41 protein-coding genes, 4 tRNA genes, 1 pseudogene and 1 riboswitch are annotated in these 47,814 nt (G+C 51.6%); of the genes and pseudogenes, 25 read left to right on the forward strand and 21 right to left on the reverse strand.

What is annotated here, in order from left to right; all coding sequences use genetic code 11:
- Position 1 precedes the first annotated feature (1 nt).
- From KQI10_RS09625 to KQI10_RS09640, 4 genes are all read left to right on the forward strand, one after another.
- Positions 2-78 (forward strand) — tRNA-Asp (locus KQI10_RS09625).
- A gap of 38 nt (positions 79-116) precedes the next feature.
- Positions 117-192, forward strand: a tRNA-Phe gene (locus tag KQI10_RS09630).
- Between the two features lie 8 nt (positions 193-200).
- A tRNA-Gly gene (locus KQI10_RS09635) sits at positions 201-276 on the forward strand.
- A gap of 9 nt (positions 277-285) precedes the next feature.
- Positions 286-360: transfer RNA gene (locus tag KQI10_RS09640), tRNA-Cys, on the forward strand.
- Positions 361-523: 163 nt separating this feature from the next.
- Here the strand turns inward: KQI10_RS09640 and KQI10_RS09645 are convergent.
- Positions 524-1,297, reverse strand: coding sequence for a glycoside hydrolase family 16 protein (locus tag KQI10_RS09645; RefSeq protein WP_216567212.1), 774 nt, complete (start codon positions 1,295-1,297; stop codon positions 524-526).
- 156 nt (positions 1,298-1,453) lie between these two features.
- Between KQI10_RS09645 and KQI10_RS09650 the strand changes: the two genes are divergently transcribed.
- The 15 genes from KQI10_RS09650 to KQI10_RS09720 all read left to right on the forward strand — a co-directional run bounded on the left by KQI10_RS09650 (position 1,454) and on the right by KQI10_RS09720 (position 24,084).
- On the forward strand, positions 1,454-2,407 hold the full coding sequence (locus KQI10_RS09650; protein ID WP_371818399.1) for an ABC transporter permease: 954 nt from the start codon (positions 1,454-1,456) through the stop codon (positions 2,405-2,407).
- A 12-nt stretch (positions 2,408-2,419) separates the two neighbouring features.
- Entirely contained in the window at positions 2,420-3,298 is an 879-nt protein-coding gene (locus KQI10_RS09655; protein ID WP_216567213.1) for a carbohydrate ABC transporter permease, read from the forward strand.
- Positions 3,299-3,345: 47 nt separating this feature from the next.
- Positions 3,346-5,004, forward strand: a complete 1,659-nt coding sequence (locus KQI10_RS09660) for an extracellular solute-binding protein (protein WP_216567214.1) — start codon at positions 3,346-3,348, stop codon at positions 5,002-5,004.
- Between the two features lie 152 nt (positions 5,005-5,156).
- Positions 5,157-6,863: a sensor histidine kinase gene (locus KQI10_RS09665; RefSeq protein ID WP_216567215.1), complete on the forward strand. Its 1,707-nt coding sequence runs from the start codon at positions 5,157-5,159 to the stop codon at positions 6,861-6,863.
- 1 nt (position 6,864) lies between these two features.
- Positions 6,865-8,376 carry a response regulator gene (locus KQI10_RS09670; protein ID WP_216567216.1) on the forward strand — a complete coding sequence of 504 codons (1,512 nt, stop codon included), beginning with the start codon at positions 6,865-6,867 and terminating at the stop codon, positions 8,374-8,376.
- A gap of 19 nt (positions 8,377-8,395) precedes the next feature.
- On the forward strand, positions 8,396-11,053 hold the full coding sequence (locus KQI10_RS09675) for a GH36-type glycosyl hydrolase domain-containing protein (protein ID WP_216567217.1): 2,658 nt from the start codon (positions 8,396-8,398) through the stop codon (positions 11,051-11,053).
- Between the two features lie 152 nt (positions 11,054-11,205).
- Positions 11,206-13,953: a hypothetical protein gene (locus tag KQI10_RS09680; protein WP_216567218.1), complete on the forward strand. Its 2,748-nt coding sequence runs from the start codon at positions 11,206-11,208 to the stop codon at positions 13,951-13,953.
- 877 nt (positions 13,954-14,830) lie between these two features.
- Positions 14,831-16,618 carry a threonine--tRNA ligase gene (thrS, locus tag KQI10_RS09685; protein ID WP_216567219.1) on the forward strand — a complete coding sequence of 596 codons (1,788 nt, stop codon included), beginning with the start codon at positions 14,831-14,833 and terminating at the stop codon, positions 16,616-16,618.
- Positions 16,619-16,786: 168 nt separating this feature from the next.
- Entirely contained in the window at positions 16,787-18,145 is a 1,359-nt protein-coding gene (locus KQI10_RS09690) for an MATE family efflux transporter (RefSeq protein ID WP_216567220.1), read from the forward strand.
- Positions 18,146-18,226: 81 nt separating this feature from the next.
- A riboswitch (cobalamin riboswitch) is annotated at positions 18,227-18,414 on the forward strand.
- Between the two features lie 152 nt (positions 18,415-18,566).
- A complete protein-coding gene (locus KQI10_RS09695; protein ID WP_216567221.1) occupies positions 18,567-20,279 on the forward strand; it encodes an ABC transporter substrate-binding protein in 1,713 nt (570 codons plus the stop codon).
- 72 nt (positions 20,280-20,351) lie between these two features.
- Positions 20,352-21,329, forward strand: a complete 978-nt coding sequence (locus tag KQI10_RS09700; protein ID WP_216567222.1) for an ABC transporter permease — start codon at positions 20,352-20,354, stop codon at positions 21,327-21,329.
- Between the two features lie 8 nt (positions 21,330-21,337).
- Positions 21,338-22,144 carry an ABC transporter permease gene (locus KQI10_RS09705; RefSeq protein ID WP_216567223.1) on the forward strand — a complete coding sequence of 269 codons (807 nt, stop codon included), beginning with the start codon at positions 21,338-21,340 and terminating at the stop codon, positions 22,142-22,144.
- Positions 22,145-22,149: 5 nt separating this feature from the next.
- Positions 22,150-23,103, forward strand: coding sequence for an ABC transporter ATP-binding protein (locus KQI10_RS09710; RefSeq protein WP_216567224.1), 954 nt, complete (start codon positions 22,150-22,152; stop codon positions 23,101-23,103).
- Entirely contained in the window at positions 23,066-23,743 is a 678-nt protein-coding gene (locus KQI10_RS09715; RefSeq protein WP_216567225.1) for an ABC transporter ATP-binding protein, read from the forward strand. The genes KQI10_RS09710 and KQI10_RS09715 overlap by 38 nt, the downstream gene beginning before the upstream one ends.
- 2 nt (positions 23,744-23,745) lie before the next feature.
- Positions 23,746-24,084 (forward strand): CGGC domain-containing protein, encoded by a 339-nt coding sequence (locus tag KQI10_RS09720; protein ID WP_216567226.1) that lies wholly within the window; start codon positions 23,746-23,748, stop codon positions 24,082-24,084.
- Positions 24,085-24,129: 45 nt separating this feature from the next.
- Here KQI10_RS09720 and KQI10_RS09725 read toward each other — a convergent pair whose 3' ends face one another.
- Genes KQI10_RS09725 through hprK form a run of 3 tightly spaced genes read right to left on the reverse strand, consistent with a single transcriptional unit; the run spans position 24,130 to position 26,776 of the window.
- On the reverse strand, positions 24,130-24,864 hold the full coding sequence (locus KQI10_RS09725; RefSeq protein ID WP_216567227.1) for a Type 1 glutamine amidotransferase-like domain-containing protein: 735 nt from the start codon (positions 24,862-24,864) through the stop codon (positions 24,130-24,132).
- Positions 24,861-25,838, reverse strand: a complete 978-nt coding sequence (locus tag KQI10_RS09730) for an RluA family pseudouridine synthase (RefSeq protein WP_216567228.1) — start codon at positions 25,836-25,838, stop codon at positions 24,861-24,863. The genes KQI10_RS09725 and KQI10_RS09730 overlap by 4 nt, the downstream gene beginning before the upstream one ends.
- Entirely contained in the window at positions 25,835-26,776 is a 942-nt protein-coding gene (hprK, locus tag KQI10_RS09735; protein ID WP_371818400.1) for an HPr(Ser) kinase/phosphatase, read from the reverse strand. Before hprK ends, KQI10_RS09730 begins: the two co-directional genes overlap by 4 nt.
- A gap of 199 nt (positions 26,777-26,975) precedes the next feature.
- On the opposite strand from hprK, the gene rpmB reads away from it, so the two are divergent.
- On the forward strand, positions 26,976-27,164 hold the full coding sequence (gene rpmB, locus KQI10_RS09740) for a 50S ribosomal protein L28 (RefSeq protein ID WP_021888798.1): 189 nt from the start codon (positions 26,976-26,978) through the stop codon (positions 27,162-27,164).
- Between the two features lie 114 nt (positions 27,165-27,278).
- Here the strand turns inward: rpmB and KQI10_RS09745 are convergent, their stop codons facing one another.
- The 3 genes from KQI10_RS09745 to KQI10_RS09755 form a co-directional block, all read right to left on the reverse strand.
- Positions 27,279-28,115 (reverse strand): hypothetical protein, encoded by an 837-nt coding sequence (locus tag KQI10_RS09745; protein WP_216567230.1) that lies wholly within the window; start codon positions 28,113-28,115, stop codon positions 27,279-27,281.
- Positions 28,116-28,229: 114 nt separating this feature from the next.
- Positions 28,230-29,306: an acyltransferase gene (locus KQI10_RS09750; protein ID WP_216567231.1), complete on the reverse strand. Its 1,077-nt coding sequence runs from the start codon at positions 29,304-29,306 to the stop codon at positions 28,230-28,232.
- Positions 29,307-29,315: 9 nt separating this feature from the next.
- Positions 29,316-30,335 (reverse strand): aldose epimerase family protein, encoded by a 1,020-nt coding sequence (locus KQI10_RS09755; protein ID WP_216567232.1) that lies wholly within the window; start codon positions 30,333-30,335, stop codon positions 29,316-29,318.
- 285 nt (positions 30,336-30,620) lie between these two features.
- Here KQI10_RS09755 and nrdD point away from each other — a divergent pair, with 285 nt between their 5' ends.
- Both nrdD and KQI10_RS11875 read left to right on the forward strand, forming a co-directional pair.
- Positions 30,621-32,843 carry an anaerobic ribonucleoside-triphosphate reductase gene (gene nrdD / locus KQI10_RS09760; RefSeq protein WP_216567233.1) on the forward strand — a complete coding sequence of 741 codons (2,223 nt, stop codon included), beginning with the start codon at positions 30,621-30,623 and terminating at the stop codon, positions 32,841-32,843.
- A gap of 98 nt (positions 32,844-32,941) precedes the next feature.
- A pseudogene (locus tag KQI10_RS11875) lies at positions 32,942-33,118 on the forward strand (hypothetical protein); the annotation flags it as partial.
- Between the two features lie 404 nt (positions 33,119-33,522).
- On the opposite strand, the gene KQI10_RS09770 reads toward KQI10_RS11875, so the two are convergent.
- The 7 genes from KQI10_RS09770 to KQI10_RS09800 all read right to left on the reverse strand — a co-directional run bounded on the left by KQI10_RS09770 (position 33,523) and on the right by KQI10_RS09800 (position 40,282).
- Positions 33,523-34,734: a site-specific integrase gene (locus tag KQI10_RS09770; RefSeq protein ID WP_002576360.1), complete on the reverse strand. Its 1,212-nt coding sequence runs from the start codon at positions 34,732-34,734 to the stop codon at positions 33,523-33,525.
- 147 nt (positions 34,735-34,881) lie between these two features.
- Entirely contained in the window at positions 34,882-36,090 is a 1,209-nt protein-coding gene (locus KQI10_RS09775; protein WP_216567235.1) for a site-specific integrase, read from the reverse strand.
- A 71-nt stretch (positions 36,091-36,161) separates the two neighbouring features.
- Complete coding sequence (locus tag KQI10_RS09780; RefSeq protein WP_002576363.1) at positions 36,162-36,392, reverse strand: hypothetical protein; 231 nt, start codon at positions 36,390-36,392, stop codon at positions 36,162-36,164.
- Positions 36,385-36,807, reverse strand: a complete 423-nt coding sequence (locus KQI10_RS09785; RefSeq protein ID WP_002576364.1) for a type II toxin-antitoxin system PemK/MazF family toxin — start codon at positions 36,805-36,807, stop codon at positions 36,385-36,387. Before KQI10_RS09785 ends, KQI10_RS09780 begins: the two co-directional genes overlap by 8 nt.
- A gap of 561 nt (positions 36,808-37,368) precedes the next feature.
- A complete protein-coding gene (locus KQI10_RS09790) occupies positions 37,369-37,878 on the reverse strand; it encodes a hypothetical protein (protein ID WP_005929767.1) in 510 nt (169 codons plus the stop codon).
- A complete protein-coding gene (locus KQI10_RS09795; protein WP_005929771.1) occupies positions 37,868-38,971 on the reverse strand; it encodes a hypothetical protein in 1,104 nt (367 codons plus the stop codon). Before KQI10_RS09795 ends, KQI10_RS09790 begins: the two co-directional genes overlap by 11 nt.
- 159 nt (positions 38,972-39,130) lie before the next feature.
- Entirely contained in the window at positions 39,131-40,282 is a 1,152-nt protein-coding gene (locus KQI10_RS09800) for an ATP/GTP-binding protein (protein ID WP_008396556.1), read from the reverse strand.
- Positions 40,283-40,421: 139 nt separating this feature from the next.
- On the opposite strand from KQI10_RS09800, the gene KQI10_RS11980 reads away from it, so the two are divergent.
- Positions 40,422-40,898 carry an ATP-binding protein gene (locus tag KQI10_RS11980; RefSeq protein WP_195638850.1) on the forward strand — a complete coding sequence of 159 codons (477 nt, stop codon included), beginning with the start codon at positions 40,422-40,424 and terminating at the stop codon, positions 40,896-40,898.
- On the opposite strand, the gene KQI10_RS09810 is transcribed toward KQI10_RS11980, so the two are convergent.
- The 4 genes from KQI10_RS09810 to KQI10_RS09825 all read right to left on the reverse strand — a co-directional run bounded on the left by KQI10_RS09810 (position 40,876) and on the right by KQI10_RS09825 (position 43,945).
- A complete protein-coding gene (locus tag KQI10_RS09810) occupies positions 40,876-41,166 on the reverse strand; it encodes a helix-turn-helix domain-containing protein (RefSeq protein WP_002576367.1) in 291 nt (96 codons plus the stop codon). The genes KQI10_RS11980 and KQI10_RS09810 overlap by 23 nt on opposite strands.
- 473 nt (positions 41,167-41,639) lie before the next feature.
- The gene (locus tag KQI10_RS09815; protein WP_195638851.1) at positions 41,640-42,371 is read right to left on the reverse strand and encodes an ImmA/IrrE family metallo-endopeptidase; all 732 of its coding nucleotides are present in this window, start codon (positions 42,369-42,371) and stop codon (positions 41,640-41,642) included.
- On the reverse strand, positions 42,368-42,628 hold the full coding sequence (locus KQI10_RS09820) for a hypothetical protein (protein WP_013274265.1): 261 nt from the start codon (positions 42,626-42,628) through the stop codon (positions 42,368-42,370). Before KQI10_RS09820 ends, KQI10_RS09815 begins: the two co-directional genes overlap by 4 nt.
- 81 nt (positions 42,629-42,709) lie before the next feature.
- On the reverse strand, positions 42,710-43,945 hold the full coding sequence (locus KQI10_RS09825; protein ID WP_147601755.1) for a DNA polymerase IV: 1,236 nt from the start codon (positions 43,943-43,945) through the stop codon (positions 42,710-42,712).
- A 201-nt stretch (positions 43,946-44,146) separates the two neighbouring features.
- Here KQI10_RS09825 and KQI10_RS09830 point away from each other — a divergent pair, with 201 nt between their 5' ends.
- Both KQI10_RS09830 and KQI10_RS09835 read left to right on the forward strand, forming a co-directional pair.
- Positions 44,147-44,563 (forward strand): helix-turn-helix domain-containing protein, encoded by a 417-nt coding sequence (locus tag KQI10_RS09830; RefSeq protein WP_002576372.1) that lies wholly within the window; start codon positions 44,147-44,149, stop codon positions 44,561-44,563.
- Between the two features lie 45 nt (positions 44,564-44,608).
- On the forward strand, positions 44,609-45,121 hold the full coding sequence (locus KQI10_RS09835) for an ImmA/IrrE family metallo-endopeptidase (RefSeq protein ID WP_330612939.1): 513 nt from the start codon (positions 44,609-44,611) through the stop codon (positions 45,119-45,121).
- Positions 45,122-45,191: 70 nt separating this feature from the next.
- Here KQI10_RS09835 and KQI10_RS09840 read toward each other — a convergent pair whose 3' ends face one another.
- From KQI10_RS09840 to tet(40), 3 genes are all read right to left on the reverse strand, one after another.
- Positions 45,192-45,605, reverse strand: a complete 414-nt coding sequence (locus tag KQI10_RS09840) for a hypothetical protein (protein WP_195638853.1) — start codon at positions 45,603-45,605, stop codon at positions 45,192-45,194.
- Complete coding sequence (locus KQI10_RS09845) at positions 45,574-46,002, reverse strand: MmcQ/YjbR family DNA-binding protein (RefSeq protein ID WP_195638854.1); 429 nt, start codon at positions 46,000-46,002, stop codon at positions 45,574-45,576. Before KQI10_RS09845 ends, KQI10_RS09840 begins: the two co-directional genes overlap by 32 nt.
- Before the next feature lie 395 nt (positions 46,003-46,397).
- Positions 46,398-47,618, reverse strand: coding sequence for a tetracycline efflux MFS transporter Tet(40) (gene tet(40) / locus KQI10_RS09850; RefSeq protein ID WP_195638855.1), 1,221 nt, complete (start codon positions 47,616-47,618; stop codon positions 46,398-46,400).
- Positions 47,619-47,814 lie beyond the last annotated feature (196 nt).

Genomic DNA, 47,814 nt, shown 5'->3' on the forward strand with positions numbered 1-47,814 from the left:
TGGCCCGGTGGTGCAGTCGGTTAGCACGCCAGCCTGTCACGCTGGAGGTCGACGGTTCGAGTCCGTTCCGGGTCGCCATTTTTTCCTTTTCGCATCTGCGCAAATTTGCGCAAGACGCCTCTGTAGCTCAGTAGGTAGAGCAGCGGACTGAAAATCCGCGTGTCGTTGGTTCGATTCCGACCGGAGGCACCATTTTAGATGCGGGTGTAGCTCATCCGGTAGAGCGCCACCTTGCCAAGGTGGAGGTAGCGAGTTCGAGCCTCGTCACCCGCTCCAATTTCAAATGGTACCGTGGCCAAGTGGTAAGGCAAAGGTCTGCAAAACCTTCATTCCCCAGTTCAAATCTGGGCGGTACCTCCAAGTGTCCTGTACGATTCCTATTTCGTACAGGACTTTTTCTTTTCGTTTTTGCGTGAAATACGGGTTAAGCCCACAAAAATTGGGACTCTATGTCAATAGTTGGGGTAGAGAAAAAAGGCTTAAAAATTACCGGAGGGGATCAAAAATCCTCTCCGGTTTTTGTTCACTGATAGACCCGAATATAGTCTATTTCAAAGATGGCGGGAAATTGCGGGGTTATATTCTGCGCCGACTCCAGATCGAAAGACCCACCAATGGCGAGATTTACCAGAAGGTAAAATGGCTGGTCAAATGGGGCCGGGTATTTTATCCTCTGGTCTATTGAGTCCCATTGGTTTACTTTGGCGTAAGGGACGCCATCTATCAGCCAGGAAATGGAATCTGGTTCCCAGATCAGCTCGTAGATATGAAATTGATCGATCCCTTGCCCGTCCGGTAACTGAGCCTGGTTTTCTGTGTGGGTGTTCTGCGGACAGACACCTCCAAAGTGGATCGTGCCGAAAACGCTTTGGGACAGCCGCCCTTTTGCTTCATAGATATCGATCTCTCCGGAGGCTGCCCAGGGGCCGTAGACGCTATCCTCCGGCAGCATCCAGACTGCCGGCCAAAGCCCGTTTCCAACAGAACATCTGGCACGGAATACGACCCTCCCGTACTGAAAGGAAAATTTCCCATGAGTATCGATTCGGGCTGAGGTATATGGACAGCGAATCCCAAACTGCTCGGGTGCATCTTCCTGGCGGGCGATGATTTTTAAGGTGCCGTCGCTGACCTCCAGATTGTGCGGCGTGTAGTATTGCTGCTCTCTGTTTCCCCAGCCTGGCACAACAGGCTGCCCATCCGAAGATAACTGCCAGTTACCTACCCGTCGATTCCAATTATGTTCATTCAGCGAACATCCGGGAAAGGTTTCTTCCCAAATGAGTGTTTCGTACATATGCCGCAGACCTCCTGATATTGCATGTGGCATTAGTGTAAATAATACAAAGGATAATGTCAACCAAATCCAAAATATTGGGATATAATCCAAAATTGATGCGTTGTTTCTGACTGGCAGCTCTGCTATCATGTAGACAGAAGGAGGGGGAGCAACGTGAATCAGCAAAAAGCAGAGAAGAAAATGTCAAACTCCAGTCGATTCCAGCGAGGGATAAAAGATCTCTGGAAACAGCGGGAACTGCAGGCGATGGTATGGCCCGGATTGATTTGGATGGCAGTTTTCAGCTATGTTCCGTTGGTGTTCCTGTATATTGCTTTTACGGACTACCGTATCAGCACACCGCTGTTTGAGAACAATTTCGTCGGACTGAAGCACTTTGCGGCGTTTTTATCGGATGACCGCTTTTGGCGCAGTGTGTACAACACGCTGGGAATGAGCGCGTTACGGATCACGCTGGGATTTTGTATTCCGATTTTCTTTGCGCTTATGCTCAATGAGATCAAGAATGCCAAGTTTAAGAGATTGGTTCAGACGCTGTCTTATATGCCGCATTTCATCTCCTGGGCAATTTTCGGCGGTATCCTGCTTACCTGGCTGTCCCAGTCCGGAATTATCAATCAGCTTATGATGACTTTGGGCCTGCAGGACAAACCGATCCTGTATAACGGCGACCCAAAGAAGTTCTGGTGGATCGCGTTCCTCTCCGATACATTGAAAGAAATGGGATGGAGCGCCATTATTTATCTGGCTGCGATCTCGGGTATTGACCCGGGGCTGTACGAAGCGGCTGAATTGGACGGGGCCGGGCGCTGGAGCAAGATGTGGAATATCACCATTCAGTGTATCCGTCCGACCATTGCGCTGCTGTTCATTCTTGCCGTAAGCGGTTGCCTGACCAGCAATTTTGACCAGATCTTCTTCCTGAGCAATTCTGCCAACATGGCACGCAGCGAGACCATCGATCTGTATATTTACAATATGGGCATTGTGTCCGGTCGGTTCTCTTTTTCGACGGCCGTGCTGTTCTTCCGCAGTATCATTGCCTATGGCCTTCTCCGTCTGTGCAATTTCACCTCCGTGAAATTGACAGGAGAGAGTATCATTTAGGAGGGACAAAAAATGCGCAAGAAACTGCATTCTGTTACGGCCTTCGACGTTGTCCTGGCGATTTTCATGGCGCTTATTTGCTTTGCCTGTGTGTATCCAATGTGGTATATTCTGGCGAATTCACTGGCAGCGCCGGAAATTGCGAACCGGGGGCCGGTTGCGTGGTGGCCAAAGGCTTTGAGCCTGGATGCCTATAAGGTTGTCTTTCAGAATGAATACATCCTCAGCGGCTTCAAAATCGCAATCCTTCGTACTGTTGTTGCCACATTTACGCACGTCTTTTTCACATCCATGGTCGCCTACGGCATGTCCCGGAAGGACCTGATCGGGAAAAAGCTCTACATGAAGATCGCAATGATCACCATGTTTTTTAACGGCGGGCTGATCCCCAACTTTATTCTGATGATCAAGCTCAAGCTGTACAACACATTCTGGGTGTATATCCTCCCCGGAATGTTTACCTTCTACAACATGGTCATTTTCATGAGCTTCCTCCGCTCTATTCCGGAATCGCTGATGGAGAGTGCCCGGTTGGATGGCGCATCGGAATTCACGGTTTATTGGAAAATTGTCATGCCAAATGCCAAGCCGGTCATTGCAACGATTGGACTGTTTACGGCGGTCTACCACTGGAACGATTATTACCAGGGCGTTGTTTATATTCGGGATAAGACGTTGGAACCGTTGCAGACGATCCTCTACAAGCTTTTGGCGGAAACCAGTATGACGGCGCAGCAGCAGCAGGCAATGCTTGCGCTGGGCGGGACAACGACATCGGCTACCGTAAAGTACGCCGCAATGTTCGTGGGAGCATTGCCGATCCTGTGCCTGTACCCGTTTATCCAGAAGTACCTGGTAAAAGGCGTTATGCTTGGCGCAATCAAAGGGTAACCAAAGCGGCTGGAGCTGCTTAAAATATGAAACAAGGAGTGCGAACAATGAAAAAACTAGTCAGTGTCCTATTGGCGGCAATTATGATCTTCTCACTTGCTGCCTGCGCAAAGGGAGGCGGAACGGAAACCACATCCGCAGCGCCTGCTCAGACAGAGGCCGCAAAGACCGAGAATACGGAAGCGGCAGAAACAACAGTCAGCGCAGATGCCCCCGCTTGGGAAAAGGATACCAGTCCCATCGATATGGAGTGGTTTGTAGGCGCGTCCTGGTATGGCTATACCTGGGGCGACAGCCTGTCCACCAAGCATATCACGGAGAAAACGGGCGTGAACATCAATATTGTTACGCCTACCGGAGATGTGTCTGAGGAGCTGAACCTGATGATGATCAGCGGAACGCTGCCGGATCTGATCTCTCTGGGTTCCTGGGAAACCTGCTACAATACGCTCTATGAGCAGGGTTACACTTACGCGCTGAATGAATTGGCTGACCAGTACGATCCTTACTTCTGGAAGGTTGTGGATGGCAGCGTCGTCGCATGGCATACCAAGTCCGATGGCAACCTCTACTGTGTTCCCAATGATGCCTACGGTGCCGAACAGATGGCCGAAACCGGCATGACGGCAGCCGTTCAGACATTCCTGGTGCGCAAAGACCTGTATGAAGATATGGGCAGCCCGGATATGTCCACGCCGGAGGGCTTCCTGAATACGCTTCGGACGTTGAAGAATGAGTACGCAACCTATAAGGGTGTGGATATTACCCCCTTCTATGCACAGGGCGGCAGCGGCTACGGTCTGACCAGCTACTTGCAGAACTTCCTGGCTGTTCCCTATGAGGAAGACGGCAAGATCTATGACCGGATCTCTAACCCGGACTATATCGAGTGGCTGAAAACCTTCCGGCAGGCTTATCAGGAAGGCCTGATCGGGATTGATTACCTGGTTGACTCTGACGATCAGGTTACGGAAAAGAGCAACAACGGTGCTTACTTCTGCATGCTACGTGAGTGGAGCGGAATGCAGGAAGCAAATGCGATCCTGGCCTCCAGCGAAAATCCGGACAGCTACTATATTGCAATCGATGGCCCCGCAAATTCTAACGGCGATGCTCCTCTGATTTTCCCGGGCTCTCTGGATGGCTGGATGAGCACCTTCATCAGCAAGGACTGCAAGGACCCCGCCAGAGCAATCGCTTTCCTGACCTATATGCTCAGTGAGGAGGGTCAGAAGGATATTTTCCTGGGCGTTGAGGGTGAAACCTACGAAGTTGTAGACGGCAAGCCCCAGCTGACGGATGAAATGATCGAGCTGATGAACAGTGACCCCAATACCTTTGCTACGCAGTATGGCCTGGTAGATACCTACTGGATGCTCCGCAATAGCGTCATTGTGGACCAGTGGCGTCCGGCAAGTCCCTACTATATCACGGCAATGAGCGATTGGGCAGACAAGAACGCATTTGTGAACGGCGGTATTTATAACAATCTGGAGCCGACTGGTGACAGCGACGAGGCCATTGCGGCGACCAGAATCAATCAGCGCTGGCAGGAGGTAGTTCCTGAACTGATCACGGCTGCAAGTGACGAGGAGTTTGACAAGATTCTGTCTGACTTCCTGGCAGCACGGGACAGCTATGGCTACGAAAAGGTTGTCAGCTATGAGCAGAACCTGCTGGATGCGCGGAAGGCGCTCTTTCAGTAAGTAGAATTTTGGGCGGTGGGCACTTGCCCACCGCCTTTCCCTTGTCGAAACAAGTGTCAACATGCTATAATGATTTACGCAGGAGGTGTTGTACCGTGCCCAAAAAGAGTATGCTTCCAGGGAAAACCAGATTGGCAGCGAAAATCATTAAAATGTTGTCGCTTATATGGATCATTCCATGCGTAATCATTGCCGCACTGTGGATCAAGGGTAGGATCGAGTATGTCTATGACAGCTTTGAAAAGGATTCTGCCGCAGCGCTCCAGAATTTGCGCATAGAGACAGCGTCCAATGCGGCCAGAATTGATACCAGCGCGTCTTCAGCGCTCAGCCAGAGGGAATTCATTCGCTTTTGTACGTCCGATATGGATGCGGATGGTTTGCAGCTGGTAAAGTTTTCTCAAAACGAACTCAAGACGATCCGGAGCATTTTTCAGAGCAATGACATCATTGAAGAGGCAAGTTTTTTCTTTGATAATCCGCAGATTCACGAAATCTGGCCGACAATTTATAGACTGGACAGGCTGAAAAATACGCCTTTTGAGGAGATCATCCCCTCCGGACAAAGTGCCGTATACGCTGTAGAGGATGGAGAGGTATACGGGTGCTATCGTATTTACCTGGACATTACCCCTGTGGGGTTGCTGCGGCTTCGCTTGAATTCAGACAAATTCTTTTCAGGCTTCTCGAACGCAAATGCTGCATCCTGTTTGCTTGCGGCGAATGGAGAGCTGTTTTCAAATGAAGAGAATCTGTTTTCAGCGGAAGAGTTGCAGGCGGTGCTGACGGATTCGCCGGATATGCCCTCCAGATCAACCTATCAGGCCGTATTGGAAAAGGACGGAAGAAGCTACCTGGTACGATACAGCTGGTTGGAACTGCTGAACGCGTGGGCAGTTGTTTATGAGGATCAGGCGGATTTGCTGCAGCCCGTATATCAGATGGGGGCAAGCGTGCTGGCGGTTATGCTGCTGGGAATGTGCGTGATTTGGGTCCTGGTTCAATACGTCTGCCAGTCGATGCTGAAACGGCTTGCGCTATTGGAGAAGAAAATGCTGGCGGTGCAGTCCGGCAATTTGGATATTCGGATTCCCGAAAGAGAAAACGGCGGGGATGAACTGGATACGCTCAGCAAAAGCTTTAACGGTATGCTGGACCGAATGCAGCAGCTGGTGGATGAGAATATTCAGCGCGGACTCGCGGTAAAGCAGGCGGAGTTGGACGCATTGCAGAGCCAGATCAACAGCCATTTCCTATATAACGCACTGGAGAGCATCCGTATGCTGTCAGAAGTACATGGGGATACGGAGGTTGCGGAAACCGTTTTTTCTCTGGGGAGCCTGATGCGGTATCATATGAAGTGGAAAACAAAAACCGTCACGCTTTCCGAAGAGCTGGACTGTATTGATCGCTACATCTTCTTCATGTCCGCGTCAAATGGCACAGAAATCCGCCTGGAATCTACGCTTCCGCGGGAAGTTTTGTATACAGAAATTCCCAAACTGAGTATCCAGCCACTGGTGGAAAATGCAATCGTTCATGGAATGCCGGCGGACAGCAGGCGTATCGTCATCACATTGAAATGCCGCCAGGAGGATGGCCTACTGATTTTGTCCGTTACGGACAACGGTATCGGAATTGCCCCGGAGCGGCTTCATGAGATTCAGTGTGCTCTGAATGGAAGCGGGACTGGGAATATCCGCTCCGGAAAGAACGGCATTGGGGTTGTGAATGTGCATCAGCGAATCCAGCTGATGTACGGCGAAGCCTGTGGGCTGCGGTTTATCAGCTGTGAAGGCCTGGGAACGAGCGTCGAAGTTCGGATACCGGCACGGCAGGATGCTCTGGGAGGATGGTAGCATGAAAATTTTGCTTGCGGATGATACAGAGCTGATTCGGGAAGGACTGAAGAGTATGCTGCTTCAGCTGCCGAATCCGGCAATATGCCCGGAGATCCGAACGGCATGCAACGGTGCGGAGGCGCTGAGTCTTATGCGGGAGCATCCTGTGGACCTTCTGATCACGGATATCCGGATGCCTGATGTGGATGGAATCGAATTGATGAGGCAATGCCGGTCGCAGTGGGCCAATATATCCATTGTCGTAATCTCTGGATATGACGACTTCAAGTATGCCCAGCAGGCGATAGAATACGGCGCAAGCGCCTACCTTTTGAAGCCGGTGGATAAGCAGGAGCTGTACCGGGTTGTGGAGAAGGCCTGGCAGTCTGCCAACGCAAGGCGGGCGACCATTGTGAATACCTCGTACTCTCTGTTTGTGAATTACTTGCGGGGAGAATCGTCAAACGCGGGTATATTGGAGCAGATGAAGCGAACGTATCCGTTTTTGTCCGGGACATGTGCGCTGATGTTGATTGGTTTCCCGGGGACCGGGTATATTGGGGAAGAGCAAAACAGGAATGCGGCGCTTCTGTGCAATAGGTTGGGAAGACCGTTCCTTTGTATGGAGGATAGGTCAGAAATAATCGTTTTGGCACCGTATCCTGTGGATATTCGGAAGTATTATCCGTATTTGGAGCAGGATTTTCATGGAATATGTATTGCGTATACTACGGTGGGCAGAGAAGCGGATGCGTTCAAAACGGCGTATCAGCAGGTGCGGAATATCTATGTTCACAGGCTGCTTTACCCCGGGAAGAGCGTACTCTGCCAGGAAGATATTGCGGGAATGCGAACCGATTTTACGGTTCCGCACCGGAAGATCGAACAGATGACGGAGCTGACGGGAACAGCGGCGGACGAGGCGCTGACAAAGCGGCTGTCGGAGCTGTTTGACCGTCAGAAGCTGGTACAATACAGTATTGGCTATACGCTTGCACTCTGCGACACCGTCTATAGGGCAATGCGCCAGACGGCGCTCTCCATTCCGGGCGGCGAAGCAGTGGAATTGGAACGGGTAAAGTCACCGCTTACATTCGCAACCATGCGGGAATATCTCGTAAATGTAAATGAGCGTTTATTGTCCCTGAATCAATTGGCACACACCTATATGCAGAGCCGAAATGATACATATGTCATGGAGCTGGCAATTCAATATATCCGGAGAAACTATCCGAAGCCGATTACATTGGCAATGGTTTCCAATGAGGTTTCCCTGAATTATGCGTATTTCTCTACCATGTTCAGCAAATACACAGGAAAAACGTTCTCTGAGTATTTGCGGGATACGCGGATGGAGAAGGCCAAAGAGCTGCTTCGTCAACCGGACATTTCCATTGCCGAGGTGGCCGCACAGGTTGGATATGAAAACTATAAGAGCTTTTATCGGGCGTTCAAGGACGCGGTAGGTACAACACCTGTGGAATACCAGCAAAAGAAATACAGGATCCACAGAGAAGATGAAAAACAGTAGCCAGTAAGGGGTGTATGGAATGGAAAGCAGATTTCTGGACGATATGGGGTCCTTTCGGATAGAGCATGGGGAGAAAAACAGACTGAATTATTTCCCCCTTGCCGCAGAAAACGGCGTTATGGCAAGCATAACGCCGGAATTAAAGGGTGACTTGAAGCGGGACCAAAACAGTTTTGTGCTTCCGCCGGCCAGTGAAGAGGATCTGCGTTCCGGCATGGCGGGGAGAAATTTTTGGTGCAGATTTGAAAACGGCGAATTGTGGTCGGCAGCAGGAATGAGCGCCGCGCAGATTGCGGAGGAATTTACGCCCGCGGAAGAGAAGTGCATAGTGGAAGCGGGGTTGCTGTGGCATAGGACTGTGCGGGAAAACCGGACGCGTCAATTGCGGGCAGCTGTGACCAGCTGGGTCCCCAGCGCAAACGGAACGGTGGAGATCATGCAGGTAATATTGGAGAATTGCGGCGAAGAAACCCTCCGCCTGACACCGACAGCCGCAATCCCACTCTATGGGCGCAGTGCGGATAATCTGAGGGATCACCGCCATGTGACCTCTCTGCTGAATCGAGCGGAAAGCCGGAAGGAAGGCGTAATCCTCACACCGACCTATTCCTTCGATGAGCGTGGGCACACACCCAATCAGCGAAGCTATTTTGTATTTGGCATAACGGAAGACGGGAAATCTGCGGAAGCGGTCTGTGCGGACCTGGATCGTTACACAGGCGAAGGAAGCCTGATTATGCCGGAGTGGGTTGCCAAAGAGCTGCCTGGTGATTCCCTTGGTGGTGAAACGGCAGGAAAAGAAACAATTGGTGCGCTGCGTTTCCCGGAGACGGAGTTACGCCCGGGAGAAAAGCGGGAATACGATATTCTTGTGGGTACAGCGGAAGATAAGGCAGCTGCGGAGCAAATTGCCGCCGTCTGGCTTTCCCCGTACAGAATCCGGATTTCCCTGGAAGAGACAAAGCTCTGGTGGGATCAGGTGAATCCAATCCGCACCCATACGGGTGATTCAGACTTTGACAATGTTCTGCGCTGGATCGGAATTCAGCCGACGCTGCGTAGAATTTATGGCTGCTCATTCCTGCCGCATCACGATTACGGAAAGGGCGGACGAGGCTGGCGTGACTTGTGGCAGGATTCTCTGGGACTGCTTTTGAGCGAGCCTGAGACAGTGGCGGATGACCTGGTCGCCTATTTTGGCGGAGTCCGTTTGGACGGGACGAATGCCACCATCATTGGAAATCGTCCGGGAGAATTCAAGGCGGATCGCAATGGAATTCAGCGAGTCTGGATGGATCACGGTTACTGGCCGGTACTGACTATCTGGCAATACATCCAACAAACAGGCGATATTGAGATCCTTCTGAGAGTGGCACCTTTTTTTCAGGATGGTCTCGGAATGCGGGGGACCCAGAGAGATGCCATCCAGGCAAAAAGAAGCTGCACAGGAACTGTTGCAGAGCATATGCTGTTGGAACAGCTGACCGCATTCTGCGAAGCGGGAGAACATGGTCTGCTTCGGCTTCGGGATGCGGATTGGAACGACGCTTTGGATATGGCACCTCAACGCGGGGAGAGCGGTGCGTTTACATCCGCTTATGCCGGAAGTATGGAGCTGTTGGCGAAAATGCTGGAAACTTTACGGCAGACCGGAAAATGCAGCAGTATTGACCTGCCAAAGCGTTTTGAAATCCTGCTGGGGGAAGAGGACAATTGGGCTTCCATCGCATCGCGCAGGGAGAAGCTGAATCGGTTCTGCGCGCAGTGTATCCAAATTCCTGATGATGACCGGATTCAGATCCCGTTGGACAAAATTGTACGGCATTTGGACTTGTGTGCGGACACGCTGAAAGCAATCATACGGGAAAAGGCATGGATTCAGACGGAGCAGGACGGATGGTTCAACAGCTACTATGATAATTACGGTACTCCACTGGAATGCGGGACGCCGGGGCAAGAACGTATGATGCTGACGGGACAGGTATTTGCGATCCTGGGCGGAGTAGCAGCGAAATCTGAGATCCCTCAAATCTATCATGCGGCCAGGCGGCTGCTGTATGCGCGGCAGGCAGGCGGATTCAGACTGAATACGCGGCTAAATCCAGAAGATTTCCAAATTGGCAGAATGCTGGCCTTTGCCTACGGGCACAAGGAAAACGGCGCGGTGTTCAGCCATATGAGTGTCATGTTTGCATATGCGCTGTACAGCCGGGGGTATGCCAGAGAGGGCTTTTCGGCCATAGAGCCAATTTGGAGACTTGTGCTGGATTCTAAAAAGAGCAGAATCTATCCGGGGATCCCGGAATACTTTGCCCCGGATGGCCGGGGTATGTACCCGTATCTGACGGGTTCCGCAGCCTGGATGATGCTGTGCGTGGTGCAGGAAATGTTTGGCGTCCGCGGGGAAAATGGAGCGCTGTGTCTGCGGCCTCAGCTGCTGCCGGAACAGTTTGACGTGCGGAATCGAACCAGCATTATTTTGAAGTTTGGCGGAAAGGCATTCAAGATTGTATACACATTGTTGGAACGCCTGGAGCCTTCCGAATATACAATTGTGAAGGCAGAGCTGGACAATATGCCAATAGCGGATGGACGTATCCTGCCTTCTGAAATGGGAGCATTGGACAAAGAGAAAATACATATTGTGGAAGCTTGGCTCGGGAGAAAAGTACAATGATCGATATCATAAAAGACTATGACAGTCAACCGGCATTTGCCGATTTTTTACCAGGAATTGCGGGGGAGAATGGTATCCCCGCATGGTGCTTTTTCGTAAATCGGGGGCAAGGCGTTGCGAGTTTTGGCACGCAGGATAAGGATCACCCGATCATGGAATTTCGGCCGGCGCACACAGCGTGGCAGGATGTCCAGACGAAGGGCTTCCGTACTTTCTTGAAGTACCATGGGCATGTGTCGGAGTTGTTTGTGAATGCACGGGACAAACAGATGCTGCTTGGGGCAAACAGCTTGACGCTTCAGTGCCGGGAAACGGATGCCCCGGTTCGTGCCCAGGTCCAGTATTTTATTTTACCGAATGCGTGCGTTGGAGCGCTGGCAAGGACGCTGACAATTGAAAATACTGGCAACGGCGTATTGGACTTGGAGGTACTGGATGGACTTCCGGCAATTGTTCCCCATGGGATCGGAGACTGGCATTTGAAATGCATGATCCAGACCGCAAGGGCCTGGATGGAAACGGTAGGCGGCGAAACAGGCGTCCCCCGATACAGGGTACGGGCAAGCCTGGAGGATAGTGCCCGAGTCGAGCCGATCACCGGTTTTGCGTTTGGATTTTCTTGTGTGGAGGAAGGAAAACGACTGCCTGTCCTGTGGGACCCGGAAGCCGTTTTTGGACAGGATACTTCCTTTGTCCATCCGCATGGATTTGCGCGGATGGATTTGCCGGAGTTGATTTCGGCACACCAGCGCTGCCAGAATCTGTTCCCGTGTTTCTTTTCAGGTGCGCGGCTCCGACTGAATCCGGGAGAGAAGAAAACGGTTTATACACTGCTGGGGCACGGAAAAACCGGCAGCGGCTGCGGGAAACTGCTGGAAGAGGCGGTATCGCCCGAATGGTTTGCAAGAAAGCTTGAGGAAGCGGAAACAATGGTGGATACACTGTGTGCGCCAATTGCATGCGACACGGCAGATCCCCGATTTGATGAGTACTGTAAGAGGACGTATTTGGATAATTTCCTGCGCGGCGGCAAGCCGGTACGCTTGGCTGGACATACCTTTCACCTGTACAGCCGTAAGCATGGGGATCTGGAACGGGACTACAATTACTTCTCCCTGACACAGGAGCCGCTCTCCCAGGGAAACGGGAATTTCCGGGACGTGTGGCAAAACAGACGATGTGATGTATCGTTTACGCCTTTCGTAGGCGGAAAAAATGTTGCCGACTTCTATTCCCTGATCCAGCCGGACGGATATAACCCCCTGGTCATCAAACCGGATCTGGTACAGAGCGCCAGTGGAGAGACAATGACACCGGGGCAGTATGTGCTGCGCTATGGGAGACAGGAGGGAATGGCCCGCATAGCGCAAGGAACGGTAAAAGCAGATGCGGACTTCGGAGAGGGATATTGGACAGACCATTGGAGCTATGGCCTGGATCTGATTGAAGATTTCCTGCGTATCTGGCCGGAACGGGAGCAGGAACTGATGCAAATGGAACTGCCCTGGTACCGGGCGCAGGCGCAAATACTGCCCAGAGAAAAACGCTATAGTGTGTCGGGTGGAGAACTGCGGCAGTATCACTTTTTGGAAGAGAGACCGGGAGAAAAATGGTGCAGGGATGGGTACGGGAATCTGGTAAAGGCTACTTTGCTGGAAAAGCTGGTCTGTATGTGCGCAATGAAATTTGCGGCGTTGGATGCCTGGGGCTGCGGCATTGAAATGGAAGGCGGAAGACCTGGCTGGTATGACGCGCTGAACGGATTGCCCGCACTGTTTGGTTCCAGTGTTACGGATGCCATGGAGCTGCTGCGGCATTTGCGGTTTCTGAAAGCTTCTCTTCGGCGCTATGGAGGAAAGGTTTCTTTGCCGGAACCCCATTACATGTTACTGATGCGCCTAAAGCAGAGCGTCGAGGATATTCCGGAGTATACGGGAAATACGGTGCTGGTTGATTTTTGGAACAGCAGCAAATCCGCGCTGGAGCACTGCCGGGAAGAAGTCTATACGCAGGGAGCATGGGACTATGCAGATTGCCAAGCGGAACAGCTGGCTGAAATGCTGGACGCATGGGCAAATTTCCTTGGTCAACGGCTTGCTCTGTGCCGCGGAGAAAACGGGTTGATGCCGACCTATTGCCGATACCGTGTGAAAATGGAGCAAGGAACGCCTTCGTTTGAAAAGTGTGATATGCCGCTGTTCCTGGAATCCAGTGTGCGGGATATGCGCCTATGTGAAAGCAAGCAAAAACGCAAAGAACTGTTTGAGGCAGTACACCGGAGCGAACTGTTTGACGGCAAGATTGGGATGTACCGCGTCAATCAGGCACTGGATATATCCGAGCTGGAGCTGGGGCGTGCGGCTGCGTTTACACCGGGATGGCTGGAAAATGGTTCCATCTGGCTGCACATGGAATATAAATATCTATTGGAATTGCTGCGCGGCGGATTGTATGAACAGTTTTCGGAAACAATGCGGCAGGCTGCGATTCCGTTCTTAGATCCGGCTGTTTACGGAAGAAGTACATTGGAAAACAGCTCCTTCCTGGTGAGCAGTATGAACCCAGAGAAGGCGCTTCACGGACGTGGATATGTGGCGCGGCTAAGCGGTTCTACGGCGGAATTTATGAGCATATGGCAAATCATGATGTTCGGCCGAAAACCGTTCCTGCGTACAGAAAGCGGCGTGCAAATAAATCTGCAGCCTTGCATTCCGGCGTATCTGATAGATGAAGAGCGCACAATCCGGGCGGCATTCATGGAAAACAGCACCGTGATCTACCACTTTGCGGAGTGCCGAGATTATTTCCCAGGAAGCTACAGTATTCGTATTCGATCTGCGGTGGATGTCAATGCGATTCGTCAAGGTGCGGCTACTGAAATAGTGGCGGATGTTTCCTGATTTATGTGGGTGAAGATTCAATTGAAGGATGTCTGTGTAAATAGCTATATGAGATGATGGCGAAAAAAGTCTTGACAAATACGAATATATGTTTTACAATCTAAATATACCAAATCAACACAAGTGAATATCCCTGTACTCAAATCGCGCAAGCGGAGACAGTGATGTAACATCATTGAGCTACCAAGCACCGTGAGAGGCTAATCTTCAGACAGGAGAAATCCTGCCTGTGTGGTTAGTGTCTTGCGGTGCTTTTTGTTTTTCAGATGCGGGGATTGCGATGTGAGGCTGTGCAGCTTGACAAGTTTATACCCGCCAGAAAATGGGGTAAGGTGACGACGGTGGGGACAGGACGATGATACTTCTCGAAAGAGCTGGGCGGAAGCGCAGGGGTGAAACTCCCATGGACCCGATTCGCAATATAGGAAATAGGGGAGAAGCGTGTTTCATCGATGCCGTTTATAGATAACGTCCGCATTGGACACAATCTGACAGGGAAGGTTGGCTTTTCCGGTTCAACGTGATCCGGTTCTTATCTGCCACAAAGTCTTTTTTGAAAGAAAACAGAAAAAAGCCTCTTGAACTTTTCCCGCAAAGGTGCTATACTGCAAATAATAGCGAAGAGGGAGACTGACCCCTGATGCTTCCGGTTTCAGAGAGGCCCGCGTGTGCTGTGAGCGGGTCCCGGGGCGCTGGGCGATACCACTCCTGAGCTGCGTGCGAGAAAGCCTTCTTCAAGGCGCAAGCACTGCCGTATCCGCCCAACGACAGAGGGCTATGAGTGAAAAGTCAAGGTGGAACCGTGCTGAACCAAAGCACCCTTGGAAAAACCAGGGGTGCTTTTTTGCATCCCGACGCTCAGAAAAGGAGAAATGTTATGAAAATCATCTACAAAGACGGGGCCGTAGCGGAGTGCCCCCCTGAGGAAGCGCTGCACGTTCTGCGGCACACCGCTGCCCACATCATGGCCCAGGCCATTCAGCACCTGTATCCTGATGCGGACTTTGCCTATGGTCCCGCTACCGAGAAGGGCTTCTATTATGATGTGGACTTCGGCGACAAGAAGCTGACCGACGAGGACCTGGAAGCCATCGAAAAAGAGATGAAGAAGATCGTCAAGGCGAACCTGCCCATCAAGCCCTTCATCCTGCCCCGGGACGAGGCCGTCAAGCTCATGCACGACCGTCACGCCAAGTATAAGGAGGAGCACATCGGCGACCTGCCCGAGGATGCCGTCATCAGCTTCTACCAGCAGGGCGACTATATCGATATGTGCGTCGGCCCCCACCTGACCTACACCAAGGGCCTGAAGGCTTTTAAGATCACCCAGCAGTCCGGCGCTTACTGGAAGAACGATGCCAACAACAAGATGCTTACCCGTATCAACGGCGTTGCTTTCGCTTCCCAGGAGGAACTGGACGAGTACCTGAAGCAGCAGGAGGAGGCCAAGGCCAGAGACCACCGGAAGATCGGCAAGGAAATGGGCCTGTTCATGACCGATGAGCTGGTAGGCCGGGGCATGCCCATGTTCCTGCCCAGAGGCTATACGGTCTGGCAGGAGCTGGAGAATTACATTAAGGAAAAGGAGCGCAAGCTGGGCTATCAGCACGTGATGACCCCTTGCGTGGGCACTGTGGCTCTGTATCAGACCTCCGGCCACTGGGCCCACTATAAGGACAATATGTTCCCCGCCATGGAAGTGGACGGCGAGAGCTTCGTCCTGCGCCCCATGAACTGCCCCCACCACATGATGATTTACGCAAACCGTCCCCACTCCTATCGGGAGCTGCCCATCCGCATCGGTGAGATTGCCCATGATTTCCGGTATGAATCCAGCGGCACCCTGAAGGGCATTGAGCGTGGCCGTCATTTCTGTCAGAACGATGCCCACCTGTTCGTCACCCCTGACCAGATCAAGGACGAGGTGGCCCGTGTAGTTGGCCTCATCCGGGATGTCTACAAGGATTTCGGTATTACCGACTACCGCTGCGTCCTGTCTCTGCGGGACCCCGAGGATAAGGTCAAGTACCATCCCGATGATGCCATGTGGGAGAAGGCTGAATCTGCCCTGCGGGAAGTGCTGACCGAGCTGGGTATCCACTTCACCGAGGAAATCGGCGAGGCTGCCTTCTACGGCCCCAAGCTGGACGTGAACGTCAAGCCCGCCGTTGGCGCAGAGTACACCCTGTCCACCTGCCAGCTGGACTTCTGCCTGCCTGCCAAGTTTGACCTGAAGTATGTGGATTCCGACGGCAAGGAGCAGACCCCTGTGGTGCTGCACCGGGCGATCCTGGGCTCCCTGGACCGTTTCATGGCTTATATGATTGAGGAGACCAAGGGCAAGTTCCCCGTGTGGCTGGCTCCGCTGCAGGTTAAGGTTCTGCCGGTTTCCGAAAAAACCATGGACTATGCCCGTCAGGTCAATCAGGCTCTGGAGGATGCCAACATCCGCACCCAGCTGGACGAGCGCAGCGAGAAGATCGGCTATAAGATCCGGGAGGCCCGCCAGATCGACCGTGCGCCCTATATGCTGATTCTGGGCGCCAAGGAAGCCGAGGAGGGCACCATCTCTGTCCGGAACCGGGATACCGATGAGACCACCGTCATGAAGCTGGATGAATTCATTGCCAAGGTCAAGCACGAGATCGAAACCCGGGCGCACTGATTCCCTATAACAATGATTCCCGGCAGGGGTTCCTGCCGGGATTTTTTGCGCTGTGTCCGTAAATAATCCTTGACGAACCCCCGGGGGACAGTGCTATAATAATTCTTTACGAGAAAACTCAGGGAAGGAAAGAAAAACAGAAAGATGAGCAAGCGTTTGGATAGAAATATGCTGTCGGTCATTTTTGCCCTGGCATGGCCTACCATGCTGGAAGAGCTGATGCAGACGGCGGTGCAATATATTGATACGGCCATGGTTGGCACCCTGGGCACCCAGGCCACGGCGGCAGTCGGGGCCACCGGTACGGTTTCCTGGCTGGTGGGCAGTACGGTCTCCGCGGTGGGCGTGGGTTTCCTGGCCCTGATTTCCCAGAGCTATGGGGCAGGGGATAAGGAACGGGCCAAGCGGGCCTCTGCCCAGGCGGTGATGATGACTCTGGTCGTGGGCCTGCTCTTTACAGCTATCACCACGCTGCTCAGCGGCAAAATTACCCAGTGGATGCAGGTGGATGTTTCCATCCGGGCTATGGCCTCTCAGTATTTCCTGATCCTCTATTCACCCATGCTCTTCCGGACGGCCAGCATTATTTTCGCCACGGTACTGCGTTCTGTGGGCGATACCAAGACGCCCATGCGGGTCAGCCTGAACATGAACCTAATCAACATCGTGCTGAATTTCCTGCTGATTTATTCCAGCCGGGAGGTGCGCCTGCTGGGCCTGACCATCCCCATCTGGGGCGTAGGCTGGGGCATCAACGGCGCGGCGGTAGCCAGTGCCGTTGCCTATACCTACGGCGGCATTGCCATGACGGTGCGGCTCTGGAAGCATCCGGATCTGTCCCCCAAAGGCTATCGGTTCCTGCCGGATGGAGAGATCCTGAAACCCTGCTGGAAGGTAGCTTTTCCCAATATGCTCCAGCGCTTTGGCACATCTCTGGGCTATGTGGCCTTTGCGGCCATGATCAACGCCCTGGGCGATACATCCACTGCCGCCCATACCATTGCCAATACGGTGGAATCTCTGTTCTATATCCCCGGCTGGGGGATGCAGACCGCCGCGGCTACGCTGGCGGGCAATGCCATGGGCGCCCGGGACGGGAAAAAACTGAAAAGCCTGGCAGGTACCCTGCTGCCGCTGGAAGTCGGATTGATGGTTATCTCCGGCGGGCTGCTGGCGATTTTCGCACCCCAGCTCATGTCCATCTTCACCCGGGATCCTCAGGTGAAGGAATTGGGCACTACGGTACTGCGGATGGTGGCCGTATCCGAGCCCTTTTACGGTGTTCCCATTGTTCTGGAGGGCATCATGCAGGGCACAGGCCGCACAGTGCCGCCCTTTGTGTTCAATATTCTGGGGATGTGGTGCGTCCGTATTTTCGGAACATTCATATGCACCCGATTCCTGGGTCTTGGCCTGATTGCGGCCTGGGGCTGTATGATTGGCCATAACCTGCTGCTGTTCGCTCTGTTCGCGGCCCTTTTTGTTACGGGAAGGGTTTACCCCGCCTCCTTGCGAGAAGAGCATTGACAGAGAGAATACTGTTGAATAAGTAAAAAAATATCAATTTCCTCTTGCATTGTCATGGAAATGGAGTATAATGGGGGCAATTGGATATTTGCATGCATCGGTATCCTCAGGGTGGCCTGAGGATTTAAAAGGGAAGGCAGTGTGAATCTGCCGCAGCCCGCTCTACTGTGAAGGGGAGTGTTCCGTCAAAAACCCATTGGCTATGCTGAGAAGGGGACGGAACGCGATGAACCAAAGCCAGGAGACCTGCCGATGATAGTGTCTGTCGTTCCGGTGGGGGACTGAACTTACACCAATAGGATAGGTTGTTGTATGTAAGGGTGCGTTCTGCCGTGGGCGGGGCGCACCTTTTTTTGGACCTTGCGAATACCTGATAGAGAAATGCGGTCTACGGCCGCAAAGAAAAGGAGAAAACCCAAATATGAAAAGAGCGCTTTGCCTACTTCTGTCGGCTGTGCTGCTGCTGGGGCTGTTTGCCGGATGCGGTAAGCAGACCACACCCGAAACTACGGCGGCCGCTGGTACGGAGACCACAGCTGCCGCTGAAACGGAGACCACCGGAGAAGCCCCCAAGAAGCACGTGAAAAACCTGGTGATTGGCACCACTACCGCGAACACGACATTCAATCTGTATGGTCAAACCGATATTTTCGGCCGGATCAACTACGTGAACTTCTGCCGTGCCAACTGGATTTATGAGGATGAGAACGGCGATTTGCAGCCCTTCTTCTTCACCTCCTTTGAAATCTCCGAGGACGGCAAGGTCCTGGATTTCACCTGGCCTACCACCGCTGTTTGGAGCGATGGCGAGAAGGTGACCTGGGACGATATCGACTTTACCTTCCGATTCCTGAAGGATACTGCCAAGAGCAGCAGCTTCATTCACCTGGTCAGCGTGGAGCCTACCGGTGATGACAGCGGCCGCATTACCTTCAGCGAGCCCGATGTGTACGGCTGGCTGTCCGGTTCCGCAACCATGCAGGGCCTGCTCCCGAAGCATGTATGGGAGAAATTTGAGGGCACGGACGACTATAAGAACTACACCGAGCCCGATGCCGCCGTCGGCTGCGGCCCCTACAAGCTGGTGTCCTATGACGTGGATGCCCAGGTCTCCTACTACGAGGCCATTCCTGAAAACAACTATCACGGGGAAATCACCGTTGACTCCGTAACAATCAAGACCTATGCCGATCAGACTGCCATAATGATGGCGCTGAATGCCGGCGAGATTGACTGCTACTATGCCTACTCTACCCCCATTGACGCAACGCTGATCGATCTGATTTCCGACAGCGCTGTGGATCCCGGTGAGAGCATTTACGCCGGTGAGGACCAGATCACCTTTGGCATGACCCGGCCGGCAGGCTCTGACTACCAGTTCCGACTGGCTGTGACCAAGGCAATGGACTGGAATCTGCTGACCGATGCGATTGGCGGCGGTTATGGTGAGGTGCCCCGTGCCGGTATCATTCCCCCCAGCTGTACCGGCTACCTGGATGGCCTGCCCCAGTTTGCGCAGGATGTGGATGAGGCCAATCGGATTCTGGACGAGGCGGGATATAAGGATGTCAACAACGACGGCATCCGTGAATTCCCGGATGGTTCTGAAATGAAGATCCTGATTGTTCCCCAGTATTCCAAGAAGATGGATCTTCGGAACCGGATTGCTGAGGTGCTGATTGACAACCTGAAGGCCGTGGGCGTCAATGCCTATGTGGATCAGGAGATCATTGTCAGCTCTGAGGTCTGGGAGAGCAATATCCAGGCCGGCAATTACGACATTGCCATTGGCTACACCACTGCCGGTATGGCGCGGCATACCTCTGCCTTCCGGTATTATGTGTATGAGCCGAAGCCTGGTACGGAGCGCAGCGCTTCCTGGCTGTGGGGCACCTACACCGATGAGGAATTCAACAGCACAGTATGGCGTATGCTGAACGCCTCTTCCCGGGAGGAGTATGTTTCCTGCATCCAGTGGCTGCAGCAGGAGGCTGCCGATACGCTGTTTGGCTGCGCCCTGAGCTGGACATCCTGCTTCTACCCCTACCGCACGGATAAGTATGAGGGCTGGTACAATCGGCCCTCCTGGGGTGTTGTCAACGATGAGCTCTGGTACAGTCTGACCAGCAAGTAAGCAATTTCCCGGCTGCCTTTGCGCCTATCCCGCGGAGGCAGCCTTCTTTTACAGAGAAAGGAATGGTGATTCATGGGGAAATACCTGATAAGGAGAATTCTGACGGCGGTTTTTACGATCTATGTGATTATTACCGTCAGCTTCTTTATGGTTCGTTTCATGCCCGGGGACCCGCTGCAGCATCTGGTGGGTCAGGAGGAATACTATTATCTCCTGGATACGGATCCGGAGGAGCTGGAATCTATTGCGGAGAAATATGGTCTGAATGATCCGCTGGGGGTGCAGTATGTCCGGTATCTGAAAAGTGTGGTGACACTGGATTTTGGAATCGCCTATTCCAACAAAAAGCCAGTGGTGGAAAATGTGTTTTCCTGCATCCACTGGACGGTTCTGCTGTCTATTCCGACGTGGATATTGGGCGGCCTTCTTGGCGGCGTGCTGGGCGTGCTGGCCGGATGGCGGCCGGGAAAGAGGCTGGACTGTGTTCTGACGCCAATCGCGCTGTTCCTCAATACAGTGCCCAGCAACTGTATCGGCGTCCTGGCGCTGGCACTGTTTGCCTATAAACTGCGCTGGGTGCCCATCGGGGGCATGACAAGCGGCATAGGAACCGGCTGGGTCCGTACACTGGATATTCTGAAGCATATGGCTCTGCCACTTTCTATTCTGGTGCTGTTCCGATGCTCCGGTGATTTTATGCTGATGAAAAGCAGCGTTTCCCAGGTGCGGCATGCGGATTATACGACGACGGCGGCCTCCAAAGGCCTCTCGGACCGTAAGATTCTGTTCCGCCATGTGATGCGCAACGCAATGCTGCCCTATATGACCAGTATGTGTATGCAGATGGGTGGGTTGCTGTCCGGCTCTATGATGATTGAAACGATTTTCGGCTGGAAAGGCATGGGGCAGCTGTTTTACAATGCGGTTTCCAGCCGGGATTTTCCCACGGCACAGTTCTGCTTTTTGATTTCGGCGTTTTGTGTGGTCATGGCCAATTTGCTCAGCGATATTCTGGTCGGCGTTATTGACCCCAGAGTGACAGTGAAGTAGGTGACACAATGAAGAAAAGAAAAAAAGTCAATATTCCGGTGCTGGCGGGCAGCCTGATCATCGGCTTCTTTGTGATTATTGCCATCATTGCGCCGGCAATTGTACCCTATGATCCTTCGGCAACCAGTGCACTGACCTACGGAAAGCCCAGCCCGGAGCATTTGCTTGGTACAAATGATGTGGGCCAGGATATTTTCAGCGAACTGATTTACGGAACCAGGATATCCATGGTTATCGGTATATTTGCGGCGGTGGTCGTCACCTGCGTGGGAACTCTGCTGGCGCTGCTGTCCGCCTGGTACGGCGGCGTGGTAGATAAACTTATTACGGGCCTTACCAATCTTGCCATGGCCGTGCCTGGACTGGCTTTGACGACTCTGCTTGTCTGCTACCTGTCGCCAGGTATCCTCAGCATCGTAGTTGCCATCAGTATAACGGCCTGGACGGGAACCACCCGGGTGCTGCGATCCCAGATACTGGCGCTGAAGGAGGAGCCTTTTGTCAAAATTGAAAAAGCCATTGGACAGCGGGATATTGTAATCATGGGAAAGCACTTGCTGTCGAATCTGAAGGACATTATTCTCTCCCGGGGCGCCATGGCGGTTTCTTCGGCTATGATGACGGAGGCATCCTTGAGCTTTTTGGGTCTGGGTGCCTTTGGAGAGAAAAGCTGGGGGGCCATTCTCCACTATGCGTTTTTCAGAAACGGAGTGGTTCGGGGGCTGTATTGGTGGTATCTGCCGCCGATTCTGTGTACATCCCTTGCCGTCCTCGGATTTATGCTGGTGGGTTACTATGGCCAGCAGAAGAGGTGATCGAGATGCTGGAAATCAATCATGTATCGGTTAAATTCAGTGCTGACAGTGATGTTCAGGCGGTGGAGGACGTTTCCTTTGTGCTGCCGGAGGGCAGCAAGCTCGCTCTGGTAGGCGAAACCGGCAGCGGGAAGAGCGTTCTGCTCCTTGCCATCCTGCGGCTGCTGCCGGAAACGGCCCAGACCAGGGGTGACGTATTGCTGGACGGGAAAAGCATCTGGCAGATGAAACGAAAAGAACTGGATAAGATTCGGGGCGCTGTCATCTCCTATGTTCCCCAGGGGGGCGGAGAGGCCCTGAATCCGTTGATGCGGGTAGGCTTTCAGGTTGGCGAGCCTCTGATGGAGCACAAGGGACTGAGCAGAAAGGAAGCGGAGGCGAAAAGCGTTTCCCTGCTGAAAAGATTCCATCTGGGTGATGAGGAAGCTCTGGCCCGGGCCTACCCGCATACCTTCAGCGGCGGTATGCGGCAGCGGGCTATGGTTGCCATGGGCATTGCGGCAGACCCGCAGATCGTTCTGGCGGATGAGCCAAGCAAAGGGTTGGATGAAAAGCGGGTGGCTCTGGTGGCAGAGACCTTCCAGCAGCTGGGGGAGAAGAGCCTGCTCTGCGTTACCCATGATCTGTTGTTTGCCGGGAAGATATCCGACCATATCTGTGTGCTCTACGCTGCCCAGCAGGTGGAGTATGGACCTACAGAAAAGCTGATGTCCGCACCCTTGCATCCCTATACCAGAGATATGCTGCGAGCCATCCCGGAAAACGGCATGGAGGTGGATAAGGCCGGTTTTGCGCCTGCCCATACAGGCTATGAAAACTTTGGCTGCCGGTATCGCCACCGCTGCAAGGACTGCATGGAGGTCTGTAAAAAAATGCCGCCCCTGTTTACCGTTGGGGACGAGAAAGTGAGGTGCTGGCTCTATGCGGATGCGTCTGGAACAGCTGACAAAGACCTATAAAAGCAGAAACGGCGGCGGAGCACAGTTCTATGCCGTTCAAAACGCGAATGTTACCCTGGAGGCAGGGGAGACCGTTGGCCTGTTCGGGGACAGCGGCAGCGGGAAGTCTACTCTGGGGATGATGGCCGCGGGACTGCTGAAGCCTACCTCCGGCAGCATATTTTATGAGGATCAGCTCTGTGCCTTCCCTTACCGAGGCACACTACGGCGGAATATTCAGATCCTGTTTCAGCATCCGGAGGTGTCTTTCAATCCTGCGCTGCCCCTGATCAAGAGCATGACAGAGCCATATACGCTCTATAACCTGCCCTACTCCAAGCAAATTCTGGTGGAAAACGTGGAGCGGTTCGGATTGCACGAAGAGCACCTTCACCGCTGCCCCGGCGAGCTTTCCGGCGGCGAATTGCAGCGGGCGGCACTGGCGCGGCTTCTGGTGCTTCGGCCTGCGGTGCTGGTGCTGGACGAGCCTACCAGTATGCTGGATGTAATCACGCAGGCCCAGATGATTGGAATGCTGCGGGACTACCAGCAGGAGACCGGCGCGTCCTATTTGTTTATTACCCACAACCGCAGTCTGTGTGACTGGGTTTGCGACCGGGTGTACGATGTGGAGCAGGGGAACATTACATTGGAGGAATAATCATGGAAAAGCCTGTTGAGAAAATCGCGATTCTGCATTGCAAAAAATCCGGCACCGTTTGCACCGGCGCGGCTTGCTTCCGGACCTTCTATGACCGGAAGAAGAGCTTTGCGCAGTACGAGGGTCAGACCGTAGAGCTTTCGGCTTATTTCGACTGCAACGGCTGTGAGGCGGACAAGCTGGCCGACCCCGGCTTCACGGAGAAGCTGGAGCGCATGGGTCAGGAGCACGTGGATAAAATCCACATTGCCACCTGTGCCGTCCATAAGTGCCCCCAGCTGGACAAAATCAAACAGGCGCTGGACCGCCAGCACCTGGCCTGGGAAGAGGGAACCCACTAAAAATCAGCCAGCCTGGAAGCAAACAGACGCTTCCAGGCTGGTTTTTTACTCGAAATGCTCCATATTCAATATTTCCCCGTCCTGAGTCAGGGGCGAGAGAACGCCGTCCCGCACCAGGCAGCTTTTCCCGCAGAGCATCAGGCAGCTGTCGTCCTGGTAGAAGTAGCTGCCGTCCGGAATGGCGAAGAAGCAGCGGCCCCGGCTGTCCGGCAGGGTGATGTCTTCAAAAAGCCGCAGACCGTCCACCAGGTCGTCCTTGACCTTCTGGTAGTGGGGCAGAACGTTGACCTCCGTCAGGTCAAGACCCGGGAAGAAGCGGGCATAGCCCGGATCCACTGCCTCGCCGGGTTCCTCCGGCTGGGCATAAACGGTCCGCGCCATATTCATAGACCCGGCGCTGATGCCAATGATAACGCCCGGATAGTCCTGCAGAAGCACATCCAGGGCAATGTCCCGGAAAAATGCCGCTTGGGTGGGAACATGGCCTCCGGCGAAAATCAGCAGGTCGCTGGAGGATACAATTTCCGGCGCGTCTTCCGCGTTCATACCGTCCAGAACCGTCCACTGGCTTGGGCAGATCCCGGCGTTGGCCAGGGCGGTAAAGGCGTCTGCTCCAAATCGGCAGGTGAGGTCGTGGCGTTCCGGGGAAGAGGCCACGAAGGTCACGCTGGGGTATTCCGGAAGTGCCGCCCGAAGACGGTCCACAAAGCCGTTGGCATTGGAAAACAGGGGCGTTTCCGCGGCTTCATCGAAGGGACTGCTGGTGATGAAAAGGGTCATGCTTTGCCTCCTATCTGAAATCCGGGAAAGTACTCCTCCACAAAGTCTACGTTCTCCACCTGAAAGCTTTTGCCGTTCAGGTATTCCAGAGCCCCGGCATCCGTGGTGAACCGGAAGGTCAGCCGATAGGAATAGAGGGCCTGATAGGTCCGGTCATACCGCTTGTCCAGCTTGCCGTATTTGCCGTCACCCAAAAGAGGATGACCCGCATGGGCGAACTGGGCGCGAATCTGATGGGTCCGGCCTGTAATCAGCTCGCATTCCATCAGAGAAAGACCGTTCCGGGAGGCAAGGGTTTTGTAATTGGTCTGGCAGGTCTTGGCCCCGGGCTTGGGACTGTCCGTGACAAAGACCCGGTTTTTCACCGCGTCTTTGAAGAGGTAGCCCTTGAGACTGCCGTCCCTGGGCTTTGGCGTGCCTTCTACAATGGAAAGGTAGCGTTTGTCGATTTCCCGGTCCTTGATCTTCTGATTCATGACCCGCAGGGCCTCAGCGGTCTTGGCGGCGATAACAATGCCGCCGGTGTTCCGGTCGATGCGATTGCACAGGGCGGGAGTGAAGGAATGCTCCTCCCGAGGCCGCCATTCGTGCTTCTGGTACAGATAGGCCTGGATCTGGTCAATCAGCGTTCGTCCGTATTCCGCCCCGTCATGGGGATGTACGGCCAGCCCCGGCCGCTTATCCACAAGAAGAATGTGCTCGTCCTCATAGACGATGTTCAGCTTGGGGGCGGCTACGGTCAGGTAGGCGTTGTCCTCCCGGGGGGTGTCGAAGAACTCGTCGTTGATGTAGAGCTGCAAGGTGTCGCCCACTTCCAGGCGAGTGTCCCGTTGGGCACGGGCGCCGTTGCGCTTGATGCGCTTTAGGCGGATGTATTTCTGGGCCAGAGAGGCAGGCAGCAGGGGAACGGCTTTGGCTAAAAACCGATCCAGCCGCTGACCGGCGTCATTCTGGCCGATTGTCAGTTCTTTCATTCTTTTCCCTCAAGACTTGCGAAATGCTTGTTGATCTGGTCCGTAAACTCCTGAGCCGCGTTGTAGCCCAGTTTGCGCTGGCGGACGTTGATGGCGGCAACCTCCAGGATCACGGCCAGATTTCGTCCCGGGGTAATGGGGATGGTGTTCATGGGAATTTTGACCCCCAGAATTTCCATATACTGTTCCTCCAGTCCCAGCCGGTCATAGGCATCCTGATTGTTCCAGGGAACGATGTTCACCACCAGGTCAATGGTTTTCCGGGAGCGCACGGAGCCCATACCGAAGAGCTTGGCCACATTGACGATGCCGATGCCCCGCAGTTCGATGTAATTGCGGATCAACTCCGGGGCGCTGCCCGCAAGCGTGCTGCTGGAGATCCTGCGAATCTCCACGGCGTCATCGGCAATGAGCCTGTGGCCGCGCTTCAGAAGCTCCAGAGCAGCCTCACTTTTGCCGATGCCGCTTTCTCCGGTAAGCAGAACACCCTCGCCATAGATCTCCATGAGCACGCCGTGGCGGGTCACCATGGGAGCCAGCTCTGCCCGAAGATAGGAAATCAGGGAGGAGCAGAAGCTGCTGGTGGGCTCGTCCGACCGGAGAAGGGAAATATTGTGCTTCTTCGCCATAGCCAGGCACTCCTGATCCACGGGCAGGCCGCGGCAGATCAGTAGGGCGGGGATTTTGTAGTCAAAGAGCCGGTCGAAGATCACGGTCCGTTCCTGAGGCGTCTGCTTTTGGAGATAGCTCCACTCCATGTTGCCCAGAACCTGGAGCCGCCGGGGTTCAAAGTGGTCAAAGTAGCCGGAGAGTGTCAGGCCGGGCCGCGCCACATCTTCCACGGTCAGGCGGATGGAATTATAGTCAGTGGAGGCAAAAATGACCTCCATATGAAATTCTTTTGCAATCGCGGGAAGGGTAACGTTGTATTCTCCCACGTTTTCCACGCTCCTTTGTTTCAAAATGCGCCGCAACGGCACATCTTCATTATACCAGAGAGCGAAAGAATATCAACCGAAAAATAATAAGAAAAAAGTGAAAAAAGGACTTGCTTTTTTCTTCAATCTTTGCTATTATATGTAGGCGTTCGAGTTGACGCAAGAGTTTGACGAATTGTCCGGATGGGAGGTGCAATGAATGGCGAAGTGTGATTTTTGTGGCAAGGGCGTAACCTTTGGTATTAAGGTTTCCCACTCCCACAGACGTTCCAACCGTGCCTGGAAGCCCAATGTGAAGCGGGTCAAGGCCGTTGTCAATGGAACTCCCTGCCATGTGTACGCTTGTACCAGATGCCTCCGTTCCAATAAGGTCGAAAGAGCGGTTTGATTCTTCGATACACATTGAACGGGCCATCTGATTCCCTTGGCTGATAAATACGCTGCCGATAACCCGGCAGCGTTTTTATTTTGCGTCCGCTTTTTTGAAAGGCGGACGCGTTTTTTACTTATTGCAGCAGTTGTTCTCCTGGGGGCATCGTACCTGAGTCTTGCAGTCGCAGCCCCTGGGTGTGAACTGGGCAGCCGGGAAGGGGATGCGGCTGAACAGCTCGCAGGGATCCTCGGCGCAGCCGGCGGAGTCACAGCATTCCTTGGTGGGAATGCTGTAGTCCATAACAGGCACGATCAGCTGGGCGTCCCGTTCCAGCCGGACGATGGAGAACTGCCCCAGGGTGACATAGAGCCGTCTGCGGTCATTCTGGAGCACCAGGTCCTCATCGAACATGGCCTTGACCCAGTCCGGCAGCTGCACGGGGCAGTCCCGCCCGCCGCACTCGCAGGCCTCCCGGATCCGGGAGCTCAGGACCATGGGGTCCAGGGCCTCCACCACGGCCGTGGGCCGGTTTGCCAGATTCCGGGTAATGGCCTCCGCCGTGCAGGTCCGCAGATCGCTGCGGTAGATGTGGGCGCAGCTCTCCTCGCCGCAGAGGACCACCCGTTTGGTGAAGACTGCCAGACCGCACAGCGTGGCAGGGCGGTTGGCCCCCACAATGGTGTCGGCCAGGACCCGGTAGTAGAAGGTGATGTCGATGCAGTAGTGGTTCCGGTCAAAGGTCACGGGCTCCACGTCTATGTAGGTGCTGAGAAGCTCCGCGCAGCGGACCCGGGTACTGGCGGAGCTTTCTAGCATCCGCTGGGAGCCGGCGGTCAGATAGACCGGCAGGTCCTCAATGCAGTCTTTGTCCCGACAGGAGTCGGTGATCTTTCTGGTGTGGATGGACATGGCCTGCCGCAGATCGTTGGGATTGCAGCGCAGGGTGTCCGTACATTGATCTGCCATGGGATTACCTCCTGAAAGCGAAAGCCCCGATTTTTGCAAATCGGAGCTTTCGTAAATTCTTTCTCTTGGGACAGTGTATGCGCCGGGGTAAAAATGTGTTATTGCGTCACAGCACTATTGGTAAAGTTTTTTGAGCCACTGAAAGTGGGGCTTCCGAGACAGCTTCAGAAGGATAAGGCTCAGCCCCACAGACAGAAAAAGCGTCAACGGAAACTGCAGCCCGGTGCAGCCCGTGGGATTAAAGTGAACGAGGATGGGCAGGGACACGCTTACGTTTACGGCAAGGTGCGTCAGGTACAGAAGCAGGGCGAGGGGGCGCATTGCGCGGTAACGCGGATGGCTTTTGGGGGAGAGCCGCAGCAGAAAGCTGAGGGCGAAATAAGCGGCGGGCACAAGAAAGACATACATATCACGTCCCGGCGCTTCGCCTTTTCCCTGCGTAAAGCGTACTTCGAGATAGAGTGCGGCCATGGAAACCAGGAAAAGAATGCCGGAAGGCCATTTGCGCAGTCCGGAAGGCCGATAGGCGAGATACATTCCCAAAGCCACAAACGGAAACCCAAAGAACACGCCGTTGCGGGTGGTAGTGAAGATCTTTCCATAGAGCCTCAGAACGGAGAAAAGAGCCGTACCCTCCAGGGGCTTGAGCAAAAAGAACCAGCTTTGGCCCAGAAGTCCCACGCAGTAGAGCAGGAAGGAAATACAGAGAACGCGCCCCGGGGTTACACCCTTTCGCAGCAGCCAGCTCACCAGAGCAACGGCTACGGCCAGGGCGGGCAGATACCACAGGTGATTGTAGCTTCCTGTCAGCAGAAAATTGCGCAGAAAGCTGACGGTACCGGTCAGAAGTGTTTTGCCGTCTGCCCGGGCATCCCGGATGACCCAGGGCAGATAGAGCACCGTCCAGACGCCGTAAAGCCGCAGAATGCGGAGAATGTATTGTCTGCAGGGTGTCGGATCGTAAGCCGTGGGATCTGTTTTACGAAACAGAAAGAATCCGGCGGAGATGAAAAAGAAGGGTACCGCGATCCGTCCCAGATAAAAGCGCAGGAAAAAATTTCCGGCCTGGGCAAGAGGCGTTGCGTTGGCGCTGCCGAAGGGCGGCACATGGATCATGACAATCAGGACGGCACAAAGGAGCTTTGCGATATCCACGGCCGGGTATTGCCTGGACGTCGGAACGTTCTGCATGGCGGCTCCTTACTTCCAGGAGAACCGGTAAATGGTCTCGCTGGTGTATACTTTTTCTCTGGGGACAATGGGCTTTTTCCAGTTGGGCTTGTTCAGGGCGTCGGGGTAGAACTGGGTTTCCAGAGCGATGCCGCTGTGCTTTCCGTAATACACGCCGCCCTTGCCGGTCTGGTTCAGATAGTTGCCGGAGTAGAGCTGAATGCCCGGACAGTCCGTATAGACGGCCATGCCGCGGCCGGAGTCCGGGTCCGTCAGAGTTGCGCAGGGACTGCAGAAGACCTCAAAATTATGGTCGTAACCGCCCTGCAGGTGCAGAGGCTCGTAGTCCGCGTCCAGATCCCGGGCGATGGGCTTGGGCACCCGGAAATCCATAGGGGTGCCTGCTACCGGGCGCTCTTCGCCGGTGGGGATGTTTTCCGCGTCATCCGGACAGAAGTGCCGGGCTGGCATGGACAAAATCTGATGGATGGCCTTTTCGGTCTTCTCCTGTCCCGCCAGATTGAAATAGCTGTGGTTCGTCATATTGAAGACGGTGTCCTTGTCGCTGACGCCCCGGTAGAGAATGTGCAGACCGCCCTCGCCGTCCAGACGGTAGGTCACGGTGATGCGGGCATTTCCCGGGAAACCCTGGTCCATATCCGGGCTCAGCAGGGAAAGGGTGACAGCGTCCTGTTCATGGTCGAGTACTGTCCAAAGCCGTACATTGTAGGGCGCGGGGCCGGAGTGCAGGTTGTTCTCTCCTTCGTTGGGGGTCAGAACGCAGGTCTTGCCGTCCAGAGGGAACCGGGCGCCGCCAATGCGGTTGGCATTCCGGCCTACGGTGGCGCCCAGAAAGCCCCCATTTTGCTCATACCCTTCCGCATTGTCGTATCCAAGGACCACATCCGCCAGATTTCCGGCAGCGTCCGGGACCCAGAGCTCCACCAGTGTAGCACCCAGGTCTGTGATTTTGGCTGTAATGCCGCCGTTCTGGATGGTATAGAGGGAAGCGGCTTCGCCGCTGTGCAGATTGCCGAATTTCATTTCCATAAAAACGCTCACTTTCACTTTCTTTGCGGAACTGCTGGAATTATGTTAAGACTATACGATTTCATTATACTATATTCTCATTGGAATTACAATGCTTTCTTTTTACCCCGGGGGCAAAACGCAAACATTCCGGAGAAAATACGGGGATACATCAGGCCCGTAAACTTTCAAATTATTCTCTGCCAAAAGTCCGACCACTACATTTAGTGGTTGCGTCTTGACAAAACCACAAGATGTAGTATAATAGGGCAGCGAAGAGACAATTTCCCAAAGGAGGACCGCACCATGAAAATCATTAAAAGAAACGGAACAGAGGTCGTTTTTGATATTGAAAAGATTAACAAAGCCATTTCCAAGGCCAACAATGCTGTGGAGGAAAAGGTTCGTCTGACCCCTGTTCAGATCAGCCGTATTGCCGAAAGCGTCACCGTTTCCTGCGAGGAAATGGGCCGCAGCCCTTCCGTGGAGGAGATCCAGGACCTGGTGGAGAAGTCCATTATGGCCCACGGGGCCTTTGAGGTGGCCAAGGAGTACATCACCTACCGGTACGTCCGGAACCTGGCCCGCCAGTCCAACACCACGGATGACCGCATCCTGAGCCTCATCGAGTGCAACAACGAGGAGGTCAAGCAGGAGAATGCCAATAAGAACCCCACCATCAACGCCGTCCAGCGGGACTATATGGCGGGCGAGGTCTCCAAGGACATCACCAGCCGGATCCTGCTGCCCCGGGAAATCGTGGCGGCCCACGAGGCGGGCATTATCCATTTCCACGATTCCGATTACTATGCCCAGCATATGCACAACTGCGATCTGGTGAATCTGGAAGACATGCTGCAGAACGGCACCGTCATCTCCGGTACCCTGATTGAGAAGCCCCATTCCTTCTCCACTGCCTGCAATATCGCCACCCAGATCATTGCCCAGGTGGCCTCCAACCAGTACGGCGGCCAGTCTATCTCCCTGACCCATCTGGCCCCCTTTGTCCAGATCAGCCGGGAGAAGATTCGCCGCAGCGTGGAAAAGGAAATGAAGGAGTTCGGCGTTTCTCCCAGCGAGGAGGCCATCTCCAAGGTTGTGGAGGATCGGCTCCGCGACGAGGTCCGCCGGGGCGTGCAGACCATTCAGTACCAGGTCGTTACCCTGATGACCACCAACGGTCAGGCTCCCTTTATTACGGTCTTCATGTACCTGAACGAGGCTCGGAATGAACAGGAGAAGAAGGACCTGGCCATGATCATCGAGGAGACTCTGCGCCAGCGCTACGAAGGCGTGAAGAACGAAAAGGGCGTGTGGATCACCCCCGCTTTCCCCAAGCTCATTTATGTTTTGGAGGAGGACAACGTCCGGAAGGATACGCCCTATTGGTACCTGACCCGTCTGGCTGCCGAGTGCACCGCCAAGCGGATGGTGCCTGACTACATCAGTGAGAAGAAGATGAAGGAGTACAAGCTGTCCAAGGGCGAGACGCCGGGCAATGGCGATGTGTATACCTGCATGGGCTGCCGCAGCTTCCTGACTCCGGACCGCTCCGGCAACGGCTGGGATAATGTGGCGGGGGCCAAGAATTATGAGCCGGGCAAGCCCAAGTACTACGGTCGGTTCAATCAGGGCGTTGTGACGCTGAATCTGGTGGACGTGGCCCTGTCCTCCGGCAGGGATGTGGACAAATTCTGGGAAATTTTCGAAGAGCGGCTGGAGCTGTGCCATAAAGCGCTGCGGTGCCGCCATGATCGCCTGAAGGGAACCCTGTCTGACGCGGCCCCCATTCTGTGGCAGTACGGCGCTTTGGCCAGACTGCAAAAGGGCGAGCCCATCGACAAGCTGCTCTACGGCGGCTATTCCACCATTTCCCTGGGGTATGCGGGCCTCTATGAGTGCGTTAAGTATATGACCGGAAAATCCCATACGGATGCCGAGGCGAAGCCCTTTGCCCTGTCCGTCATGCAGAAGATGAACGACAAGTGCCTGGAATGGAAGACCGCAGAGAATATAGATTATTCCCTGTACGGAACGCCTCTGGAATCCACCACCTACAAGTTTGCGAAGTGCCTGCAGAATCGCTTCGGCATCATCCCCGGCATTACGGACAAGAGTTACATTACGAACTCTTACCATGTCCATGTGTCCGAGCCGATCGATGCCTTTACCAAGCTGCGCTTTGAGGCGGAATTCCAGCAGCTTTCCCCCGGCGGCGCCATCAGCTATGTGGAAGTGCCCAATATGCAGAACAACATCGATGCTGTTCTGGAGGTCATGCAGTTCATCTATGACAATATTATGTATGCCGAGCTGAACACCAAGTCCGACTACTGCCAGGTCTGCGGCTACGACGGCGAGATCGAGATTCGGGAGGACGACCACAAGCTGGTCTGGGTCTGCCCCCAGTGTGGTAACCGGGATCAGAACAAGATGAATGTGGCCCGGCGTACCTGCGGCTACATCGGCACCCAGTTCTGGAATCAGGGAAGAACCCAGGAGATCAAGGATCGGGTTCTGCATCTGTAAGATTTACAGAGCGGCAAGGAAATGAAGTGACCCCGAAAGGTCAAACAAATAATTTTCATAGAAGTTGTTCAAGCTGCTGAGAATAAGGTTTCTCTCCCCGGAGTCTTCGCAGAATGCGGGATTTTTACCGTACTTACGAAAATCATTCTGCTCTGCTGTCCCGTGCTATGAAGCTGGGATGGATTCAGAATGTGGTTATCATTCCCGCAGATCCGATCATGGATCTGCGGGAATGGTATATCCTTTACTGCCTATACGCTTTGGTGTTGTCTTGAATCACTTAAAATAAGAGCTGAAGTCCCATGATGAAGCCTGTTCAGCGCCGATTTTTGCCCTAATTTTTAACACAAATGGGGTCCAAAATGGCCACTTGCCCACTTATTAAAACAAAAAAACGGGGTCAAAGCTGGTCAAATCAGGTAAAAATCCGACAAACCGAATCAGCCAAGATGATATGGAAAACCCCGGAAAACCTTGATTTTCCGGGGTTTTTGAAGCAATTTGATTGAAAATCGCGCCCAATTATCTCTTGGAGAACTGAGGAGCGCGACGGGCGGCCTTCAAGCCGTACTCACCTGACCTTGATCCAAAAAGACCAGTATTCATGCGGTTTTTCGGGCTTTCCTCTCTCAGTAAACCCATAGGTAAACCCACGAAATCGCGAAATTTTTGGTGCCGTTTAACGCAGCCCGAATGCTGCATTCACAACGCTGCTCAATTCTTCAGGTTTATTATACTTGACTTTCGCATAGATGTCCATAGTCGTTTTGCTGTTCTCATGGCCTGCCAGATACTGCACCGTCTTAGGATCAACACCTTTGTAAATCAGATTGGTGATGTAGGTGTGCCGCAGCATGTGCGGAGTCACCTTGAAGTCCATCGTATACACCAGCTTGGGATTGTTCGGCTGATGCTCACCAAGCCTTGGCTTTATTCTATGCTTGATGGACTGTCCATTTACATAGGTGTAATAACAGCGTTCTGCAGTAGAACGAACTGTTATGTACTTCCAGACCCTCACAAACTGTGTTTCCGTCAAAACAGTTCCCTTCGAATTCGAGATCACATATTCCGATTCTGATTTTTCCCTTGCTTCCTTGAGACAGGCTACCAGGCATTTGGGAATCGGAACATCTCGCTTCGCTGCCGGAGTCTTCAAAAGTGTGTTGACTACCGGCGCACCGCCTTCCACATGCCATGCACGCCTTACGGAAATGTACGGCGTTTTTTCATCCAGGAATACACAGTCCCATTTCAATCCGAGAATCTCTTCTCTACGCAGTCCCGCGTACAAGCCGATCATCACGAAAACATACGGTGGAAGCTCACGAATGCTATCCAGCAAAATGGCAGTCTGTTCATCCGTCAAAGCTTCGCGCCGTTTCGCAGGCTTTCCGCCTCTTGCACAAATCGTTTTGGATGGATTTTCTTTGATCACCTTGCTCTCTTCTGCCGAATTAAAAATGTTCTTAATCAGCATATTGAGCTGGCCATACATTCCGGAAGAACCTTTTGATAGCGGAACCATCAGCAGCCGCAGGTCATCTGTGGTCACCTCATCCATATACATCTGTCCAATCGGCCCCACGATGTACCGATTCACCATCCGCTCGTATCCCTCCAACGTATTGGTTCTTACCGTTCCAGACCGCATCAGCAGCCATTTTTCGCAGTACTCCTCCACGGTCGGATTCTCTCTGTGGAAAACCACTTCTGCAATTTTCTTCTGGGCATCTTCCACCCGGTCATATAATTCTTCGCGTGTCAGCCCATAAATCGCCACTCTCTTTCCGTCTGCATCTGTAATCCGGGTGCGGTAATACTGTACCCCCTTCATCATCACTGTTCCGTATTCCGGAAGTTCAGCAGGGCGCTTTTTTCCTTTAGCCATGTGTTCTCCTCCTCGTCTATCTTCATACATTGGGTGTTGCTACTCTTATTATCATGACGTACACCACTTCCTTCAAGGATGTCGAATGTATGTAAAAAGGGCAGGGATTTTTGACCATCCCTGCCCCAAGTTTTTTCTGATTTACTCTTAATCCCACGATGCAAAAGCATCTTCCAGCACTCCTGCGAGCTGCTCTGGGCGATTATATTTCACCTTGGCGTAAATATCCATGGTGATCTTGCTGCTTTCATGACCGGCAAGATACTGAACCGTCTTCGGATCAACCGAAGCATGAATCAGATTCGTAATGTAGGTGTGCCGCAGCTGATGCGGAGTCACCTCAAAGTCCAGACTGTAAACCACATTTCCATTGTGTGCTGCCTTTTGCCCCAGAACCGGCTTCACCGTATGCTTCACCCTCTTGCCATCTTCATAGCGATAATAGCAGCGTTCCTTGGTGGTACGGGTTACGATATACTGCCATAATCTCTTGAACTGCGTATAGGACAACGGGTCTCCATCCCGGTTTGCAACCACAAAATCCGATGTCGATGTCTTCTTCGCCTCTTTCAGACATTCCAGAAGATTGTCCGGCAGAGGGACATTCCGATGCGCTGCCTTTGTTTTCAGCTCTGTCAGAATCACCGGACGATTATGCTCCGTATGCCAGGCTCTCCGAACGGTAAGGTACGGAGCCTCGCAATCAAGATACACCGAATCCCATTGAAGTCCGAGGATTTCTTCTCTCCGCAATCCTGCGTACAGCCCCAGCATCACGAACACATACGGCGGTAAGCCGTAAATGGCATCCAGCAGCTTATCCACCTGCTCATCCGTAAGCGGGAGGCGGTCCTTCTGGGGAATCCCGCCCACATTCTTCTTCAGATAGATGGTCGGATTCTCATCAATGATCTTACTCTCCATTGCTGCCGTAAAAATACACTTATATATAACGTTCACCGATTTGTACACGGATGCCGACTTTTTTGATGCCGCCAGCAGTGCCAGGCGAATGTCATCTGCTGTTACATCTCCCATATGCATATCGCCCAATGGCTTAATGATGTAGTTCTTCACTTTCGATGTATAGTCAATCAGCGTTGTCATCCTGATCTGTGCCGACTGCATCAGCAGCCATTTCTCGCAATACTCCTCCACTGTAGGTGTACTGCGGCGATACGTCTTGTTCTCAATCTGCTGGATCGCTTCCTGTTCCTTCTGGTACAGTTCCTCTCTCGTTCTTGCATATAAGGAAACCCGCCGTCCCTGCTGATCTGTCACACGGGTTCGATAATACTGCGTTCCCTTCATACTCACCGTACCATAATCGGGAAGCATCATTCTTCTTGCCGCCATATCATTACCTCCAATCCTGTTGTTGCTTTCATTATTGCGGATTCATCGTTCATACTCAACGATGTCGATTTTCACCGCCGAAAGCTTCGAGGTTTGCGATATGTCGCAGCACGTTCCATCGGTTTTGCACGGTGCGTACATTTTGCAATGTACTCCTGAATCCCCACTTCCGTGAAATAAACGCAGCCGTTTTCCACATACTGAACATAGGAGATCAACCCGTCTGTTCTTGCAGCATCCAGTGTTTTTACGCTGATTCCCAATATACTGGCTGCTTCCTTCCTTGTAATCAGTTTATCCATCGCCTTCTTCGCCATCCTTTCGGCATTTGCCCTGTCTTTTTTTCTCTGCCTGTTCCGGAATATAATAACCAAGCTGAATCCTTACAGCTTCGTCAATCCCACGCATCTGCCCCTTACTTACCCGCCCAAGATAGCGAATCACGCATATCTTGTCGCAGGTGTCGAGCTGTTCTGCCAATACCATAGACGGTTTTGCCAGTCCCTTTGCTTTACGGAGAAAGAAATGTGTTGGCTGCTTTCGCTTCTTCTCAATTTTCGATGTCAGCGGAGCAATCGTGATCGTCGGCGCATAATAATTGCCGACATCATTCTGAAGAACCACAACAGGACGAACACCGCCCTGCTTTGATCCGACCGGAACACCGAGATTGGCGAGATATAAATCACCTCGCCGATAAACCCAGTTTTCTTTCATTTGCTGTTGTCTCCAATCTCCATACACTGATATGGATAAAGCCTGCCAGGTATCATGCTGATACAGCACCCAGCAGTGCTTTCTGAAAATATGGTTTCTCTGTACTTTTTCTTATCACCCCAGAGATGTAGGATTTCTCACAGGCGGCAGTGTGCTTCACTGCTCCATTGGAATTTAACCATCCCGCCTTCCTTATGGCCGGACCGCGAATTACGGAAGTATCATTGTCCCTGTCTGGTTTTAACACCGCCGCCGGTTGCAATCCGGCATTTGCTTCTGCGAAACCGCTATCGCCCCGATGGGCTTCATGGCGTGCAGTCGAAGGCTCGACCAAACAGGAATGTACCTGAAGAATGAGTATTCAGTTTTCAAGGAACATCCGGACTTTCGTCCTTACAAAGTAAGTTTAACAAGAATCCTCCGATTTCGCGTTGGCCTCGTAGGCGCACTTTGGTTGTCCTTGCAGGACTACCTACGGTTCGTTTTGACTTTTTCAGTGTTCTATACAGCCAGATTGAGGCAAAAAAATACCCCGTTGGTTTCCCAACGAGGCATCAAAGATTATAATGTTTTAATTTGAGAACTATTATTCTCCACAAAACTAAATGCTTCAGGCGTTTTTGTCATCCACAATCGTGCATAATCCAGCTTATGACGCTCAAGCATAGAACGACAATCTTTTGTTTTCATCTTACAAAAGTCCGTCTTGAAATTTTTAACGCTTCCACTTTTGGTCAGTTCCATCGCAGTTCGCACGTCTGTACACCGAACCAATTCATCCTCCAAATTCAGAACTTGTGGAAGAAAAATGATTTTCAGCTTTCCGCAATACCGGGTGAGAAGTTCCAAGTTCTTTTTAAGGTTTGATGTCTGTGGCACATCAGTATCAAATACCAAAACGACAGTCGTTCCCGCCTGAATAGACAACATCTGTGACTTAGGAATCAAATTCTGCACCACATTGAAGACCTTTATCTTCCCCGGGATCAATCTTTCCGGTGCTTCTTTTAAGGCTGCAATCAGTTGTTGTTCACAGGGGCCTTCTACATAATAGATGCACTTATTGTTCATCTTCCCACCCCATTTCCAACTCGTCCAAAAGGGAATCCTGCGGAAGCGAGGCAAACACATCATTCTCGACCGCACAGCGTAAAGAGTCTGTATTTCGTTTCAGTACATCCGATGCAGAAACAGCAGAAACCTGATATACATCTTCCTCCAGATGCTTACGCAAAAACACATAACTATGTTTCGGCAGGTTCAAATCCAGCATATCTGTATTATGCGTTGTAAAAATCAATTGTTCATCGTCTCCGATACGATCCAGCATAATACCGAAAATCCGTTTTTCAATATCGCTCTGAATATAAGAAAAATGTTCATCACAATAATAGAAACTGCTTTCTTTTGTCGCCATTGCAGCAAGGAACATTGCGACATCTATTCCTTCTGCTGTACCACTGGACAGTATCTCCCGATTCAGCAGTTTACCTTCCTGAATGATGATTTCCGTTCCACCGCGCCGAATAATAAAGGTATCCTTCAAATCTTTTGATAAACTAACGTCCTGCAATGTAGGATCAAGCGTTCCAATAACAGCACGCAGCGTCTTCAACAAGATGCTTTTATTTGCACCTGTAAGTTTCAAAGATTTTTCTATTTCAGGATATGCAAAACGATATCGAACAGCACCTACCAGCTTCTTAAGTGCTGTAGCGGTTCTGGTTGCCTCTATTGTTTGATCTTTCAGCTTCTTTACACATTTTTCATACGAATCCATCGTATCAATGTCTGCGGTCTGATACTGAATGTCAATCTCCTGACTGGATGCATCAATCTGAGCTGACAACCGCTGCAGGCGATAATCACCATTCACAAAATCAATACTGAAGTATCCTTTATCGCCTGCAACCATCTCATACAGCGGTGTTGGATTTCCATCAGTCATATATCCAAAAATACGAAGCAAAGCCTTTCCAAGGCTGGTCTTTCCGGTAGCATTTGCACCCATAAGAATTACAGCCTTCTTATAGCGAAATCGCTCTCTTCCTTTCAGATGTTCCTGATCGATAATCGAATTGACAATCTTTTTGGGATAACTGAAATTGATATGAAAATCATTAAATCCATAGATTTCCTTTAACTCAAGGTCTAAAACGATCATGTCAGAGCCTCCATTTCATTATTTCGCCTTGTACGAACTAATGATATCATATTTAAAGGAGCATTTCAAGGACAATAGTCCACATATCCAAGCAATATTTACATTCATGCAGTATATTGTTCCTCATACTGTTAGTTCTAACTCCATTCTGCTACCTCCTTAATTGATTGAAGCAGCCAGGCTTTTCTTCAAGCGCATATACGCTTCATATGCTGGCGTTGTTCCCTCAAGGAAGCCGCTCTGGTAAGCATCACTCTTTTTAATATCATTACGTTTCAATATATAGCTCAAATTTTCTGCTGTGATGCCATTACGGTTTCTAACGATACAAATTCCGTCATTTCGGTCATATTCGTCCAGCAGTTCCGGATAATGCGTAGTGAAAATAAGCGTTCCGCCATTTTTGTTCAGTCGGCTGTCCATAAAGAAGCGCACTAAGGTCGTTACAATTTCCTTGTTGAAATGATTCTCTATTTCATCTACCAGAAGATAACCACCTGAATGAAGAACTTCCTTTACCATCGAGAATGTAATAATACCCTTAATCGTACCAGAGGACAGATACTGCTCAAGGTCTGCCGCATTATTCAGGATAATCTCTTCTTCATCCTTAAACTTCAAGTGGATAAATGTTTTTCCCTCTGTCTGCTCAAAACACAATTTCTCAATGGTCGGATCGAGAAATGCAATTACCTCCAATGGAATATCTTCGGTAAATGGAAGCACATTCACATTCGTATAGGACAGCAGGCTGAATATTTCCACTGTATCATTCGCTTTTTTATTATGTGCAATGACAAAGCTGACATCATCAGAAAGGTATGCTTCATCGCTATTGCGCTGCTCTACAGGCTTCATTCCTGTAAAATCTGTCAGATACTTTTTCGACTTAACGGTTGCAATCGGTTTTTCCCAAAGGCTTTCAGACAGAATCGAATACACATATTCCCCTGTTTTCGACTTCTTTGCCGCAATTACAGTTTCCAAGCAGCAGACGTAGCTACGCTTATCATAAAAATATGTGCGGATTGTAACATTCTTCGCTCCGCCAAGAATGCTTTTTGCCTCCACATGATTGATGGGCTCATTTTTCACAATATTTAAGGCCAAGCTAATGACCTTTAATACCGAGGTCTTGCCAGATGCGTTAATTCCAATGAAAGCACAGGCAGAGTGGAGATAGTAGTTATCCGTCAAACGGTAAAGACTATCTTTGTCCTCTTCGCAAACACGTTGCTGCGTATAAAAGCAAATATCCAAGTCTTTTTTGAATAATGGGAGTCCTTGTGCGGTGATGCGGAGTATTTTCATAGGTAGTCCTCCTCTAAAAACAGTTTTTTCGTTTTTATTTTCTTATAATCTTATTATACGCCGCAAATCAGAAAATATCAACGGATTTTCCGTTTTTATTTTCTGATTTGTTTTTTACACTAAAAAGTATCCGTTCAATATGGCAAGCCCTGTGATTGCTGACCCGTTCCACCGCATGAAATACATGGAGCGTCATGGAAGCGGCCTACGCAAAATCGTCAGGGAAACCGAAAAGCCGCCTGGATATACAGCGGCATATAATCCGAAAATTTTCTCAACGGCAACAGATTTCAGAGTCATCTTGAAAAATGTAAATTACCAACTTAGTCAGAAAAACTTAGTCAATGACCAAGTTAGTGAGCAAGATAAATCGCCGGACATCCCACACACAGTTTTGAATCTTTGTATCCACCTTATTGCCCACGGCAGTGAGGGTGCTCAAATCACTCATGCTCACTCTATCATGGGTACAGCCAATGATAAGTCCTATGACGCAACCCATGATAACTTAGAGGATGACACCCATCAAGGTATCCGCCAAGATAGCCACCATGATTCTACGCCGTCAGCAGTTATATTGTACCTAATGCTTTTTAGATTTTTTTCGCAATCGTAGACAGCTCCGAAATAATACTAAGAAGATCATTTTTGACTTCCTCTTTGCTTGGCTCGCTGCCCATCAGAAGATAATCCGTGCTGACATGGAGGATGCAGGACAGTTCAATCAGCAAGTCAATAGAGCAGCTGCGTTCACCGTTCTCCATGCGGCTGACATGCTGCTTGCTTGCCAGGCCCAGGCGAACCGCCAGTTCCTCCTGCGTAATGCCACGGGAAGTGCGAACATCGTGAAGTCTCTTACCAAACTCTTTTGCGTCAAAATACATACGTTTCTCCTTCCGCACAGCCGGTACAGAACCGGATCGACGGAAGGTCAAAAAAAGAGCCGCATGACGGTGAAGAAAAATCCTGTGCCGATAAAACAGAACATGGGTATCCCATAATTCTGTCTCATGCGGCATTCGGAAGACTTCGCCTGTCAGCGGCTCCACAGCACAGCTATGACTTATAAAATTGTGTTAATAGGGTTATTTATTGTCATCTCAACCATTCAAAGACGAATAGTAGAGCTGCAATCTCCGTAATCTTCTCATCTCCAAAACATTGAAGACGGTCTCGCGTCCGCAGGCCTTACATTTGGTCTGCACATGTCCTCTGGTATCCTCAAAGACGATGATTGAATTGTGTCGGCAATAAGGGCACCTGACAATCCTGGGCTTTTGCGAAGCAATCGCATCCTTTGCCCGGATGATTTTAATCTGCATTTCCGCAGATGGTTCCGATACTCTGATATTCCTGCTCATGGCCACACCTCCAATGGATCACGATATTCATAATCCTTTTTCCGGTTCAGATAGCCCAGTTGTTCCAATCGGATAGCTGCTGCTGATCTCGAAACACCAAAGACACCACAGAAGGTATCTATCTTCACTTGGTCACTGTCGTAAAAACGCCATCCATAACAGGTCAGAGGCTTTCTGCTGTTGATGAACCACATCGCCCGATCCACTTCTGACTGAGGCATCAGAATGGCAGCTCCCAGCGTATTGGCCTGCCATTCGTTCCAATCTTCCTGCGTTCTCAAGACGCGCGAGCCATTTCCTCGCACTTCCGGTCTCTTATGGCAGACTATCTTTCGGTCATCGGAATCCAGCTGAAACAGTATCTGGTGAGCGCACTCATGTGCCAGCGTAAATCTGCGTTTTCCGCAGAGTTTCCGAATATTCGCTGGTTCAATGAAACTCTTGTCCAGAACCACATCATTGGTTTTCAGGAAGATGCTCCTCTGACTTCCATCAACCTCTATCTGATATTCTGTATCCACATACGCGGTCAGACCATAGATGCTTCCGTCCGAGGACAACTTTTGAAATGACACCTTCAGGTTCAGATAATCGGATGCAAACTGGTCAATGGGTGTCGGAAGTGCGAACCTTGCCGGATCATCTGCTTCGCTGCCGAAAAAGGACTTTTGAAAATCTCTTATCACTGCAACAGCGATTTCTTCTATGTTTTTCTGCGAAAGGATCATAGGCACGGCTCCTTTGCTTCAACGAACCATTTTTCATCTTCGTTGTACAGGAAACTCTCATGCCCACCGATCATGACCGTATAGCGGATTCCGCAGCCACCTACCTTCGTGGAAGCAGCCCGGCACTTATGCTTCAATCGGTCGATCTCATACACCCGTCCGTCAATCCACCGAATCAGACGCGGACGGATATTTCCCTCCGCATCCACATCCAAATTCACAGGTACATATACTTTTCTACATTTCTGTTCCGACATATTCTACGCTCCTCCTCTGTAAACCGGCGAATGTGTTGACTTCTTTTAGCAAAGAACTCACCAGATTCTGCCGGTGCTGTATTAACCGATCATTCCTGTCGGCATGACCAAATCCACTTTTCGCTCTGTCGGCATCTTGCTTTTCTGAAAAAGTACCCCATTTTTTATCGCATCTTTCCCGAATCGGAATCGAATCTGCTCAATCGCTGCGTCCAGCCGTTCCTGGCGATCCAGTGATTTCACATCTGTGAATAGGTCGTATTGTATCGGACAATCCTCTTCAAACAGATTGATTGCCCGAACCGTCACCGAACGAATCGGGTGTTCCCACTGATAATTCTTTGCAAACAAAGAAAATGCGGTTTTCGCCAGATAGGTAGGGCTTTGTGTCGGAATGCTAATCCGGCACTGCCACTCCTTCGTGAAAAGCTCATTGTTGCGGATGGAAATCGCAATTCCGCCTGCTTTCTTTTTATGCGTTCGCAGCTTAGTTCCGATTTCCTGCACCAGCTCCAGCATGACACACCAGACTTCGGCGTTATTTTCCAAATCCTGCATGGTCGTTATCCCGTGCCCAATGCTCTTTACTGGGGAGACATAATCGGAACGCATAACCGGCGAATCATCCAGTCCATTGGCATATTTCTTAATCGCCAGTCCATTCTTTCCAAGGCGGCACTTCAAGAAATCATCCGATGTTGCAGCAAGCTCTCCAATGGTATGAATCCCATAACCGGACAGAACCTTCTCGGTCGCTCTGCCGACTCCAAGCAAGTCAGAGGCGGGAAGACACCAAATCTTCTCCCGGAACGAATCTGCTTCGATGCAGGTAATCGCATCCGGCTTTTTCATATCCGACCCAAGCTTGGCAAAAATCTTGTTGAAACTCACTCCTGCGGAAATCGTAAGTCCCAATTCAAACTTAACCGTTCTGCGAATTTCATCTGCAATTTCAAATCCGGTTCCCATGCAGCCGCTTCCGGTCACATCCAGCCAGCATTCGTCCATCCCATACGGCTCGATCTGATCGGTATAGCGACCATATATTTCACGAGCCAGCTTTGAAAACTTCATATATTGCTCATAGTGCGGCTCCACGATCACAAGATCCTGGCACTTCTGCTTTGCTTGCCAGATTGCCTCTCCCGTGGAAACGCCAAACGCCTTTGCTGCATAGTTCTTCGCAAGTACGATGCCATGCCGTTCCTCCACAGAACCGCACACTGCCACCGGCTTGTTCTTCAGTTCCGGGTTCAGCATACACTCGACAGAGGCATAGAAATTATTCATATCACAATGAAGAATCACTCTTTGCATCTCGTATTCCTCCTCTCCGTTCGTGAAAGCACGAACAACTTTTCACGAACGCATTGACACACAGCATTTCTTGTGATACTATAATTACACGAATTGTATTTCGTGTTTTCATCGTCATTATAGCAAGTACAGTTTTTCGTGTCAATAGGATTTCATGAAAAAGTGTTCGTGTTTGTTATTAAAAAAGAAAGAGGTATTCCTATGGTCTTCAAAGAAAGGTTGAAAGAAAAAAGAACAGAAGCCAATTTAACTCAGGTAGAACTTGCAGAGAAGGCCGGTGTAACCGCCCGCACAATTCAGAATTATGAGCTTGGCAGCCGTAAACCATCCAATATGGTCACGATCCAGAAGATTGCGGATGCGCTGAATACTACTACTGAGTACCTGCTGGGAAGCAGCGGCACCTATGTCGTAGAAGCTCATGAAAAAGGCGGCGCAAAAGCAGCGAAAGATATTGAAGAACTGGTCAGCGAAGTGACCGGTATGTTCGCTGGCGGCGAATTAAGCGAAGATGCCATCGAAGGAGCTTATAAAGCTCTGACCGATGCCTACTGGATTGCCAAAGAGAACAATAAAAAATACGCCCCGAAAACGAGGCGTAAAAAATCCGATCAGTGATATTTATCGTACACACTTTTCGCTATACTGTAAACTGGAGGTGGTATGATGAATGCGGAACAGCTTTCACGGGTCGGTGAGAAACTGGTAAAACGCTGCGGTTCCAGAGACCCTTTTGAAATTGCAAGGCAGCTTGGTATCAATGTCATGCTTTGCGATAATTTCGGTTCCCTGAAGGGAATGTACCGGGTGATTAAACGAAATCGCTTTATTTTCCTGAATAACAGTCTGGATGAAAATATGCTGCGCATCGTGTGCGCACATGAATTAGGGCATGATCAGCTTCACCGGAATATGGCGAAAACCACCCCGATTCATGAGTTCATGCTCTATGACATGAAATCCAAACCGGAATATGAAGCCAACATCGTAGCAGCGGAGATCCTGATGGACAGCGATGAAGTTCTTCGCTACATCTATGAGTATGGATATACAGCCGAGCAGATCGCCAGTGCGATGTCCACCGACATCAATCTGGTTGCGCTGAAGGTAGCACACTTGGCTACACTTGGTTATAATCTGCACGCACTGGAACATAAAAGCAACTTTTTGAAATAACGTATCTTCGAGGAGTCTTGACCGGCTCCTCTTTTTGTTGCAAATTGTGCAGATGCCGTCTGCACAATTATCAGCCTAACATCTGCATGTGATAGAGCTTCACTTTTTCCTCGAACGGCAGTCCCGGATCAATGCCGACTTCTTCCCACATCACACCATACGGCGCGCCGCCATCTGTATATCCGGCGATAAAGGCAAAACGATCATCGCAGTCCTCATACCGTTCTTTCGCTTCCCGCTCCATTTTCCGCTGCCGGAGCCGCTGTTCTTCAGCCTGTTTAATCTGGTCGAGCTGCTCCTGTGTATAGTTGACCCCCAGCTCCTGCAAATCTTTAGCGGCAGTCACAGCATCCACATGAAAGCGTTCCCGATAATACTTGTTCATCTTTTTCGGTGAGCCGGTATAGGTGAGCAGCCACTGCTTGCCTTTTCGTAGGCGCGCTTCCTTTCGCTCAGCCTTCGTCAATTTCTTTTTCTTTGCCATTTGCGGAATCTCCCGGATTTTTTGCTGATGACTTTGGGTTTCGCTTCTTCGGTGCCGTCAGCCCATAGCTCAAAGAAAGCAGGTCTTTGATGGCATCATCCAATTCCGGTTTGCCAAGCTGAATACTGAGCCACTTTTCCTTATTCATGTGATAGGCCGGAAAATAGCCGTTCTGCCCTCGAAGAGAGCCGATCAGCAGCGGATCACATTTCACATTAAGAACATCAATGATGCCTGCCTCCGACAATCCCAACTTATCAGCAGATACTTCCAGAACTACACCATACCATTTATTATTGTCATTGTGCCGCAGCACAGCATTCCAGTCATGCCAGGGGTATTCCGGCTCTGTTCCGTACTGCTGACGTATCCATGTAAATAATTCTTGTCGTGTCATCTCTTATAACAGCTCACTTGTATCTCAAATTCTCCCTACAATCGCGTTTACATCCAAGACCTTATTGAGAAAAAACGCCTCCAGCTCATCAATAGCTTCACAATACGCTCTTACAGAACGTGACATCATTAGTTCCATGCTGTGTAGATCATTTGTCTGCGCTCAAAAGCTTCTTGGCCACCCTCCATGATATCAACTATCAACTTGTGCGTTGCTGGACTATCTATATTTCCTTGTATAGGTAGTATCTTAAAGTATCACAAGAAAATTATGTCGAATTGACAGCCGCCTCCGCTATACCGAATAAGGAAATAAAGAGTCCTCAAATTTTGCGCTACTAAATGAAGACGAGCGGAAGTAATCTCCCGCTCGTCAGTAAACTTAACTATGCCATATCAATCCCGCTTCTTTCCCGCCACCGGCACTAAGAACAGCGCGGGCAACAGCAGGAAAGCGGTACAGACCAGCCCCCAGGGTATGGACACCTGCTGGGCTACCAGCCCCACAATAGGCCCGCCGATGATCTGCCCGAAAGAGTCCAGCTGTCCGCTGGTGGAAAAGACTGTGGCGCGCATTTTCTCATCCACATGGTCGTTCATCCAGGCGGCCAGCACAGGCTCCTTGATGGTGCGCATAAGCCCCGCCAGCAGGAACATCAACAACATGAACCAAAAGCTCCGCCCCACCGCGAAGAGAACCAGGCACAGGATATACCCGGCGCTGGTGGACATGACCACACTGGTTCGGCTGACAGTCCCTTTTTTCTCCATGCGGGCGATGAGCAACTGAGAAGCCAGAATACCTAAGCCGCTGCCGATAAGACTGATAACACCGAACCAAGTGACGCTGTTCAGCGGCCCGATAACGGGTATTACCGTGTCATCCAGAAAATGAGCGGTGGAGAGCCGGTCAAAGCCTTCACTGGCAAGTCCCCCGCATAGTGTGATTGCTAAGAGCGCCAGCAACACAGGTTCGCCTTTCACAAAGCCCAGGTTGAGCTTGAACAGGCAGACAAAGTCTTTAAGCAAGCCCTGCCGTTCCTCAATAGCAGGGGAGAAGTTGGTTTCTGGCATGATGCGAACCATCACCAGCCCCAACAACAAGCACAAACTGCCCCCCAAGATGATAGGCATTTGCAGGTTTATGTTTCCCAGCAGTGTGCCCAGCACCACGCCCAGAACGCCGCCGATTTGCCCCATTTGACTGCCCCGCAGGAACACCTTGTCTATGGGTTTGTCCTCTTCCTCCGAGGCAATCCACGCCTCCAGAGCGCCGGTGATGAAGGTATCACCGCAACCCCAGACAACCTGGGCCAGCAGAACCGGCGCGAACCACGGTAGCGCACCCTCCATCAGAAAGCCCAGGCCGTAGAGGAACATTCCAATCAGCACCGAGCGCCGACGGCTATACAAATCCGCCACCACACCGGTGGGTATCTCGAACAGAAAGCAGGAGGTCTCCAGAACCGTCCCTACCAGGACAAGCTGGAAAGGATCCAGCTGCACCACCTCCAGGTGGTACACGATGGAAAGCACTGTGGACATAGAAACCGCCAGGGAACAGACAAATCGGAACAGCAGGTAGACAGAATATGCCTTTGAATTTTTAGCAAACATGAAGTTACATCCTCCTTTACGAATCAGTGGGTTGTTTTGTGAAACAAGCTTCTCAGCCCTTTCTAACAGTGATTTTAGAAAAGGCCTCCTAAAGTGCCCAAAGCGCCGTTAAAAGACTTATTTCCCTTTGCCGCCGCTTGCATTAAGCCGCCGCTATTGGAAAGCCAAAAGCAGCGGCTTTTTTTACTCGGTATTA

Source organism: Pseudoflavonifractor sp. MSJ-30 (genome assembly GCF_018918045.1).
GTDB lineage: Bacteria > Bacillota > Clostridia > Oscillospirales > Oscillospiraceae > Faecousia.

Bases quoted from the DNA above. Each gene is read 5' to 3' on its own strand.
- KQI10_RS09645 (WP_216567212.1), bottom strand. From the start codon at position 1,297: ATGTACGAAACACTCATTTGGGAAGAAACCTTTCCCGGATGTTCGCTG.
- KQI10_RS09655 (WP_216567213.1), top strand. From the start codon at position 2,420: ATGCGCAAGAAACTGCATTCTGTTACGGCCTTCGACGTTGTCCTGGCG.
- KQI10_RS09660 (WP_216567214.1), top strand. From the start codon at position 3,346: ATGAAAAAACTAGTCAGTGTCCTATTGGCGGCAATTATGATCTTCTCA.
- KQI10_RS09665 (WP_216567215.1), top strand. From the start codon at position 5,157: ATGTTGTCGCTTATATGGATCATTCCATGCGTAATCATTGCCGCACTG.
- KQI10_RS09670 (WP_216567216.1), top strand. From the start codon at position 6,865: ATGAAAATTTTGCTTGCGGATGATACAGAGCTGATTCGGGAAGGACTG.
- KQI10_RS09675 (WP_216567217.1), top strand. From the start codon at position 8,396: ATGGAAAGCAGATTTCTGGACGATATGGGGTCCTTTCGGATAGAGCAT.
- KQI10_RS09680 (WP_216567218.1), top strand. From the start codon at position 11,206: ATGGAATTTCGGCCGGCGCACACAGCGTGGCAGGATGTCCAGACGAAG.
- thrS (WP_216567219.1), top strand. From the start codon at position 14,831: ATGAAAATCATCTACAAAGACGGGGCCGTAGCGGAGTGCCCCCCTGAG.
- KQI10_RS09690 (WP_216567220.1), top strand. From the start codon at position 16,787: ATGCTGTCGGTCATTTTTGCCCTGGCATGGCCTACCATGCTGGAAGAG.
- KQI10_RS09695 (WP_216567221.1), top strand. From the start codon at position 18,567: ATGAAAAGAGCGCTTTGCCTACTTCTGTCGGCTGTGCTGCTGCTGGGG.
- KQI10_RS09700 (WP_216567222.1), top strand. From the start codon at position 20,352: ATGGGGAAATACCTGATAAGGAGAATTCTGACGGCGGTTTTTACGATC.
- KQI10_RS09705 (WP_216567223.1), top strand. From the start codon at position 21,338: ATGAAGAAAAGAAAAAAAGTCAATATTCCGGTGCTGGCGGGCAGCCTG.
- KQI10_RS09710 (WP_216567224.1), top strand. From the start codon at position 22,150: ATGCTGGAAATCAATCATGTATCGGTTAAATTCAGTGCTGACAGTGAT.
- KQI10_RS09715 (WP_216567225.1), top strand. From the start codon at position 23,066: ATGCGGATGCGTCTGGAACAGCTGACAAAGACCTATAAAAGCAGAAAC.
- KQI10_RS09720 (WP_216567226.1), top strand. From the start codon at position 23,746: ATGGAAAAGCCTGTTGAGAAAATCGCGATTCTGCATTGCAAAAAATCC.
- KQI10_RS09725 (WP_216567227.1), bottom strand. From the start codon at position 24,864: ATGACCCTTTTCATCACCAGCAGTCCCTTCGATGAAGCCGCGGAAACG.
- KQI10_RS09730 (WP_216567228.1), bottom strand. From the start codon at position 25,838: ATGAAAGAACTGACAATCGGCCAGAATGACGCCGGTCAGCGGCTGGAT.
- rpmB (WP_021888798.1), top strand. From the start codon at position 26,976: ATGGCGAAGTGTGATTTTTGTGGCAAGGGCGTAACCTTTGGTATTAAG.
- KQI10_RS09745 (WP_216567230.1), bottom strand. From the start codon at position 28,115: ATGGCAGATCAATGTACGGACACCCTGCGCTGCAATCCCAACGATCTG.
- KQI10_RS09750 (WP_216567231.1), bottom strand. From the start codon at position 29,306: ATGCAGAACGTTCCGACGTCCAGGCAATACCCGGCCGTGGATATCGCA.
- KQI10_RS09755 (WP_216567232.1), bottom strand. From the start codon at position 30,335: ATGGAAATGAAATTCGGCAATCTGCACAGCGGCGAAGCCGCTTCCCTC.
- nrdD (WP_216567233.1), top strand. From the start codon at position 30,621: ATGAAAATCATTAAAAGAAACGGAACAGAGGTCGTTTTTGATATTGAA.
- KQI10_RS09770 (WP_002576360.1), bottom strand. From the start codon at position 34,734: ATGGCTAAAGGAAAAAAGCGCCCTGCTGAACTTCCGGAATACGGAACA.
- KQI10_RS09775 (WP_216567235.1), bottom strand. From the start codon at position 36,090: ATGGCGGCAAGAAGAATGATGCTTCCCGATTATGGTACGGTGAGTATG.
- KQI10_RS09780 (WP_002576363.1), bottom strand. From the start codon at position 36,392: ATGGATAAACTGATTACAAGGAAGGAAGCAGCCAGTATATTGGGAATC.
- KQI10_RS09785 (WP_002576364.1), bottom strand. From the start codon at position 36,807: ATGAAAGAAAACTGGGTTTATCGGCGAGGTGATTTATATCTCGCCAAT.
- KQI10_RS09790 (WP_005929767.1), bottom strand. From the start codon at position 37,878: ATGAACAATAAGTGCATCTATTATGTAGAAGGCCCCTGTGAACAACAA.
- KQI10_RS09795 (WP_005929771.1), bottom strand. From the start codon at position 38,971: ATGATCGTTTTAGACCTTGAGTTAAAGGAAATCTATGGATTTAATGAT.
- KQI10_RS09800 (WP_008396556.1), bottom strand. From the start codon at position 40,282: ATGAAAATACTCCGCATCACCGCACAAGGACTCCCATTATTCAAAAAA.
- KQI10_RS11980 (WP_195638850.1), top strand. From the start codon at position 40,422: ATGGCAAGCCCTGTGATTGCTGACCCGTTCCACCGCATGAAATACATG.
- KQI10_RS09810 (WP_002576367.1), bottom strand. From the start codon at position 41,166: ATGTATTTTGACGCAAAAGAGTTTGGTAAGAGACTTCACGATGTTCGC.
- KQI10_RS09815 (WP_195638851.1), bottom strand. From the start codon at position 42,371: ATGATCCTTTCGCAGAAAAACATAGAAGAAATCGCTGTTGCAGTGATA.
- KQI10_RS09820 (WP_013274265.1), bottom strand. From the start codon at position 42,628: ATGTCGGAACAGAAATGTAGAAAAGTATATGTACCTGTGAATTTGGAT.
- KQI10_RS09825 (WP_147601755.1), bottom strand. From the start codon at position 43,945: ATGCAAAGAGTGATTCTTCATTGTGATATGAATAATTTCTATGCCTCT.
- KQI10_RS09830 (WP_002576372.1), top strand. From the start codon at position 44,147: ATGGTCTTCAAAGAAAGGTTGAAAGAAAAAAGAACAGAAGCCAATTTA.
- KQI10_RS09835 (WP_330612939.1), top strand. From the start codon at position 44,609: ATGATGAATGCGGAACAGCTTTCACGGGTCGGTGAGAAACTGGTAAAA.
- KQI10_RS09840 (WP_195638853.1), bottom strand. From the start codon at position 45,605: ATGGCAAAGAAAAAGAAATTGACGAAGGCTGAGCGAAAGGAAGCGCGC.
- KQI10_RS09845 (WP_195638854.1), bottom strand. From the start codon at position 46,002: ATGACACGACAAGAATTATTTACATGGATACGTCAGCAGTACGGAACA.